The sequence below is a fragment of the Micromonospora sp. DT43 genome, from assembly GCF_049841645.1.
Classification (GTDB): Bacteria; Actinomycetota; Actinomycetes; order Mycobacteriales; family Micromonosporaceae; genus Micromonospora.
This window is the reverse complement of sequence record NZ_JBNCKR010000018.1, coordinates 1-55977: the sequence shown is the minus strand read 5'-3', so window position 1 is coordinate 55977 and position 55977 is coordinate 1. Positions and strand designations below refer to the sequence as shown.

At 71.9% G+C, this 55977-nt stretch carries 57 protein-coding genes (1 of these 57 only partly in view); 18 read left to right on the top strand and 39 right to left on the bottom strand.

Translation table 11 applies throughout. The features are described from left to right. The 9 genes from ACLQ26_RS29865 to ACLQ26_RS29825 all read right to left on the bottom strand — a co-directional run. Positions 1-424, bottom strand: partial view of an RNA polymerase sigma factor gene (locus tag ACLQ26_RS29865; protein ID WP_425747680.1) — the 5' portion only. It extends 839 nt beyond the left edge of the window; 424 of the gene's 1263 nt are visible here — the first part of the coding sequence; its start codon is at positions 422-424; its stop codon lies off the left edge, out of view. Between the two features lie 4 nt (positions 425-428). Next, the gene (locus ACLQ26_RS29860) at positions 429-764 is read right to left on the bottom strand and encodes a YciI family protein (protein ID WP_425747679.1); all 336 of its coding nucleotides are present in this window, start codon (positions 762-764) and stop codon (positions 429-431) included. A gap of 84 nt (positions 765-848) precedes the next feature. Beyond that, on the bottom strand, positions 849-1460 hold the full coding sequence (locus ACLQ26_RS29855) for a GTP-binding protein (RefSeq protein ID WP_425747678.1): 612 nt from the start codon (positions 1458-1460) through the stop codon (positions 849-851). Then, complete coding sequence (locus ACLQ26_RS29850) at positions 1441-1827, bottom strand: DUF742 domain-containing protein (protein ID WP_007462630.1); 387 nt, start codon at positions 1825-1827, stop codon at positions 1441-1443. Before ACLQ26_RS29850 ends, ACLQ26_RS29855 begins: the two co-directional genes overlap by 20 nt. Positions 1828-1832: 5 nt before the next feature. Next, positions 1833-2255, bottom strand: coding sequence for a roadblock/LC7 domain-containing protein (locus tag ACLQ26_RS29845; RefSeq protein WP_363689674.1), 423 nt, complete (start codon positions 2253-2255; stop codon positions 1833-1835). A gap of 91 nt (positions 2256-2346) precedes the next feature. Next, on the bottom strand, positions 2347-4926 hold the full coding sequence (locus ACLQ26_RS29840) for a nitrate- and nitrite sensing domain-containing protein (RefSeq protein ID WP_425747677.1): 2580 nt from the start codon (positions 4924-4926) through the stop codon (positions 2347-2349). A 122-nt stretch (positions 4927-5048) separates the two neighbouring features. After that, positions 5049-6659, bottom strand: a complete 1611-nt coding sequence (locus ACLQ26_RS29835; protein ID WP_425747676.1) for a prenyltransferase — start codon at positions 6657-6659, stop codon at positions 5049-5051. After that, positions 6652-7569, bottom strand: coding sequence for a terpene synthase family protein (locus ACLQ26_RS29830; RefSeq protein ID WP_425747675.1), 918 nt, complete (start codon positions 7567-7569; stop codon positions 6652-6654). Before ACLQ26_RS29830 ends, ACLQ26_RS29835 begins: the two co-directional genes overlap by 8 nt. Beyond that, complete coding sequence (locus tag ACLQ26_RS29825) at positions 7566-8903, bottom strand: cytochrome P450 (RefSeq protein ID WP_425747734.1); 1338 nt, start codon at positions 8901-8903, stop codon at positions 7566-7568. The genes ACLQ26_RS29830 and ACLQ26_RS29825 overlap by 4 nt, the downstream gene beginning before the upstream one ends. A gap of 436 nt (positions 8904-9339) precedes the next feature. On the opposite strand from ACLQ26_RS29825, the gene ACLQ26_RS29820 reads away from it, so the two are divergent. Next, positions 9340-9588, top strand: a complete 249-nt coding sequence (locus ACLQ26_RS29820; protein WP_363689606.1) for a DUF2630 family protein — start codon at positions 9340-9342, stop codon at positions 9586-9588. A gap of 49 nt (positions 9589-9637) precedes the next feature. Here the strand turns inward: ACLQ26_RS29820 and ACLQ26_RS29815 are convergent, their stop codons facing one another. The 3 genes from ACLQ26_RS29815 to ACLQ26_RS29805 form a co-directional block, all read right to left on the bottom strand. Then, positions 9638-10570: a serine protein kinase RIO gene (locus ACLQ26_RS29815; RefSeq protein ID WP_425747674.1), complete on the bottom strand. Its 933-nt coding sequence runs from the start codon at positions 10568-10570 to the stop codon at positions 9638-9640. A gap of 200 nt (positions 10571-10770) precedes the next feature. Further along, entirely contained in the window at positions 10771-11415 is a 645-nt protein-coding gene (locus ACLQ26_RS29810) for an HAD family hydrolase (RefSeq protein ID WP_363689610.1), read from the bottom strand. A gap of 65 nt (positions 11416-11480) precedes the next feature. Continuing rightward, on the bottom strand, positions 11481-12341 hold the full coding sequence (locus tag ACLQ26_RS29805; protein WP_425747673.1) for a carbon-nitrogen hydrolase family protein: 861 nt from the start codon (positions 12339-12341) through the stop codon (positions 11481-11483). 77 nt (positions 12342-12418) lie between these two features. Between ACLQ26_RS29805 and ACLQ26_RS29800 the strand changes: the two genes are divergently transcribed. From ACLQ26_RS29800 to mug, 6 genes are all read left to right on the top strand, one after another. Continuing rightward, positions 12419-12991 (top strand): TetR/AcrR family transcriptional regulator, encoded by a 573-nt coding sequence (locus ACLQ26_RS29800; protein ID WP_039906560.1) that lies wholly within the window; start codon positions 12419-12421, stop codon positions 12989-12991. An 86-nt stretch (positions 12992-13077) separates the two neighbouring features. After that, entirely contained in the window at positions 13078-14010 is a 933-nt protein-coding gene (locus ACLQ26_RS29795) for a TIGR04222 domain-containing membrane protein (protein WP_425747672.1), read from the top strand. Next, positions 14007-14825 (top strand): DUF692 domain-containing protein, encoded by an 819-nt coding sequence (locus ACLQ26_RS29790; RefSeq protein ID WP_425747671.1) that lies wholly within the window; start codon positions 14007-14009, stop codon positions 14823-14825. The genes ACLQ26_RS29795 and ACLQ26_RS29790 overlap by 4 nt, the downstream gene beginning before the upstream one ends. Further along, the gene (locus ACLQ26_RS29785; protein WP_425747670.1) at positions 14822-15292 is read left to right on the top strand and encodes a hypothetical protein; all 471 of its coding nucleotides are present in this window, start codon (positions 14822-14824) and stop codon (positions 15290-15292) included. Before ACLQ26_RS29790 ends, ACLQ26_RS29785 begins: the two co-directional genes overlap by 4 nt. A 76-nt stretch (positions 15293-15368) precedes the next feature. Further along, the gene (locus ACLQ26_RS29780; RefSeq protein WP_425747669.1) at positions 15369-16130 is read left to right on the top strand and encodes an SDR family oxidoreductase; all 762 of its coding nucleotides are present in this window, start codon (positions 15369-15371) and stop codon (positions 16128-16130) included. Positions 16131-16246: 116 nt separating this feature from the next. Then, positions 16247-16837, top strand: coding sequence for a G/U mismatch-specific DNA glycosylase (gene mug, locus ACLQ26_RS29775; protein ID WP_425747668.1), 591 nt, complete (start codon positions 16247-16249; stop codon positions 16835-16837). Here mug and ACLQ26_RS29770 read toward each other — a convergent pair whose 3' ends face one another. From ACLQ26_RS29770 to ACLQ26_RS29760, 3 genes are all read right to left on the bottom strand, one after another. After that, positions 16838-18814: an ABC transporter ATP-binding protein gene (locus ACLQ26_RS29770; RefSeq protein ID WP_425747733.1), complete on the bottom strand. Its 1977-nt coding sequence runs from the start codon at positions 18812-18814 to the stop codon at positions 16838-16840. A gap of 118 nt (positions 18815-18932) precedes the next feature. Continuing rightward, a complete protein-coding gene (locus ACLQ26_RS29765) occupies positions 18933-19700 on the bottom strand; it encodes an enoyl-CoA hydratase/isomerase family protein (RefSeq protein WP_363689622.1) in 768 nt (255 codons plus the stop codon). Between the two features lie 46 nt (positions 19701-19746). Next, entirely contained in the window at positions 19747-19974 is a 228-nt protein-coding gene (locus ACLQ26_RS29760; protein ID WP_007462679.1) for a helix-turn-helix domain-containing protein, read from the bottom strand. A gap of 212 nt (positions 19975-20186) precedes the next feature. On the opposite strand from ACLQ26_RS29760, the gene ACLQ26_RS29755 reads away from it, so the two are divergent. Continuing rightward, positions 20187-20786, top strand: a complete 600-nt coding sequence (locus ACLQ26_RS29755) for a cadmium resistance transporter (protein ID WP_425747667.1) — start codon at positions 20187-20189, stop codon at positions 20784-20786. Between the two features lie 45 nt (positions 20787-20831). Here the strand turns inward: ACLQ26_RS29755 and ACLQ26_RS29750 are convergent, their stop codons facing one another. Continuing rightward, entirely contained in the window at positions 20832-22436 is a 1605-nt protein-coding gene (locus ACLQ26_RS29750) for an ABC-F family ATP-binding cassette domain-containing protein (RefSeq protein WP_007462683.1), read from the bottom strand. 263 nt (positions 22437-22699) lie between these two features. Here ACLQ26_RS29750 and ypfJ point away from each other — a divergent pair, with 263 nt between their 5' ends. After that, on the top strand, positions 22700-23626 hold the full coding sequence (gene ypfJ / locus ACLQ26_RS29745; RefSeq protein ID WP_425747666.1) for a KPN_02809 family neutral zinc metallopeptidase: 927 nt from the start codon (positions 22700-22702) through the stop codon (positions 23624-23626). Positions 23627-23684: 58 nt separating this feature from the next. Here ypfJ and ACLQ26_RS29740 read toward each other — a convergent pair whose 3' ends face one another. The 12 genes from ACLQ26_RS29740 to ACLQ26_RS29685 form a co-directional block, all read right to left on the bottom strand. Next, positions 23685-24050, bottom strand: coding sequence for an SgcJ/EcaC family oxidoreductase (locus tag ACLQ26_RS29740; protein WP_425747665.1), 366 nt, complete (start codon positions 24048-24050; stop codon positions 23685-23687). A gap of 2 nt (positions 24051-24052) precedes the next feature. Next, the gene (locus tag ACLQ26_RS29735) at positions 24053-24364 is read right to left on the bottom strand and encodes a muconolactone Delta-isomerase family protein (protein ID WP_425747664.1); all 312 of its coding nucleotides are present in this window, start codon (positions 24362-24364) and stop codon (positions 24053-24055) included. 168 nt (positions 24365-24532) lie between these two features. Beyond that, positions 24533-25195, bottom strand: a complete 663-nt coding sequence (locus tag ACLQ26_RS29730; protein ID WP_425747663.1) for an acVLRF1 family peptidyl-tRNA hydrolase — start codon at positions 25193-25195, stop codon at positions 24533-24535. A gap of 86 nt (positions 25196-25281) precedes the next feature. Continuing rightward, a complete protein-coding gene (locus ACLQ26_RS29725; protein ID WP_425747662.1) occupies positions 25282-25914 on the bottom strand; it encodes a LysE family transporter in 633 nt (210 codons plus the stop codon). A 703-nt stretch (positions 25915-26617) separates the two neighbouring features. Beyond that, on the bottom strand, positions 26618-27157 hold the full coding sequence (locus ACLQ26_RS29720; protein WP_425747661.1) for a metal-sulfur cluster assembly factor: 540 nt from the start codon (positions 27155-27157) through the stop codon (positions 26618-26620). A gap of 73 nt (positions 27158-27230) precedes the next feature. Then, positions 27231-27704, bottom strand: coding sequence for a Fe-S cluster assembly sulfur transfer protein SufU (sufU, locus tag ACLQ26_RS29715; protein WP_425747732.1), 474 nt, complete (start codon positions 27702-27704; stop codon positions 27231-27233). Positions 27705-27706: 2 nt separating this feature from the next. Next, complete coding sequence (locus ACLQ26_RS29710) at positions 27707-29011, bottom strand: cysteine desulfurase (protein ID WP_425747660.1); 1305 nt, start codon at positions 29009-29011, stop codon at positions 27707-27709. Between the two features lie 20 nt (positions 29012-29031). After that, on the bottom strand, positions 29032-29805 hold the full coding sequence (sufC, locus tag ACLQ26_RS29705) for a Fe-S cluster assembly ATPase SufC (protein WP_151489655.1): 774 nt from the start codon (positions 29803-29805) through the stop codon (positions 29032-29034). Beyond that, complete coding sequence (locus tag ACLQ26_RS29700) at positions 29805-30131, bottom strand: non-heme iron oxygenase ferredoxin subunit (protein ID WP_007462703.1); 327 nt, start codon at positions 30129-30131, stop codon at positions 29805-29807. The genes sufC and ACLQ26_RS29700 overlap by 1 nt, the downstream gene beginning before the upstream one ends. Then, positions 30131-31279, bottom strand: coding sequence for a Fe-S cluster assembly protein SufD (sufD, locus tag ACLQ26_RS29695; protein WP_425747659.1), 1149 nt, complete (start codon positions 31277-31279; stop codon positions 30131-30133). The genes ACLQ26_RS29700 and sufD overlap by 1 nt, the downstream gene beginning before the upstream one ends. 91 nt (positions 31280-31370) lie before the next feature. Further along, the gene (sufB, locus tag ACLQ26_RS29690) at positions 31371-32801 is read right to left on the bottom strand and encodes a Fe-S cluster assembly protein SufB (RefSeq protein ID WP_007462707.1); all 1431 of its coding nucleotides are present in this window, start codon (positions 32799-32801) and stop codon (positions 31371-31373) included. Further along, positions 32798-33451, bottom strand: coding sequence for a helix-turn-helix transcriptional regulator (locus ACLQ26_RS29685; RefSeq protein ID WP_425747731.1), 654 nt, complete (start codon positions 33449-33451; stop codon positions 32798-32800). Before ACLQ26_RS29685 ends, sufB begins: the two co-directional genes overlap by 4 nt. 242 nt (positions 33452-33693) lie before the next feature. Between ACLQ26_RS29685 and ACLQ26_RS29680 the strand changes: the two genes are divergently transcribed. Next, positions 33694-34659 carry a COX15/CtaA family protein gene (locus ACLQ26_RS29680; RefSeq protein WP_425747658.1) on the top strand — a complete coding sequence of 322 codons (966 nt, stop codon included), beginning with the start codon at positions 33694-33696 and terminating at the stop codon, positions 34657-34659. A 115-nt stretch (positions 34660-34774) separates the two neighbouring features. On the opposite strand, the gene ACLQ26_RS29675 is transcribed toward ACLQ26_RS29680, so the two are convergent. The 3 genes from ACLQ26_RS29675 to ACLQ26_RS29665 all read right to left on the bottom strand — a co-directional run bounded on the left by ACLQ26_RS29675 (position 34775) and on the right by ACLQ26_RS29665 (position 37283). Then, on the bottom strand, positions 34775-35695 hold the full coding sequence (locus tag ACLQ26_RS29675) for an ATP-grasp domain-containing protein (RefSeq protein ID WP_425747657.1): 921 nt from the start codon (positions 35693-35695) through the stop codon (positions 34775-34777). Between the two features lie 14 nt (positions 35696-35709). Next, the gene (locus ACLQ26_RS29670) at positions 35710-36045 is read right to left on the bottom strand and encodes a hypothetical protein (protein ID WP_425747655.1); all 336 of its coding nucleotides are present in this window, start codon (positions 36043-36045) and stop codon (positions 35710-35712) included. A 284-nt stretch (positions 36046-36329) separates the two neighbouring features. Next, positions 36330-37283 (bottom strand): heme o synthase, encoded by a 954-nt coding sequence (locus ACLQ26_RS29665; protein ID WP_425747654.1) that lies wholly within the window; start codon positions 37281-37283, stop codon positions 36330-36332. 265 nt (positions 37284-37548) lie between these two features. Here ACLQ26_RS29665 and tkt point away from each other — a divergent pair, with 265 nt between their 5' ends. The 6 genes from tkt to pgl all read left to right on the top strand — a co-directional run bounded on the left by tkt (position 37549) and on the right by pgl (position 45983). Continuing rightward, positions 37549-39687 (top strand): transketolase, encoded by a 2139-nt coding sequence (gene tkt / locus ACLQ26_RS29660; RefSeq protein WP_425747653.1) that lies wholly within the window; start codon positions 37549-37551, stop codon positions 39685-39687. Between the two features lie 15 nt (positions 39688-39702). Continuing rightward, positions 39703-40878: a transaldolase gene (tal, locus tag ACLQ26_RS29655; protein ID WP_425747652.1), complete on the top strand. Its 1176-nt coding sequence runs from the start codon at positions 39703-39705 to the stop codon at positions 40876-40878. Then, on the top strand, positions 40875-42524 hold the full coding sequence (locus ACLQ26_RS29650; protein ID WP_425747651.1) for a glucose-6-phosphate isomerase: 1650 nt from the start codon (positions 40875-40877) through the stop codon (positions 42522-42524). Before tal ends, ACLQ26_RS29650 begins: the two co-directional genes overlap by 4 nt. 2 nt (positions 42525-42526) lie before the next feature. Next, complete coding sequence (gene zwf / locus ACLQ26_RS29645; RefSeq protein ID WP_425747650.1) at positions 42527-44080, top strand: glucose-6-phosphate dehydrogenase; 1554 nt, start codon at positions 42527-42529, stop codon at positions 44078-44080. Further along, positions 44077-45093 carry a glucose-6-phosphate dehydrogenase assembly protein OpcA gene (locus tag ACLQ26_RS29640; RefSeq protein WP_425747649.1) on the top strand — a complete coding sequence of 339 codons (1017 nt, stop codon included), beginning with the start codon at positions 44077-44079 and terminating at the stop codon, positions 45091-45093. Before zwf ends, ACLQ26_RS29640 begins: the two co-directional genes overlap by 4 nt. 119 nt (positions 45094-45212) lie before the next feature. Further along, a complete protein-coding gene (pgl, locus tag ACLQ26_RS29635; RefSeq protein WP_425747648.1) occupies positions 45213-45983 on the top strand; it encodes a 6-phosphogluconolactonase in 771 nt (256 codons plus the stop codon). 32 nt (positions 45984-46015) lie between these two features. Here pgl and ACLQ26_RS29630 read toward each other — a convergent pair whose 3' ends face one another. From ACLQ26_RS29630 to rapZ, 8 genes are all read right to left on the bottom strand, one after another. Further along, positions 46016-46360, bottom strand: a complete 345-nt coding sequence (locus ACLQ26_RS29630) for an RNA polymerase-binding protein RbpA (RefSeq protein ID WP_425747647.1) — start codon at positions 46358-46360, stop codon at positions 46016-46018. Between the two features lie 139 nt (positions 46361-46499). Beyond that, on the bottom strand, positions 46500-46760 hold the full coding sequence (secG, locus tag ACLQ26_RS29625) for a preprotein translocase subunit SecG (RefSeq protein WP_007462735.1): 261 nt from the start codon (positions 46758-46760) through the stop codon (positions 46500-46502). 95 nt (positions 46761-46855) lie between these two features. Then, positions 46856-47647 carry a triose-phosphate isomerase gene (tpiA, locus tag ACLQ26_RS29620; RefSeq protein ID WP_358111316.1) on the bottom strand — a complete coding sequence of 264 codons (792 nt, stop codon included), beginning with the start codon at positions 47645-47647 and terminating at the stop codon, positions 46856-46858. A gap of 2 nt (positions 47648-47649) precedes the next feature. Then, complete coding sequence (locus ACLQ26_RS29615; protein WP_425747646.1) at positions 47650-48849, bottom strand: phosphoglycerate kinase; 1200 nt, start codon at positions 48847-48849, stop codon at positions 47650-47652. Next, a complete protein-coding gene (gene gap, locus ACLQ26_RS29610; RefSeq protein ID WP_363689666.1) occupies positions 48846-49850 on the bottom strand; it encodes a type I glyceraldehyde-3-phosphate dehydrogenase in 1005 nt (334 codons plus the stop codon). Before gap ends, ACLQ26_RS29615 begins: the two co-directional genes overlap by 4 nt. A 265-nt stretch (positions 49851-50115) precedes the next feature. Further along, positions 50116-51096, bottom strand: coding sequence for a DNA-binding protein WhiA (gene whiA / locus ACLQ26_RS29605; protein ID WP_074312802.1), 981 nt, complete (start codon positions 51094-51096; stop codon positions 50116-50118). Between the two features lie 54 nt (positions 51097-51150). Next, positions 51151-52233, bottom strand: a complete 1083-nt coding sequence (locus ACLQ26_RS29600) for a gluconeogenesis factor YvcK family protein (protein WP_425747645.1) — start codon at positions 52231-52233, stop codon at positions 51151-51153. Beyond that, positions 52230-53120, bottom strand: coding sequence for an RNase adapter RapZ (gene rapZ / locus ACLQ26_RS29595; RefSeq protein ID WP_358111429.1), 891 nt, complete (start codon positions 53118-53120; stop codon positions 52230-52232). The genes ACLQ26_RS29600 and rapZ overlap by 4 nt, the downstream gene beginning before the upstream one ends. Before the next feature lie 254 nt (positions 53121-53374). Between rapZ and ACLQ26_RS29590 the strand changes: the two genes are divergently transcribed. Then, positions 53375-53719 (top strand): hypothetical protein, encoded by a 345-nt coding sequence (locus tag ACLQ26_RS29590; protein ID WP_266244354.1) that lies wholly within the window; start codon positions 53375-53377, stop codon positions 53717-53719. A 295-nt stretch (positions 53720-54014) separates the two neighbouring features. Beyond that, positions 54015-55856: a DNA helicase RecQ gene (gene recQ, locus ACLQ26_RS29585; RefSeq protein ID WP_425747644.1), complete on the top strand. Its 1842-nt coding sequence runs from the start codon at positions 54015-54017 to the stop codon at positions 55854-55856. The last annotated feature ends 121 nt before the right edge of the window (positions 55857-55977 follow it).

Sequence of the window (55977 nt, the reverse complement as noted above, 5' to 3'; positions counted from 1 at the left end):
TCAACGCCACCCGGGCCTCGATGGCGAGCGCGGGATGGCAGCAGGTGAAGATGAGCCGCAGCCGGTCGTCCACCACGTCCTCCCCCACCTCCGGCTCGGGCTGACCGTCGGCCGGCGTGAGCAGCGCCAGGTCGTGCAGCTTGCGGCGCTCGACGGCGGCCCGGCGCAGCACGTCGAGCGCGCGGTTACGAGCAACAGTCATCAGCCAGCCGTCCGGGTTGGCCGGCACACCGTCGCCGGGCCAGCGCTCCAGCGCGACGGCCAGGGCCTCCTGCGCGCAGTCCTCGGCCAACGCCCAGTCCCCGCTCACACGGATCAGGGTCGCGACGATCCGGGGGTACGCGTCCACGCCGACGGCCGCGACGGCCTGAGCCGCCGCGGCCGCGCCGACGGGCGCACCGGAAGTGGTGTCGGTGCGGCTCACCCGATCAGGCGGACAGGTCCGCGTACGGGCGCAGTTCCAGTCGCCCCTTACGCGCCATCGGGTGGGTGCGCGCCACCTCGATCGCCTCGTCGAGGTCGGCGCAGTCGATCAGATCGAAGCCCACGATGACCTCCGTGGTCTCGGCGAACGGCCCCTCGGAGACGAGCAGTTCCCCGTCGCGGACCCGGACCATTGTCGCCGCGCTTGTCGGCGCCAGCACGTTGCCGGTGAGGCGGCGGCCACGGGAGTCGTTCTCCGCCACCCACTTGTGGATGTCGGGCAGCTCGGTCGGGTCGGTGTCCGGTGCGGTGTCGGTGCAGACGAACATCATGAACTTCATCTGGCGCTCCCTCGGGTGTCCGGGTGTTTGCCAACATGACGAACGGCCTGGGCCGTTCCGGACAGCCTCCCCGAAAAAACTCCGTCAGTCCGTGCGGGCAGCCCGGCGACGGGCCTCGCGGGTCTTCATGGCGTGCTCCATGAGGGTCACGAGCACCTCCTTGCTGGACTCGCGCTGACGGGCGTCGCACAACAGCACCGGCACGCCCGGGTCCAGGTTCAGCGCGGTCTGCACCTCGTCGAGCCGATACTGGCGGGCGCCCTCGAAGCAGTTCACCGCCACCACGAACGGGGTGCCCCGGCCCTCGAAGTAGTCGATCGACGGGAAGCAGTCGGCCAGTCGGCGCGTGTCGGCCAGCACCACCGCCCCGATCGCGCCCAACGCCAGCTCGTCCCAGACGAACCAGAACCGGTCCTGACCGGGGGTGCCGAACAGGTAGAGCACCAGGTCGTCGCTGATGGTGATCCGGCCGAAGTCCATCGCCACGGTGGTGGTGGTCTTACCCTCCACCCCGGACAGGTCGTCGATACCGACCCCGGTCTCGGTCAGCACCTCCTCGGTGCGCAACGGCCGGGTCTCGCTCACCGCGCCGACCATTGTGGTCTTGCCCACGCCGAAGCCACCGGCGACCAGGATCTTGATCGCGGTGGGCAGTGGCGTCGCTCCCGCCGGCCGGTCAGAGTGCCCGTAGTCCATTGATTACCGCCTCGAAGATGCTGTTGTCGGGAAGACCGGCCGTGGTCTGCGGTTCGCGTACCTGCACGAGGTTGCGGGCCGCCAGGTCGCCGAGGAGCACCCGGATGGTCCCCACCGGCAGGTCGAGGTGGGCGGCGATCTCGGCGACGGACTGTATTCGCTGGCACAGGCCGACGATCGCCAGGTGCTCGGGACCGAGACCCACCTCCGGCGTCACGTCGGCTCGGGTCGCGGTGACCAGGGAGATCAGGTCGAACGTGCCGGTGACCGGACGGGCCCGCCCGCGCGTCACCGCGTACGGGCGCACCACCGGGCCCGCATGGTCATCCACCCACTGATGCTCTGCGGACTCCCCCTGCACCGTCATCGCCGTTACCTCTCGCCAGCCGACTGTTCGGTGCCCCGCGACGGTGAGGCCACGTACTTGCCGACCCGGGTGACGAGCATCGCCATCTCGTACGCGATGAGACCGACGTCGGCATCCTCGCTGGCGAGAACCGCCAGGCAGGCGTTGCGGCCGGCGGCGGTGACGAACAGGAACGACGACTGCATCTCGATGATGGTCTGCTGCACCTGCCCGCCCCCGAAGCGCTTGCCGGCGCCCCGGGCCAGGCTCTGGATGCCAGCCGCCATCGCCGCGAGGTGCTCGCCGTCGTCGCGGTTCAACCCCTGCGAGGAAGCCATCAACAGTCCGTCGGTGGAGAGCGCGACCGCATGCTCGGCCTGCTTCACCCGGCCCACCAGATCATCCAGCAACCACGTCAGGTCGGCACTCGAAGCCGTCTTCTGGGCCACTTCGTCGTCCTCTTCTCGCCCGGCAGTTGCGCCGTATTCGTCTTGGGCTTGACCGTCACACCGCGCGGCTCCCCGCAGCACCGACGCTCGGTCAGGTGGCTTGTGGTTCCTCGCCGGTCGGCTCGGGCGTCGCGCTCGGCGAGGCGTCGGACGCGCCACCGAGCAGACGCGCCGCGTCGGTCCGGCCGCGCCGGGTGCCGGTCTGATACGAGCTCATCATCCGGCGTACCTGCTCCGGCGGCCGCACCACGTCCTCCTCGTCGGACTCGGTTGCCGCCGGGTCGTCGCGCAGCTCGGGAACGATGTTCGCCTGGCGGACGCGGACCGGCAGGCCGGAGTCGGTCAGGTCCGTCTCGGCCCGCGCCGGAACCGGCCCGGCGCCCGGCTCGCTGCCGCCGCCGCTCGGCGCGGTGCGGTCCACCGCGGGCAGGCCGGTGGGCACCGTCGGCCCCTCCAGGGCCGGCTGGCCCAGGCCACGCCGGGTCCGGGTGGGCAGCTCCGCCGCCGTGGCACCCAGGGTCGTCCGCTGCCGGGTGGGGAGTACGACGTCGGTGTCGGTTCCGTCCACCTGCTGCTCGGTAGGGATGCTGCTCTCGGCCAGCGCCGGGGCGAGGGGGGCCACCGGCTGTGCCGTGCCCGGACCGAACGTGTCCGTCGCGGCGGCGGCCACCGCGACCGACGAGTTACCAGCGGAACGGCCGCCGTCGGTGGGGCCGGTGCCCGTCGGGCCCGAGGGCAGGGCGATGGCCGTCGGCCCGGCCGGCAACGCGCCGGCGTCCTCCGGGTTGGTGCCGTTCGCGGTGACCAGGTCCAGCGGGATGAGCACGACGGCTGTGGTGCCGCCGTACGCCGACTCCTTGAGCCGGACCCGCACGCCGTGCCGCTCGGTCAGCCGGCTCACCACATAGAGGCCGAGCCGGGCGGCGTTGGCGAGGTTCAGCTCGGACTGGTCGACGATGCGGTGGTTCGCCGTGGCCAGGTCCTCCTCGCTCATGCCGAGGCCCCGGTCCTCGATCTCGATGGCGAACCCGTTGGCCACGAGCTGGCCGCGGACCTCCACCGTGGTGTGCGGCGGCGAGAACGACAGGCCGTTCTCGATCAGCTCGGCAAGCAGGTGGATGATGTCGCCGACCGCCCGGCCGGCGAGCGAGACGGGCCCGAGCGGCAGCACGTTGACCCTGGTGTAGTCCTCCACCTCGGCGACCGCGCCGCGCACCACGTCCACCATGGGAACGTTGCGCCGCCAGGCCCGACCAGGGGTGGAGCCGGAGAGCACGATCAGGTTCTCCGCGTTACGCCGCATCCGGGTGGCCAGGTGGTCGACCCGGAACAGGTCCTCCAGCTCCTCCGCGTCGTGTTCCCGCCGCTCCATCGCGTCGAGCAGGGTGAGCTGGCGGTGCACGAGCGCCTGCGTACGCCGGGCCAGACTGAGGAACACCTCGCGAACGTTGCGGCGCAGTTCGGCCTGCTCGACGGCGGTACGCAGCGCGGTCTCCTGGACGGCGTTGAACGCCTTGCCGACCTGGCCGATCTCGTCGACGCCGAACTCCAGCGGCGGCGCCTCGGTGGCGACGTCGACCTCCTCGCCGCGACCGAGCCGCTCGACCACCCGGGGCAGCCGCTCGTCGGCGAGCTGCCAGGCGGCCTGCCGCAGCCGTTCCAGCTGGCGAAGGAGGGTCCGGGCCGTGGTGATCGAGACGACGACCGAGGCGACGACGGCGAGCAGACCGAGACCGGTGGCGAGCACCAGCCGGACGACGACCATCACTGCCACGCCTGTGGCTCGGCCGACGATGCCCTCGCCACCGTCGGCGACGGCGTCGTTCACCTCGGCCAGCGCCGGCTCGACCGTGCCGCGCCACTGCTCGGCGCTTACCGGCAGCTGGGTGGCCGGCCGGCCCTCGTGGATGATGCTGTCCTGCACGGCGCGCAGTCGGGTGAACGCCTCGCCCTCGACGAGCTGCTGGTAGCGGCGCTGATCGGCGTCGGCGAGCCGTGCCCGGGTCTCCTCGCCGAGGAACCGCTCGGCACCGACCAGGCTGGTGTAGCGGGCGTACTCCGGCCCACTCATCCGGCCGTTGCCGAAGAGGCCGCTGAGCAGCGCGTCCTCCTGGGAGATCAGCTCCTTCATCCGGTTGAGCTGGATCAGGGCGGCCGCGTCGGCGGCGATCTCCTTGTCGTCCAGACTGCCGGTGACGTCGTAGATCTGGAAGATCGACTCGATCGCGTCCGTGTAGGCGTCGGCGGCGGAGAGCCGATCGACCTTGCGGGCGAGCACGTCGGCGCGGGTCTGCTTGAGCCCATCGATCTGCGCGATCGTGGCGTCCAACTGGGCGTCGAGCGCCGCGCTGCCCGCCACGTCGACCTGCCAGTTGCGGACCGAGCCGGCGAAGTCGCCGGCCAGCTGCGCGGCCTTGCGCTGTTCGGTCTCCAACGCCGCGCGCTGCTCGGCGTCGGGGTTGCTCAGGTACGCCTGGGTCAGCCGTCGTTCCAGCTGGAGCTCCTGCAGCAGCGGCTCACTGGGCGTGTAGACCTTGCTGTTGAGAAGCTGGACACCGAGCAGGTTGAAGCCGTCGCGCAGAGTCACCCATGCCGCGAACATCCAGAGCGCGACCAGGGAGAGCAGCAGGGCGACAACCTTGGTGCGGATACTCGTACCGCGAGAACGCATTGAACCGTCCCAGGCCGGGCGTTGACTCAGCTCATCAACGGGTGATCATGGAAGACGACGTCCCGCCACAGCGGGCATCGGGGCTGAGGCTCTGCGTACGCTAGCAGTGTCCACACAACCCCTCAAGTTGTTGTTTTTGTTGTCTGGTAACCACAATCCACCACCGAACGGTCGGTGTCCGCCTGGTGGACGGAAGCCAGCCGGCAGGCCGCCAGCACCGTCGCGCGAACGATCGCGGTAGGACAGTACAACTCCTTGCCGTACCACAGTGGAGGGTGCGGCTGATCGGACGATTGGTGCAGGTAGGCGTGGCCGCGAGCCACCGCGTCGTCGACCTGCGGCGCTCCCGTCGGCGCGGCCAACAGCACCTGCAGCGCGTACGCGGTCTCCTCGGCAGTGCCGCCCCAGCGCCCCCACGAGCCGTCGGCACCTTGGCTCTCCAGCACCCAGCGGGCCGCCCGGTCCACCGCCTCGGCCGCCGCGCCGCCGCGGCCGAACTCCGCCAGGGACAGCACGCAGCAGACCGTCGCGTAGTACGGCGAGGCGTGCCACCGGTCCTGCCAGGGGCCCTCGGCGAGCTGGTGGGCCGGCAGCACGACGCTGAGCCGCTCGACCGCCCGGTGGTACCGCGCGTCCGCGTCGGGGTGCGCGGTCACGTGCTGACCGAGGGCGTCCAGCACGTGGGCGTTGGTGGTGACCGAAAAGCCGTCCTCGCTCCCCGGCCACGTGCAGAAGCCGTCCGCCGTCTCGTACGCCCACAGGCTGGCCGGGTCGGCGGGGCGGCCGAGACGGGCCAGCGCGTCCAGCGTGACCGACGTGGTGTCGGCGTCGGTCGGCAGACCCTCGCCGGTGGCGACGCCCTCGGCGGCACCGGTGGCGGCGGCCAGGGTGCGCAGCACGGTGGCCGGCGGGTCGATCGCGACACCGGCGCGGCGCAGCCCGCTGAGCACCCAGGCCCGTTCGAAGACGGTGATCGGGCTGGGGCAGGGCACCGGCCCGTCGCCGTCGCGGATCAGCTCCCGCAGGAATGCGTGCGCGGTGGGGCCGGCGGCCGGGCCGGCGGCGGTCAGCCAGGCGGCGGTCGCGGCGGGCGACGCGCCGACTGCGGTGAGGGTGGGCCCGGCGTCGGCCGGTGTCGCGTCCAGCACCTCGTAGAAGTGGGCCAGCTTCGTCGGCAGCGCCGCCCCGGCGGCCACCGCGGCCCGTACCGCGCGCAGCCGGTCGGGGCCGAGGCCCACGGGGAGCGTCAACGGCGGGCGGGGCAGCCGGTCGGCGAGCGCCCGGTCCAGCCGGGCCAGCCGGTCGTTAACCGACTCGACAAGCGCCGGGACGATGAGGTCCAGCGCCGGGGTGTCCGGCAGTGCCCGCGCGTGCGTGGCGAGCAGCCGGCCGGTGAGCGCGTCCAGCCCGCGCGCCACCGGGGCGAGCAGGTCCGCACCGGACCAGCCATCGTCGGCCAGCACCGCGAGCAGCGCGTCGGTGGCGCTGAGCGTGGGCACCAGGGCGTACCCCTCGGGTGGGCCCCACGCGCCGTCCGGGCGCTGCCCGCTTAGCAGAAACCCGACCCGTTGGTGGTGTCCCGGCAGCCAGGACGCGCCGGCGACCAGCCGGGCGCTCTCGTACACCGAGGGGGCGACCTGCCCCCACGGCCGTAGCGCGACGCCGGCGATCAGCTCGCGCGCGGCGGCGTCGGTGGCCGGCTCGGCCAGTACGCGGAAGGAGCCCTCACTCACCGCGAGCTCCCCAGAAGTCCGACACCTCGTAGAAGCCACCGGTGAAGGAGATCTGCCGGTGCAGGTACTCCGCCTGGCGCGGGCAGCGCTCGGCGAGGGCGGCCAGGTCCCCCCGGGACCGAGCGGTCAGTTCGGCGAGCCGGGCGTGCACCCGGGCCGGGTCGTCGACCAGCAGCAGGGCGTTCAGGTCCCCCCACTCGGCGTCCCGGTCGTGCGTGGCGAGGTCGTTGACCAGCCGCAGCACCCGCTGGACGCCCCGGCCGGCGTCCAGCAGGTCCGTCAGCTGGGCGAGTGTCCGCTCGTCGCCGGTGGCGATCCAGTGCGTCACGTTGACGAAGGAGCAGGCCAGGTTGTCGGCGTTGTCCAGGTAGCGGTCCAGGTCCGGCAGACGCCGCCCGGTGGTCGGATCGGTCGGCAGGTTCTTCCAGTCCCACTCCCGGGACACGGCGGCGAGCATCCGGGCCAACTCGTCGCGCCAGATCGGGCGCAGCCGGGTGAACGCCGGCACGGACTCCAGCTCGTCGCGCAGGTCGGCCAGCAGCCGCGCGAGGTGCTGGCCCGGCGGTGGCGCGGCGCCGTCGGCGACCGCCAGGCAGTCGGTCACGATCGCCCGGACGTCGTCGGCGGACCGGGCCAGGTAGTCGACCTGCCAGTCGGCGGCGAAGACCCAGAGCAGGGTACGGGTGGTGATCCGCAGCTGCGCGGCGGTGTGCCACGGCGCGGTGAAGGCGATCGCGGTGGCCACCGAGCTGAGCAGCGCGGCGTCGAACGGCGCGGCGTCGAACAGCTCCGGGTGCGCGGCGGTGACAACCTGCAGGTCGCGTACGCCGCGCACGGCGAGCGCGCAGACCCGGCCCTGCTCGGCGACGGCGTCGGGCCCGGCCTGCACGGGCCACGGCGCGCCGGTCATGACACGACCGGGCGCTCGACCGGGGTGACGATCAGCTCGGCCCGCTGCTTGGGTTGCAGCGAGGCGCCGAGCCGGGGTGTCAGGCCGACGGGTTCGCGCAGTCGGAACCGGTAGCGGCTCAGCACGGTGCTGACGATGAGCTGCGCCTCCAGCAGGAAGAGGTACTGCCCGAGGCACTGGTGCGGGCCACCGCCGAAGGGGAAGTACGAGTAGCGGTAGCGCCGCCGGGGCCGCTCCGGCGCGAAGCGCTCGGGGTCGAACAGCGTCGGGTCGTCCCAGAACGTCGACATCCGCTGGGTGACGTACGGGCTGACCAGCACGGTGCCGCCGGCCTTGATCCGCACCCCGCCCAGCACGTCGTCGGCGACGGCGGTCCGGGGGATCATCCAGCCGGCCGGGTAGAGCCGCAGCATCTCGTCGAGCACCATCCGGCCGTAGCGCAGCTGAGGCAGGTGCTCCCGGCCGACCCGTTCGGCGCCGACCACCTGCTCGATCTCGTCGGTCATCCGCTCGGCCACGTCGGGCCGGGAGGCCAGCACCGGCCAGAGCCAGGAGAGCAGGGCGATGGTGGTCTCGGTGGCGGTGGAGAACATGGCCACGACGTCGCCGCGGATCGCGTACTCGTCGGGTTCGCTGCCGTCCGCGCGGGGCCGGCAGAGGGTGGAGATGATGTCGTCGCCGTCGGTGGGCCGGGCCCGCGCCTCCCGGATGATCGGCAGCACCACCTCGTCGATGGTCCGCACCGCCTCCCGGAAGGGCCGGTCACCGGGCATCGGCACGGCGTACGGCACGAAGGGCACCAGGAGGCGCGGAAGCATCGCGGTGGTGACCGTGTCCAGCGCGGCGCTGATCCGCAGCGCGTCCGGCACCGAGATCCGGTCGGCGAAGAGCACCCGCATCGTGGTGCGCAGCACGATCCGGGTCAGCTCGGCGCCGCCGTCGATCGGCCGGCCGTCCCGGGCGGGCTCCAGCCACTCGTCGACGGCCTCGTTGATCGCCTCGGCCATCCGGTCGACGAGCGTCTCGGCCCGCTTCGCGGTGAACAGCGGTTGCAGCGCGCCCCGGCTGGACTCCCAGATCTCGCCCTCGGCGACCAGGATGGCGTCGCCCACGATCCGGCGTACCGGACGCCACAACAGGCCGTCCCCGTCGCGGGTGTAGTTGGCAACGTTGTCCCTCAGCACGCGTTGCAGGTGCTCAGGGTGGCTGACGAGGTAGGGGCGGAACGAGCCGAGGTTGAGCCGGACGACCTCGCCACCGGCGTCGTCCGCGAAGCCGACGAGCGCGGCGAGCGGGTCACGGACCAGCGCGGGCAGGGCGCGACGGAGTGGGATCATCCGGGGTTCGGTGCTGACGGGGGCGGGGCCGGCATCGGACACCTGGGTCATACAACGTCTCCTCGTCGTTCCGCCGGCCGGGGCTGTCTACTGTGGCCGGTGGGGAGCGTGAAACTTTCACCTTCTGGGCGACGGAAGCATCTCACCAAATCCGAGGCACCTCCATACCTGCGACCGGTGAGATTCCACGCCCCATCCCGACGAGCGTCGATGTCATGAGGCAACTATTGTCCTGAGTGGACTGTCAGATCGAGGTGCCGGCCCAGGTCGTGCCCGTACACCCCGAGGCGCGGGTGTCGCGCGGGTGGCCCGCCCGCCCGGCGGAGGCCGAGCCACCCGCCGCCAGGCCGAGAGGGCTCGTGGGAGTGAGCCAGGACCCACCGGTACCCCCGAATCCGGGCGATGCCGGGCACCCTGTGCCAGGCTCTGTGGCATGGACGACAAGACCATCCTGAACCGGATCTCCGAACTGGTCGACGAGGAACACAAGCTGCGCGGCGAGGCCCAGGCCCACGAGTCGGGCACCGAGGGCGAGGCCAGCGAGCGGCTGCGCGCCCTGGAGGAGTCCCTCGACCAGTGCTGGGACCTGCTGCGTCGCCGTCGGGCCGCCCGGGCCAGCCACGGCGACCCGGACTCCCAGGGCGAACGCCCCAAGCCCGAGGTGGAGCGCTACCTGCAGTGACCGGTACGGGTGGGTCGGGCAGACGCCCGGCCCACCCGTACCGCTGCGGTCAGCGGACGCCCGCCTCGCGCAGCAGTTCCCCGGTCAGCGCGTCGGGATCGACCTGCTCGGCGGCCAGCCCCCGGGCCTTGAACCAGGCGCTGACCACCCGCACGTCACGGGCCAGGAACTCGGGCCCCTGCGGGTTGGCCACCACGTCGACCACCTGCGGCAGATCGATCACGACCAGCCGCCCGTCGTGCACGAGCAGGTTGTACGGTGACAGGTCGCCATGGGCGTAGCCGGCCCGGGCCAGCACGCGCAACGCCTCCACCAGCTGGTCCCACAGGTCGCGCAGCGCGGCCGGGTCGGGCCGCAGCTGGGCCAGCCGGGGCGCGGCCTCCCCCGACTCGGCGTCACCGACGAACTCCAGCATCAGCTCGGTGCCGCGCAACTGCACCGGGTACGGCACGGCGATCCGGTCGTGCCCGGCGCCGATCTCCCAGAGCCGGGCCAACGCGGCGAACTCGGCCGCCGCCCACTGCCCGGCGATCATCTCCCGGCCGAAGGCCGTCCGGCCGGCCATCGCCCGGTTCTCCCGGGACCGCCGCACCCGGCGGCCCTCCAGATAGCCGGCGTCGCGGTGGAACAGCCGATGCTCGGAGTCCCGGTATCGCTTGACGGCCAGCAGACAGGACCGGTCCGTGTCCGGTACAGCCCGGCGGACCAGGTGGACGTCCGCCTCCTTGCCGGTCTTCAGCACACCCAGTTCGGTGTCCTTCGCGGCCAGCTCGGTGACCAGCCACCGCGGGTGCGGAGCAGGGCCGTGGACGGCGTCGTCCCAGGACGACCAGCGTTCGCCGGTCGCCGGGTCGGGGTCACTGTCGGGGTCGGCGGGCGGCTCAGAGGGCCGCCCGCGCTTCAGAAACTGCGGTTCGTCGTCGTCGAAGCGGCTCTTGCCGCGGCTGCGGCGCTCCAGCGCCGGCAGGTCATGATCGCGCACTGTGGTGAGGTTCCCTTGATCGAGGCTGAGATAGGCAGCTGGAAGCGACCTGCGAAGACGGCCATGGCCGACCTCCTCTCCTCGACCGGGCGTCCGCCCGGGTGCACGATGCGCCGCTGATCCTGCCGCCGCCCCGACGGCCGGTCAACCGAATTACGACCGCCTCGACCGCTGGACGCCACGTCCGGCGGCGGATCGCGTCAGCTCGCGAGCACCGTCGCAACCGCGGCGATCAACCCGTCCACCGTGCGGCTCGGCGCGAACCTGACGTCCGACCAGGTCCGTCCCCGGTGCAGCCAGACGCTTGGCAGCCCCACCGCGGCGGCCCCGCCGATGTCCGCCTCCGGACTGTCGCCCACCACCCAGGCGCCCCGCAACGGCATCCTGACCCGCTGCGCGGCGAGCGCGAAGATCCGCGGGTTGGGCTTGCTGACCCCGGCCTCCTCGGAGATCACCCAGTCGGCGACGTAGCGGTCCAGGCCGGTACGGCGGATCTTGGCGTCGTCCACGCGTACGGTGCCGTTGCAGACCACCACCGGCACCCAGCCCGCGTCGTCGGCGATCCGCAGCGCGCAGGCGGTAAGCGGATCGAGGCGGGTCTGCGCCACCACACCGTCGTGCAGCTCCTCCACCAGGTCGATCGAGGGGATACGCAGCTCGTAGCGGTCCCGGATCGCGTCGGCCAGGTCCCAGCGGTCGGTCAACCCGTCCGCGTCGATCGAGAGCAGCCAGTCGATGTCGGTGGGGGGCGCGCCGATGCCGTCCAGGAAGCGCTCACCCCAGCGGCGGAACGGCCCGGCCCGATCCAGCAGGGTGTTGTCCAGGTCCAGCAGGAGCAGTGGCACTCGGGCACCCTACGGGACCGACGTGTCCGCCAACAGATCCCGTGGGTCTCGACCTCACGGTGGGCTCAAACGGTCAGCGACACCCGTGGGCCGCCCTGGTTCGGCAGCAGATCGGCGAGCATCGAATGGGCCGCCCGGGTTGCCGTGAGCGCCGCCGGATCGAGCGTCGCCACCAGCACCGCCGAACCCTGGTCGGCGCCCCGGACGAGCGCACGTCCCTGCGGGTCGTAGACCGCCGCGCCGCCGTTGAACCGCCACGGGTCGCTGCCGCCGACCGCGTTGGCGAAGACCACGAACATCGTGTTGTCCAGGGCCCGCGCCGCGTAGTACAGGTCCCGGCGGTGTTCGGAGCCGGCCAGGTAGCCGCTGGGACACAGGTAGGCGTGCGCGCCGTCCAGCGCGGCGGCGCGGCCGTGCTCGGGGAAGCAGCCGTCGTAGCAGATGCCCAGCCCCAGCCGCCAGTCGTCGACGAGCAGCGTGGCACCCCGCCCGCCCGGGCTGAACAGCTCCCGTTCGTCGCCCCACAGTTGCTGCTTGTCGTACCCGACGCGGACCGTGCCGGCGCGGTCGACCACCAGGGCGGCGATGGTGCGCCGGCCGTCCGGGTGCCGTGCCGCCGCGCCGACCACCACTGTGGTTCCGGCCGTCCGCGCAGCGGCGCGCAGCGGGTCGAGCCGACCGTCGGCGACCACCCCGGCCGGGTCGGCCGCGACGTCGGTGCCGACCGGGTCGGCGGCGAGGGTCGGCGGGTGGTACGCGCAGAGGTACAGCTCGGGGAGGACGGCCACGCGGGCGCCCTGCCCGGCGGCCCGACGGACCAGCTCGGCGGCGGCGCGCGCGTTGCCGGCCACGTCACCGGGGGTCGGTGTCGCCTGGACGGTGGCCACGGTCAGCGGGGCGGACGGCACGGGATGCGGCGGGGTCACCGGCCGATGGTAAACGGCGCGTTACCAAGCCGTACGTACGGTTTGCATGGCCCGGGGTGACCTGCGACGATCGCCGTGTGCCCAGAGTAAGCCAGGACCAGCTCGACGCGCGCCGGCAGGAGATCCTCGCCGCCGCGCGGGCGTGTTTCGCGCGGCTCGGCTACGAGGGGGCCACCGTCCGCCGCCTCGAGGAGGCCACCGGCCTGTCCCGGGGCGCCATCTTCCACCACTTCCGCGACAAGGACTCACTCTTCCTCGCCGTCGCCGAGGACGACGCCGCCGTCATGGTCGAGACGGTGGCCCGCAACGGCCTGGTGCAGGTGATGCGCGACCTGCTGGCCCGCGCGATGTCTCCCGACACCACCGGATGGCTGGGGAGTCAACTGGAGGTCTCCCGGCGGCTGCGCACCGATCCGGCGTTCGCCCGGCGCTGGGCCGAACGGTCCGCCGCGATCGCCGAGGCGACCCGTGACCGGTTGGCCCGCCAACGTGACGCCGGCGTGCTGCGCGAGGACGTACCGATCGACGTGCTGGCGCAGTTCCTGGAGTTGGCCTACGACGGCCTGGTGCTGCACCTGGCGATGGGCCGGCCGGCCGGCGACCTGGGGCCGGTCCTCGACCTGGTCGAGGAGGCGGTCCGCCGCCGCTGAGCGCCGCCGCCGCACACCGGCGTGGGACCCGTGGCGGTGGTGCTCCACAATGGGGCCGCCGATCCCTCCGGCGACAGGAGCAGCCGATGATCGTCCACGCCGCGTCGGGCGACACCTGGGGTGTCCCGGGCCCGACCTTCCTCCGGTTCTACCTCGTGGCGGCCGCCGTGGTGGTCGCGTTCGCGGTGCTGCACCGGGTCCGCCCCGCCACCTCAGGCGGGTACACGAGCGTCGACCCGCTCGGCCCGCAACAGGTCGCGTACCTCAACGGTGGCGCCGGACTCGCCGTGCACGCCTCGCTCGGCGGGCTGCGCGGCAGCGGCGCGATCGGTGTACGACCGGACCGCCGGCTGACCACTGGCGGACCGACCCCGACGGGGCTCACCCCGTTGGACGCGGCCATTCACTGGGCCGCCCACCAGCACTCCCGCGTCCGGGACCTGAGCCAGAGCGAGCGGGTGGTGGCCGCGCTCCACCAGCTCCGCACCGGTCTCGAAGAGCGTGGGCTGCTCGTGAGCCCGACGCGACGGGCCACCGCGGGACGATGGGCGCTGCTCCTCACCGCGCTGCTGGTGCTCGGTGTGGTGCGGCTGATCGCCGGCCTGGCCAACGGGCGGCCCGTGGGTTATCTGGCGCTCACGCTGGTCGGGGTGCTGGTGGCGACGCTGCTGCTCTGGCGGATACCGCGGACCACCCGGGCCGGTCGCGCCGCGCTGCGCGACCTGCGCAAACAGCACACCCACCTCACCCCCGACTCGTCCCCCGCGTACGCCACCTACGGCGCGGCCGGCGCGGCGATGGGCGTCGCCCTGTACGGCACCGCGTCCCTCTGGGCGCTCGACCCGGGCTTCGCCGAGCAGGCCGAGATCCAGCGTCAGGCCATCGCCGGCGGTGGCTGGTCCTCGGGCTACGGCAGCGGAACGTCGGGCAGTTCGTGTGGCGGCGGCAGCTCCTGCGGTGGCGGTGGCGACAGCGGTGGCGGCGGCGGGTGCGGCGGCGGCGGCGGGTGCGGCGGATGACCGCCCCGTCCGGCGTCGGCATCGGCTGGCGTCCCGAGATCGCCGGTTTCGTGGCCGAGCTGCCCGGGTTGCGCTTCGTCGAGGTGGTGGCCGAGTCGGTGCCGTCGACCGGGCCGCTCCCTCCGGGGTTGGCGCAGCTGCGCGAGCGCGGCGTGACGGTCGTACCGCACGGGGTGCGGCTCTCCCTCGGCGGTGCCGAACCGGTCGACCCGACCCGCGTCGCCCACCTGGCCGCGGTGGCGCAGCGGGTCGACGCCCCGCTGGTCAGCGAGCACATCGCCTTCGTCCGGGCCGGCGGGCTGGAGGCCGGGCACCTGTTGCCGCTGCCGCGCAGCCGGGAGGCGGTCGACGCGATCTGCGCCAACGTGGCCCGGGCACAGGCCGAGCTGCCCGTGCCGATCGCGCTGGAACCGATCGCCGCCCTGTTCGAATGGCCCGACGACGAGCTGGACGAGGCGGACTTCCTCACCGAGATCCTCGACCGCACCGGCGCGCTGCTGCTGCTGGACATCGCCAACGTGCACGCCAACGCCCGCAACCGGGGCACCGACCCGCTCACGCTGCTCGACCGGCTGCCACTGGACCGGATCGGTTACGTGCACGTCGCCGGCGGGGCCGAGCACGGCGGGTTCTACCACGACACGCACACCGATCCCGTACCGCCGCAGGTGCTGGAGCTGGTCGGCGCGCTCTGCGCCCGGCAGCGGCCACCGGCGTTGCTGCTGGAACGCGACGGCGGCTATCCCCCGGCCGCCGAGCTGCGCGCCGAACTGGACGCCCTCGCGGCCGCCGGGGGCTTCCCGGCCGTGACGTGACGGGCACGCTCGCCGAGCGGCAGGCCGCGCTGGTCGCGGCGCTTGTCGCCGGAGGCCCGTCGCCCGCCGGGTTCGCGGCCGGACCGCTGGCCGCCGCCCGGGCGGCGCTGCTCCGCAAGCGGGCCGGCGAGGTGGCCCGGCACTGGCCGCTGCTCGCCGCCGGCCTCGGCGCGGCGTGGCCGGCGACCTTCGCCGACTGGGCCGCCGACCGCCCCACCGCCGGTTCGCTGCGCGACGGCTGGGACCTCGCCCGCACCCTGCGCGAGCGCGACGCTCTGCCGCCGGGGGGCGCCGAGGAGCTGGCCGTCCGAGAGGCGGGCCTGCGCTACGACGGGCGTGCGGCGCCACGTCCGCGCCGGCTGCCGGCCGTGGCCCGCGCCGGCGGCGCCGTCGCGGTGCAGATCTCCGGTCGGGTACGCCTGCTGCGCCCCGCCGCGCGTCCGCCCGCCCACGTTGGCGGGCACTAGACAGTCCTCGGTCGAGCCGAGGCGGAGTCCAGGGGCTTCGACACGGGCCTCAGCCGGATGCGGCATGATCGGCGGCATGGATCTCGGACTGACCGACCGGGTGTACGTGCTCACTGGCGCCTCTCGTGGCCTCGGTTACGCGACGGCGCGGTGCCTGGTCGCCGACGGCGCGCGGGTCGTGCTCTCGGCCCGGGACGCCGACGCGGTCGCCGCCGCAGCGGAAGGGCTCGGTGGCCCGGACCGGGCGGTAGGCGTCACCGCCGACCTGGCCGACCCGCAGACCCCGGATCGGCTCGTCGCGGCGGCCCGGCAGCACTTCGGCCGGATCGACGGCGCGCTCATCTCGGTCGGCGGCCCACCCGCCGGCAACGCCGCGTCGATCACCGACGAACAGTGGCGGCACTCCTTCGAGACCGTCTTCCTGGGCACCGTCCGCGCGGCGCGCACGGTCGCCGCCGCGCTGCCCGACGGGGGCGCGATCGGGCTGGTGCTCTCCACCTCCGCCCGTGGCCCGGTGCCCGGCCTCGGCATCTCCAACGGCCTGCGGCCCGGCCTGGTCGGCGTCGCCAAGGACATCTCCGACGAATACGGCCCTCGCGGCGTACGCGTGGTCGGCCTCCTGCCCGGCCGGATCATGACCGACCGAAACCGGGAGCTGTTCGCCGCCACCGGCGACCCCGAGCGGGCCCGCGCCGAGGCGGAGGCGAGCATCCCGCTGCGGCGCATCGCCGACCCGGCCGAGTTCGGACGGGTGGCCGCCTTCGTGCTCTCCCCCGCCGCCAGCTACCTGACCGGGCTCACCGTGCCTGTCGACGGCGGCGCGCTCCGCGGGCTGTGACGCCCGACCGGGCCGAGCCCCGTCGCCCGGCCGTTGATCGACTCGGCTTCACGGAAGTCGGGCCGTCCACGCGACCAGGACACCGCGACTTCCAGGAACCCGAGTCGATCAGGACGGTGCCGCCCGGGACGTTCCGTCCGACGCGGACTGAGCTGGCGGCGGCCGCGGACCGGACCATCCCCGACGTGCTCGCGCCCGGGTTGGCGGTGCTGTTCGTCGGCATCAACCCGGGCCTCTGGTCGGCCGCCACGGGCTGGCACTTCGCCCGCCCCGGCAACCGGTTCTGGCCCGCGCTGCACGCCGGCGGGTTCACCCCTCGGCTGCTGCACCCCAGCGAACAGCACCAGCTGCCCGCCCTGGGCCTCGGCATCACCAACATGGCCGCCCGGGCCAGCGCCCGCGCCGACGAGCTGACCGCCGCGGAACTTCTCGACGGCGCGGCGATTCTGACCGACAAGGTGACCCGGTACCGGCCGCGCTGGGTGGCGGTGGTGGGGGTGACCGCGTACCGGATCGGTTTTCAGCGGCCGAAGGCCACCTTCGGACCGCAGCCGGAGTCGTTGGCCGGGGCGCGGCTGTGGGTGCTGCCCAACCCGAGCGGCCTGAACGCGCACTTCACGCCTGTCACCCTGGGCGCGGCGTTCGCCGAGCTGCGCGAGACGACGGGCCTGCCGGACCGCCGCCCGCCAAGACCACCCGGCCGTTGATCAGTTGGCGGCGGCGGGTGGCATGGCCTCGTCGGCGACGTACGTGCCCAGGGGCATGACCACCGGCTCGGGGCCTGTCGCGTCCACGAACGGCTTCGGCGAGTCCGCGACGGCGAACTGCGTGCGGTACAGCTCGGCGTAGAGCCCGCCGACCGCGACCAGCTCGTCGTGCCGGCCCCGCTCGACGATGCGACCGCCGTCGAGGACGAGGATCTGGTCGGCGTCGCGGACGGTGGACAGCCGGTGGGCGATCACCAGGGCGGTACGACCGGCCAGCGCCACCGACAGCGCCCGCTGCACCGCTGCCTCACTCTCCGAGTCCAGGTGAGCGGTCGCCTCGTCGAGGATCACGATCGACGGGGCCTTGAGGAGCAGTCGGGCGATGGCGATGCGCTGCTTCTCGCCGCCGGAGAAGCGGTAGCCGCGCTCCCCCACGGTGGTGTCCAGCCCGTCGGGTAGCGCCCGGACGAGGTCGGCCACCTGGGCTCCGGCGAGCGCCGCCCAGATCTCGTCGTCGGTGGCGTCGGGCTTGGCGTAGCGCAGGTTCTCGGCGATCGTCTCGTGGAACAGGTGTGAATCCTGTGTGACGACGCCGATCTCGTCGCGCAGGGAGGCGAGGGTCGCGTCGCGCACGTCGACCCCGCCGACCAGCACCTGCCCGTCGGTGACGTCGTAGATCCGGGAGATGAGCATCGACAGCGTCGACTTGCCGGCGCCGGACGGGCCGACCAGGGCGACCATCTGCCCCGGCTCGACGCTGAACGAGACGCCCTTGAGCACCGGCTCGTTGACGGTCCGGTCGAGCGTGGCGACCTCCTCCAGCGACGCGAGGGAGATCTCGGCGGCGCTCGGATAGCGGAAGCGCACGTCGCGGAAGTCGACCCGGCCGGCGCTGCGGGGCACCGGCACCGCGTCGGGCTTCTCCACGATGCCGGGTTCGAGGTCGAGCACCTCGAAGACGCGGTCGAAGGAGACCAGCGCGCTCATCACGTCCACCCGGACGTTGGAGAGCGCGGTGAGCGGCCCGTACAGCCGGGTGAGCAGCAACGCGAGGGTCACGACGGTGCCCGCGCTGACACCGCCGGTGACCGCGAGCCAACCGCCCAGGCCGTAGGTGAGCGCCTGGGCCAGCGAGGCGACGAGCAGCATCGCCACGAAGAAGGTCCGCGAGTACATGGCCGACTGGATGCCGATGTCACGCACCCGCTCGGCCCGGTCGGCGAACCGGCGGGCCTCGATCTCGGGCTGGCCGAACAGCTTCACCAGCAGCGCGCCGGCCACCCCGAACCGCTCGGTCATCGTCGCGCTCATCTTGGCGTCGAGGTTGTACGCCTCGCGGGTGATGTCGGCGAGCCGCCGCCCGACCCGTCGGGCCGGAATGATGAAGATCGGCAGTAGCACCAGCGAGAGCGCGGTGATCTGCCAGGAGAGGGTGAACATCACCGCGGCGGTGAGGACCAGCTGGATGACGTTGCTGACCACACCGGACAGGGTGGAGGTGAACGCCCGCTGGGCGCCGAGCACGTCGTTGTTGAGCCGGCTGACCAGGGCGCCGGTCTGGGTGCGGGTGAAGAACTGCAAGGGCATCCGCTGCACGTGGTCGTAGACCCGGGTGCGCAGGTTGAGGATGATGCCTTCGCCGATGCGGGCCGAATACCACCGCTGGGCCAGGGACAGCAGCGCGTCGGCGACCGCCAGCCCGGCGATGAACAGGGCCAGCCGGACCACGAGCCGGCCGGCCTCGCTGCCACCCCGGTTGATGGCGTTGATGACGTCGCCGGCGAGCACCGGTGTGGCCACGCCGATGATGGCGGCCAGCACCACGGTGGCCAGGAAGACGATGATGTCGCGCCGGTAGGGCTGGGCGAACGCCACGATGCGGCGGGCCACCCCGTGCTTGAGCCGGTGGGTGGAAACCTCGTCGCGGTTGCGCATCGACCGGAGCATGCTCCACCCGGCCATGCCACCGCCGGACATCGGGTTGGACACCGCTCACCTCCGGGTCGTCGGGTGGGACACCTCCGTCAGGGTCAATTCTCCCGACGACTCTGACAACCTCGGTCGTAACCCGGATCTTCCCGCACGGTCCTTACGACTATTCTCCCCGGCCGGCCAGGTCCCGCAGGCGGCGGGTCTGCGCCTCCCGTTCGGCGCGCTGCTGGTCGGCGTGCGACCGGCCGGCCGCGCCGGCAAGCAGGGCCTTGATCTCCACCACCGCGTCGCGCGGCCCGGCCAGCAGGCCCGCGGTGAGGTCACGGACCGCGTCGTCCAGCTCACCCGGCGGTACGACGAGAGTGGCCAGCCCGATCCGGTCCGCCTCGGCGGCGTCCAGCCGGCGGCCGGTAGCGCAGATCTCCAGCGCCCGGGAATAGCCGACCAGCTCGACGAGGCGCTTCGTGCCGGCCAGGTCGGGCACCAGCCCTAGGGTCACCTCGGCCATCGACAGTTTCGCGTCGGCGGCCAGGACGCGCAGGTCACAGGCCAGCGCGAGTTGGAAACCGGCACCGATCGCGTGCCCCTGCACGGCGGCCACGGAGATGACGTCCGGACGGTGCAGCCAGGTGAAGCCGGCCTGGAACGCGGCGATCTGGTCGGCGCACTCCTGCTCGGGCAGCGTGGCCAGCTCGGCGAACGACCCCGGGCCGGAGGCACCGGCCACCGCGAGGTCGAGGCCGGCGGAGAACGCACGCCCCTCGCCACGCACCACCACCACCCGGACGTCGCCGGGCAGGTCGCGGGAGAAGTCGCTCATCGCGCGCCACATGGCAGGCGTCTGGGCATTGAGCACGTCGGGCCGGCACAACGTCACCGTGGCAACCGGCCCGTCGCAGGTCAGCCGGACCCCGGTCGCCTCGGCGGTCACCGGACGGCCCGGGGCGCGGCGCTGGTGGACGACGCTGAGGGGCGGGTCACGCCTTCTTACGGCGCCGGGCACCGCCGCGCTGACGCAGCTGAACCCCGGACTCGGTGAGCACTCGGTGGATGAACCCGTAGGAACGGCCGGTCGAGGCCGCAAGCGCGCGGATGCTCTCCCCCGAGGTGTACCGCTTTACCAGGTCCTTGGCGAGCGTCTGACGCTCGGCTCCGACGATCCGGCGACCCTTCTCAGTGCTGGTGGCTGTGCCAGTGGCTGCCATGCTGTGTCCTCACGTCCCAGACTGTGCGGTTCGGATACGGTCCCACCTATTAGACCGCCTCGGACGATCATGCGCCAGATATCAACTCTTCGCCAACCGACACGCTATGCAATGTCAGCTACCCGATAGAGTGATCCTCGCGATCGGTCCCGGCGCATCGTCCGGGTGGGCCACCGCCGACCGGCGACTCCTCTCGCCGTACGCTCCCGGGCGTGATCGACCTGCTCGGCAACGCGGCGGCAGCGGCAGTGGTCTTCGCCGCCACCGACATCGACGACATCGTCATCCTCACGCTGTTCTTCGTGGCGGCCCGCACCACCGGCCGGCCCCGCACCTGGCAGATCGTCGCCGGCCAGTACCTCGGCATCGGCGTGCTCGCGCTGGCCAGCGCGGTGGTCGCCGCCGGGCTGCTTGTCGTGCCGGACCCGTGGACCGGGCTGCTCGGCCTGCTGCCGATCGCGCTGGGGGTCCGCGCGCTGCGCGGCTCCGGCGACGACGAGCCGGCCACGGTGGTCACCGGAACGCCCGGCGTGGCCGGGGTGACCATCGCCAACGGCGCCGACAACGTGGCCGTCTACGTACCCGTGTTCCGGGCCCTGGGCCCCGGCGACAGCGCGGTCTTCCTGCTGGTCTTCGTGGTGCTCGTCGGCCTGTGGTGCGCCGCCGCGGCCTGGCTGGGTGGACACCGCAGGGTGGTCCGGCTGGTGGAGCGTGCCGGACACTGGCTGGTACCGACGATCTTCGTCACCATCGGGGTGGTCATCCTGGTCAGCTCCGGCGTGGTCGGCCGGCTGGTGGACCTGCTCGGCTGAGACCGGCCCGAGCCCGACGAGCCCAGCCCGACCCAGCCGGGCCGATCAGGCCAGCTCGACCAGTTCGAGAAGGTCGTCGCTCCAGGCGTCCTCGTCGCCGTCGGGCAGCAGGATCGCGCGGTCGGGCTTGAGCGCGAGCACCGCGCCCGGGTCGTGCGTGACAAGCACGATGGCGCCCGGGTAGTTGGCGATCGCGTCCAGCACCTGCTCCCGGCTGACCGGGTCGAGGTTGTTCGTCGGCTCGTCGAGAAGCAGCACGTTGGCGCCGGAGCAGACCAGGGTGGACAGTGCCAACCGGGTCTTCTCGCCGCCGGAGAGCACCCCGGCCGGCTTGTTCACGTCGTCGCCGGAGAACAGGAACGCGCCGAGGATCTTGCGCAGGTCGGTGTCGGACTGCTCGACGGCTGCGGCGCGCATGTTCTCCAGCACCGTCCGCTCCACGTCAAGCGTCTCGTGCTCCTGGGCGTAGTAGCCCAGGCGCAGCCCGTGCCCCGCGTGCACCTCGCCGGTGTCCGGGTTGAGCAGCCCGCCGAGCATCCGCAGCAGCGTCGTCTTGCCGGCGCCGTTGAGCCCCAGGATGGCCACCCGGGAACCCCTGTCCACCGCGACGTTGACGTCGGTGAAGATCTCCAACGAGCCGTACGACTTGGACAGGCCGGTCGCGGTGAGCGGCGTCTTGCCGCAAGGGGCGGGGCTGGGGAAGCGGACCTTGGCGACCCGGTCGGCGACGCGTACCTCCTCCAGGCCGGAGATCAGCTTCTCGGCACGGCGGGCCATGTTCTGCGCGGCGACGGTCTTGGTGGCCTTGGCCCGCATCTTGTCGGCCTGCGCCATCAGCGCGCCGGCCTTCTTCTCCGCGTTGGCCCGCTCCCGGCGGCGGCGGCGCTCGTCGGTCTCGCGTGCCTCCAGGTACGCCTTCCAGCCCAGGTTGTAGACGTCGATCACGGACCGGGTGGCGTCGAGGAACCAGACCTTGTTGACCACCGACTCCAGCAGCGCGCCGTCGTGGGAGATCACGATGAGGCCGCCCTTGTGGTTGGCGAGGAAGCCGCGCAGCCAGGTGATCGAGTCGGCGTCGAGGTGGTTCGTCGGCTCGTCCAGCAGCAGGATGCCGCCGCCGTTCTCACCGGCGTCGCGGAACAGGATCCGCGCCAGCTCGATGCGCCGGCGCTGACCGCCGGAGAGGGTGCCGATGGTCTGGGCGAGGGCGCGGTCCGGAAGCCCCAGGTTGGCGCAGATACGGGCGGCCTCGGCCTCGGCCGCGTACCCGCCGAGGGCGGCGAACTGGTCCTCCAGAGCGCCGTAGCGACGGACCAGCTTGTCGCTGGAATCCTCGACGAGCTGGGCCTCGATCTCCTTCATCTGGGACATCAGCACGTCCAGGCCACGGGCGGAGAGCACCCGGTCGCGGCCGGTCACCTCCAGGTCACCCGTGCGCGGGTCCTGCGGGAGGTAGCCGATGGCGCTGCGCTGGTCGATCTGCCCGCCGTACGGCTGCCCCTCGCCGGCGAGCACCTTCAGGGTGGTCGTCTTGCCGGCGCCGTTGCGGCCGACCAGGCCGATCCGGTCACCGGGCTGCACGCGCAGGGTGGTGTCGGACAGCAGGATCCGGGAGCCGGCACGCAACTCCAGGCCGGTGGCAGTGATCATCTCGTGGGACTCGCTCTCGGGGTCTGGAAGGCTGACTCAGGGCACGCGAAAGCGCCGACGGGCTCAAGGGGCCCGGCGGCGCGGGGCGGTTCAGCCTTCGCAGCGCAGCACCCGACAAGTGTACCGGTCGCTCCCGGGCGGCCCGCCCGGATTACCAATCAAGATCATCGGGTACCGGAACGCCTGTCCGGACCCCGTCCGGCACTGAACCGACACAACGACACACATACGACATTCACCGGCATACGGCGATCGGGGTCACCATGGAACTCAACGAGCGGGCCGAGCTCGACACCTCCCAGGCCAACGACCTGGGGCGTGGATCCGGCGGTGGGGGCGGCGGCATGGGCATCCCCATCCCGGGCGGCGGCGGTCGGGGCGGCATCATCGGCATCGTGGTCGCCGTGCTCATCGCCCTGCTCGGCGGCGGCTTCGGCCTGAACGCCATGACCAACGGCGACGACGGCAGCCAGGCCGGCGGCGGCGGCGACATAGACCAGGCGTGCGGCACCGCCAATCCGGACCGTCTCCAGGACGCGCGCTGCCGCAACCTGCTCTACGTCAACAGCATCCAGGGGTACTGGCAGAAGGAGTACCCGGAGCTGGGCAACGGAAAGTACGAGCCCACCACCACGAACTTCTTCCAGCAGGCAGTGAACACCGGCTGCGGTCAGGCCGACTCGGGCGTCGGCCCGTTCTACTGCCCCGCCGACAAGTTGGTGTACATCGACCTGAGCTTCTACGACGAGCTGGCCACCCGGTTCGGGGCGAAGGGCGAGTTCGCCCAGCCGTACGTGCTCGCGCACGAGTACGGCCACCACGTCCAAGACCTGCTCGGCACCAACGCCAAGGCCGACCAGGGCGACCAGAGCGGCCCCAAATCCGCGTCCGTACGGCTGGAGTTGCAGGCCGACTGCTACGCCGGCGCCTGGGCCAAGCACGCCACCGAGAGCAAGGACAAGACCGGCGAGAAGCCACTGTTCAAGTCGATCACCGAGGCCGACATCAGCCAGGCCGTCGACACCGCCGAGGCGATCGGTGACGACAGCATCCAGGAACGCTCCGGCGGTCGGGTCAACCCGGACCAGTTCACCCACGGCACGTCCGCGCAGCGCAAGCGCTGGTTCACCCAGGGCTACACCGGCGGCGACCCGAAGAACTGCGACACCTTCGGCACCGACCAGCTCTGACAAATCGCCGTACGTCGTGGCAGGTCCTTCGAGGGCCTGCCACGACCATGTTCGCGCCTCAGTCGAGCCGGGAGACCTGGTAGTGCCCGATGAGCCAATCGCCGTCGATCCGGCGGACGACCACGCCGAGGTGGACCGTCAGGGCCGGGCGGTCGGTGAAGCCGAACTCCACCTCCAGATAGCCCAGGACCACGTCGTCGGCGAGGCGTCGGGTCTCCCGGATGTCGTACGAGGCGGTCAGGCCGAGCGGCTGCGCCTCGTAGTACGCGGCCACGCCGTCCCGACCGACGCTGTACGGGCGCAGCCCCTGGAAGACCGCGTCATCGGTGAAGCAGGACGCGACGTCATCCGGCTCGTGGGCGTCGACGGCGGCCCTCCACCGGTCGAGGACGCCCCGCAGGATCTCCGCCTCGCTGCTGACCATCGTCAGGCCCCCGGTTCCCGGGACGGCCGACCCGGGTCATTCGGGTGCGGCGTCAACGGGGTGACCGTCTCACGCCGCCAGGCGCGCAGCGGCATCGACGCGAGGACCGACTCCAACTCGTCCGCGTCGTCGGCCTCGAAGAGCCCCCACGTACGCCACTCCCCCGGCGCCAGCGGCGGCCGCCACAGCCGCAGGAGGCTGCCCCGCGCCGCCAGCTCGGCCGAACGCGCCGCCTCGCGCGTCCGCATGTCGGCGACCTCGTCCTCGGACGTGCCGTCGGGCACCGTCGTCACCATGTCCACCAGAAACTCCACAGGCCCATCCTCCGACGATCGACCCGGGAGCACGCCGGGAACCCTGATCCGCGTGGCGGTCATCTCCCCGCGGCCGCCGTTCGTCGCCGCGGGAGAGGGCCCGGCTGCCGCGCCGATCAAGCGGCGGTGGGCACGGCCTGCCCGTCCGCCGACAGCACGAGGCCGTCGTCAGCCGGCAGGGTCGGGCGCCGGGTCGCGCAGCCGGATCCGTACCGCACGGGCCGCGCCCACCGCCGCGACCAGGACCGCGTGCCGCGGCTCCGGCACGTCGAGCAGCCGCTCGGCGCGCAGCGGCACGAGCGGGGCCAACCGCCGGTCGGCCAGCACCGTGTCCACGGCACGCCGGTCACCACCGCAGACGACCGCCGCCAGCCGCGCCGCCTCCGGCAACAGCAGGCGTACGGCCAGGTCGGCCGCGTCGCCCAGCGCCGCCTTGGCCTGGTTGTCGCGGCGACGGGCGAACCGGTGCTGCGACCATCCCCCAGCGGCGGTTCGCCCCTGCACGTAACGGGTGTCCACCTTGGAGACCACGAGGTCGGGGCCCTGCGCCACACCGATCGCCACCGCTCCCTTGCGGGCCAGCAGCAGACCGATCCGGTGCGGTGTGCCGGCGGCAGCCACGAAGGCGTCCACGTCCGGGCCGAGCGGAGCGCCCGGCGGGGCGTACAACTCGGCGGTGCTCCCGTCGGGAGCGGTGAGCAGGAGGCCGTACTCCCGTGCGGTGGTGGTGGGCGGGCCGTGCCGGTCGGCGAAGCCCTCGACCCAGCGGCCGACGCGGGCCGGGTCGACCTCGACCCACCGGCCGCCCCCGGCTGCGGGTCGACTGGTCACGGCCCGACCGTACGCCACGGCCGCTCCGATCGGGCCGCCGGGCGGGCGGCTCAGCCCGGCAGCAGCGCCGCCACGGCCAGCGTGACTCAGCCCGGCAACAGCGCCGCCACCGCCAGCGCGGCGATGAGCGCGCTGGAGACCAGGCCGGTGATCAGCCGGCCACGCGGCCCGGTCAGCGCCTGGCCGACAATCGTGCCGCCGCCGGCGATGAGCAGTTGCCAGCTCGCCGACGCCAGGAACACACCGGCCACGAAGAGCGCGGCGGTCATCACGCCCGCGTCGGCGGTGTCCCGGCGGCCGAGCACCAGCGCGGCGAAGTAGAGCACCGTCGTCGGGTTCAGCAGGGTCAGCCCGAGCACCGCCGCGTAGGCTCGCCCGGGAGTGTTCAGCCCCCGACCGGCCGACGGCGGCGGCGCGTGCCGGGCGCGGTGAGTGGCCCACGTGCGCCAGAGGCCGTGTGTGGCGAGACCAAGCAGGACCACGGCGGCGACCACCCGCAGCGGGCCGGCCGCCGGTGCGACGACCTCGGCCAGGCCCGCGCCGCCGAGCGCGGCGACCGCCGCGTACAGCCCGTCGGCCGTCGCCACCGCGAGTGCCGCGGCCGCGCCGACCCGGAACGAGGTACGGGCACTGAGCCCCAGGATGAGGACCGCGATCGCACCGACCGGGATGGCCACGCCATAGCCGGCCACCAGGCCGGCGAGGAACGCCCCGCTCACGACGACGGGCTACGGATCGAGGCCACCGCGGGGAGGGTGCGCTGTCGACGCGCGGCGGTGGCCGCACGGACAAAAACCTGCATCGGGTACGCCTCGATCACGACCGCATCCTCCGCGCCAACCCCCGCCCGCGCCACCGGTTTTCCGCCCCACCCCGACCGCCAGCCCCTCGGCTCGGTTGGGGCCGGGATCGTGCTCGATCCTGGTTCTAGACGAGGAAGTCCAAACTCAAGACGGGGCTGGTGTTGCTCGAAGGGCGCTGGCCATCCGCTGTGGCTGCCCGCCGTGTCGATGTGCTGGTGAGCGGTATACCTCAGAGGTATGAATATGACTCTGCGGTATACCGCTCACGACCGCGTCCGCCCCCACGGAGGTGACCGACGGTCACCTCCGGCCGCCGACCGTCGGCTGCGTCCATCACCTCAGCCAGGGTTAGGAATTACTCGTCTAGTGGCCTCACCGAGGCGCGGACACCACTACAACCCGGAAACTGCGCGATCTCGCAACGCGAGGAGACAACGGCCGCAGGAGGGGGCGGACAGCGCGGCGGGACGGAGCGGGGCGGGCCAGCGCAGCGCGGGAACGGCCAGTGCAGCGCGGGGACCGGGTGAGGCGCACGGCTCGCGGACAGGCGCGAACGGGTCGAGCGCGGCGCCCCGGGTGGGGGCGTCGCGCTCGACGGGTGGAGCCGACCGGAGTCGGGTCAGACGTTGAAGCCGAGGGATCGGAGCTGGTCGCGACCCTCATCGGTGATCTTGTCGGGGCCCCACGGCGGGAGCCAGACCCAGTTGATCCGGATGTCGTTGACCAGGCCGCCGCCCGGGCCGGTGGTGAGCGCCTGCCGGGCCTGGTCCTCGATCACGTCGGTAAGCGGGCAGGCTGCGGACGTGAGCGTCATGTCCAGGGTCGCGACGTTCTCGTCGTCGACGTGCACCCCGTACACCAGGCCGAGGTCGACCACGTTGATGCCCAACTCGGGGTCGACGACGTCCTTCATCGCCTCCTCGATGTCGGCGATCATGGCCTTGCTGACGCCGCCCGCCGAGGCGGCGGCGTCGCCGGCACCCGGAGTCGCAGCGCCGTCGGTCGCAGCAGCAGCGCCGTCAGCCGGCGTCGCCGCGGCGTTTGTCGTCGCAGCGGCGCTCGTCGTCGCGGCTCCGTTGGTCGTCACGGCGTCGGTCTGCGGCGCCGCGGTGGCGTCACCGGCCTCCGGCGTCGCCGCGGTAGCGGTGTTCTCGCTCATGCCGTCCCTCCGGTTCGCTTCGTGATGCCACCGGGCACCACAGTGCTGCTGGAACTCGCTCGCTGGCGCTCGCTCACGCCTTCACCTCCGGGCTCACGCCCACGCCCGCGCGTGCCGCGGCGTCCTTGAACGCCATCCACGGCAGCAGCGCGCACTTGACCCGGGCGGGGTAGCGGGCAACGCCCGCGAAGGCCACCCCGTCACCGAGTACGTCCTCATCCGGCGTGACCTGGCCACGTCCGGACATCAACTCGACGAACGCCTCGTGCACCTCGAATGCTTCCCCGGCACCACGACCGCGCAGCAGCTCGTGCAGCACGCTCGCCGAGGCCTGGCTGATCGAGCAGCCCATGCCGTCGTACGAGATGTCGTGCAGCACGTCGCCGTCGGTGGCCACCCGGACGGTGACCTCGTCGCCGCAGGTCGGGTTGACGTGGTGCGCCTCCGCGACCCGGTCGGCCGCGTCCTCGGCGTCGCGCAGGCCACGGCCGTGCGGATGCTTGTAGTGGTCCAGGATGATCTCCTGGTAGAGCTGGTCGAGTTGCACCATCAGTCGAACACCTTCCGCACCTGCTCCAGACCGCCCACCAGAGCGTCGATCTCCTCGGTGGTGGTGTAGAGGTAGAACGAGGCCCGGGTCATCGCCGGGACGCCGAACCGGCTGCACACCGGCTTGGCACAGTGGTGGCCCACCCGCACCTGCACGCCGAGCGAGTCGAGCACCTGGCCCACGTCGTGCGGGTGCACGTCACCAAGCGCGAACGAGATGGTGCCGCCCCGGCCGATCGGTACGGTCGGGCCGAAGATCCGCAGGTCCGGCACAGTGGCGAGGGCGTCCAGCGCGTACGCCGTCAGCTCCTTCTCGTGCCACTGGATGGCCGACATGCCGATGCCGGTGAGGTAGTCCACCGCCGCGCCGAGCGCGACCGCCTCGGCGATCGGCGGGGTGCCCGCCTCGAAGCGGGCCGGCGGCGCGGCGAACGTCGAACGGGCCATGGTGACCGTCTCGATCATCGAACCGCCGCCGAACACCGGTGGCATGGCGGCCAGCAGCTCGCCCCGGCCCCAGAGCACGCCGATGCCTGTCGGGCCGCACATCTTGTGCCCGGTGAAGACGATGTAGTCGGCGTCCAGGTCGACCACGTCGATGGGCAGGTGCGGCACCGACTGCGAGCAGTCCAGCAGCAGCAGCGCGCCGACCTCGCGGACCCGCGCGGTGATGCGGGAGGTCGCGTTGACGGTGCCGAGGATGTTGGACATGTGCACCAACGAGACGATCTTCGTCCGTTCGGTGATCAGGTCCTCCAGGCCGGACTCGTCCAGCCGGCCCTGCTCGGTGACTCCGAACCAGCGCAGGGTCGCGCCGGTGCGCTCGCAGAGCAGCTGCCAGGGGACGATGTTCGAGTGGTGCTCCATCTCGGAGATCACCACCTCGTCGCCCGGCCCCAGCCGGAACCGCGGGTCACCGTCCGCGCGCAGCGAGGCGTTCGAGAAGGCGTACGCCACGATGTTGATCGCCTCGGTGGAGTTCTTGGTGAACACCACCTCGTCGACGCTCGGCGCGTGGATGAACGCGGCGATCTTCGCCCGCGCCCCCTCGTACGCCTCGGTGGCCTCGGTGCCCAACGTGTGCACCGAGCGCGACACGTTGGCGTTGTGCCGCGCGTAGTGCTCGTCGAGCACGTCGAGCACCTGGCGAGGCTTGTGCGAGGTGTTGGCGCTGTCGAGGTAGACCAGCGGGTGCCCGTTGATCTCCCGATCGAGGATCGGGAAGTCGGCGCGTACCCGGGCCACGTCGAAACGCGGCACGTCGTCGTACTGCGGCATCCCTGACGGGATCGCGATGCTGGTCATCTCGGCAGCGCCTCTCCCGCTCAGGCCTTGGCCGTGCCGGCCCCGGCGGCGTACCGCTCGTAGCCCTCGGCCTCGAGCTTGTCGGCCAGCTCCGGGCCGCCCTGCTCGACGATCCGGCCGGCCACGAAGACGTGCACGAAGTCCGGCTTGATGTAGCGCAGGATCCGCGTGTAGTGGGTGATCAGCAGCACGCCCGTGTCGCCGGTGTCGCGGACCCGGTTGACGCCCTCGCTGACCACGCGCAGCGCGTCCACGTCGAGGCCGGAGTCGGTCTCGTCGAGGATCGCGATCTTCGGCTTGAGCAGCTCCAGCTGGACGATCTCGTGCCGCTTCTTCTCACCGCCGGAGAAGCCCTCGTTGACGTTGCGCTGGGCGAACGCCGGATCCATCTGGAGACGCTCCATCGCGCCGCGCAGCTCGCCGCCCCAGGTGCGCAGCTTCGGCGCCTCACCGTCGATGGCGGTCTTCGCGGTACGCAGGAAGTTCGCCACCGAGACGCCGGGCACCTCGACCGGGTACTGCATGGCCAGGAAGAGGCCGGCGCGAGCGCGCTCGTCGACGGTCATGGCCAGCACGTCCTCGCCGTCGAGGGTCACCGAGCCGCCGGTGATCTCGTACTTGGGGTGGCCGGCGATGGAGTACGCAAGGGTGGACTTGCCGGAACCGTTCGGGCCCATGATCGCGTGGGTCTCGCCCGACTTCACGGTCAGGTCGACACCGGCCAGGATCGGCTTGAGCTCACCCTCGGGCAGCTTGACCGACACCTTCAGGTCGCGGATCTCCAGGGTGCTCATTATCGGGTCACTCCATTACTCGGCGTCAGGCTGAGGTAGATGTCGCCGTCGCGGACTTCGACGGGGTAGACGGGTACGGGTTCGGTGGCGGGCAGGCCGCTCGGCGCGCCGGTGCGCAGGTCGAAGCGCGAGCCGTGCAGCCAGCACTCAAGCGTGCAGCCGTCGACCTCACCCTCGGAGAGCGCGACCGCGGCGTGCGAGCACTCGTCGTAGGCGGCGTAGAACTCGCCGTCCTCGCCGTGCACCAGGGCGATCGGGGTGCCGTCGACGTCCGCGCTGATCGCGGTGCCCTTCGGCACGTCCTCGGTGGAGCAGATCCGGATCATCAGGCGCCGCTCCTGGCGAGCCGCGCCTCGATGGCGTCACCCAGGCGCTCGCGCAGACCCTCGACCGGGATCTTGTTGATCACCTCGGCGAAGAAGCCGCGGACCACCAGACGGCGGGCCTCACTCTCCGGGATGCCCCGGGCCATCAGGTAGAACAACTGCTCGTCGTCGAAGCGGCCGGTCGCGCTGGCGTGGCCGGCGCCGGCGATCTCGCCGGTCTCGATCTCCAGATTGGGTACGGAGTCCGCCCGCGCGCCGTCGGTGAGCAGCAGGTTCCGGTTGATCTCGTACGTGTCGGTGCCTGTCGCCTCGGCGCGGATGAGCACGTCGCCCACCCAGACGGTGTGCGCGTCAGCGCCCTGCAGCGCGCCCCGGTAGCCGACGTAGCTGCGGCAGTCCGGCACGGAGTGGTCGACCAGCTGGCGGTGCTCCAGGTGCTGGCCGCCGTCGGCGAAGTAGACGCCGTACAGCTCGGCCTCGCCGCCCCGGCCCGTGTACTCCACGCTTGTGAACTGGCGCACCAGGTCACCGCCCAGGCTCACCTGCACGTGCGTCACCCGAGCGTCCCGACCCAGCTTGATCTTCAGGTGCTGGGCCTGGACCGCGTCGGCGTCCCACTCGGCGAGGGTGACAAGGGTCAACTTCGCCCCGTCGCCCACCGCCACCTCGACGTTGTCCGCCAGGGTGCCGTGGCCGACGTGCTGCAGCACGATGACCGACTCGGAGAGGGCGCCGACCTCGATGAAGGTGTGAGCGTAGGCCACCACGTTCGAGGGGCCGCCGTGCACGGTGATGATCGCCGGCTCGGTGACCACCGCTTCCCGGGCGACCTGCACCAGCTTGGCGCCCTGCGACTCGCCGTAGGCGCGCGCGCTGATCCGGTCCGTCGGGGTCAGCACACTGCCCCGACGTGGATCGTCGTTCGCCAGGCTGCCGAGCGTGATCCCCGTGGGCAGCTGCCCGTACTCGTAGGCCGGCCAGTGCGCCGACTCGTCGGTGACGGCACCGTCGAGCAGGCCACGGAGGCGCTTGAGCGGGGTGAAGCGCCACTCCTCCTCCAGGCCGGTGAGGGCCGGGAAGTCGGCGACGTCGTACGAGCGCAGCGCCTGCGACTTGGTGCTGGGCGGCGCGGAAGCCTGGGTAGTCATGTCTTCCTTGGTCTGTCTGTTCCGTGACGACGAGGTTGGGGCAGGGTGCGGGCGGGCCGAGTTTCCGGCCCGCCCGGCGGGAGCGGCGGCGTCAGCCGACCGCGCCCTCCATCTGAAGCTCGATCAGGCGGTTCAGCTCCAGGGCGTACTCCATCGGGAGCTCCTTGGCGATCGGCTCGATGAAGCCACGCACGATCATGGCCATCGCCTCGTCCTCGCTCAGGCCCCGGCTCATCAGGTAGAAGAGCTGGTCGTCGCTGATCTTGGAGACAGTCGCCTCGTGCCCCATCGACACGTCGTCCTCACGGATGTCGACGTACGGGTACGTGTCCGAGCGGGAGATGGTGTCGACGAGCAGCGCGTCGCACTTGACGGTGCTCCGGCTGTGGTGCGACCCCTCCAGCACCTGCACCAGACCCCGGTACGAGGTGCGGCCGCCGCCACGGGCGATCGACTTGGAGATGATGGTCGAGGAGGTGTGCGGCGCGGCGTGCACCATCTTGGCGCCGGCGTCCTGGTGCTGGCCCTCGCCGGCCATCGCCACCGAGAGCACCTCGCCCTTGGCGTGCTCGCCGGTCATGTAGACCGCCGGGTACTTCATGGTCACCTTGGAGCCGATGTTGCCGTCGACCCACTCCATGGTCGCGCCCTCGTGGCAGACGGCGCGCTTGGTGACCAGGTTGTACACGTTGTTCGACCAGTTCTGGATGGTCGTGTAGCGGCAGCGCGCGTTCTTCTTGACGATGATCTCCACGACCGCGCTGTGCAGCGAGTCGGAGGAGTACAGCGGCGCGGTGCAGCCCTCGACGTAGTGCACGTACGCGCCCTCGTCGACGATGATCAGCGTCCGCTCGAACTGGCCCATGTTCTCGGTGTTGATCCGGAAGTACGCCTGCAGCGGGATCTCCACGTGCACGCCCTTCGGCACGTAGATGAACGAGCCGCCGGACCACACGGAGGTGTTCAGGGCGGCGAACTTGTTGTCGCCGACCGGGATCACCGTGCCGAAGTACTCCTTGAAGACGTCCTCGTGCTCGCGCAGCGCGGTGTCCGTGTCCAGGAAGAGAACGCCCTGCTCCTCAAGGTCCTCACGGATCTTGTGGTAGACGACCTCGGACTCGTACTGCGCCGCGACACCGGCGACCAGACGCTGCTTCTCCGCCTCCGGGATGCCCAGCCGGTCATAGGTGTTCTTGATGTCCTCGGGCAGGTCCTCCCAGCTGGTGGCCTGCTTCTCGGTGGACCGCACGAAGTACTTGATGTTGTCGAAGTCGATCCCGGTGAGGTCCGCACCCCAGGCGGGCATCGGCTTGCGGCCGAACAGCCGCAGACCCTTCAGGCGCAGGTCGAGCATCCAGGCCGGCTCGTTCTTCTTGGCCGAGATGTCCCGCACCACCGCCTCGTTGATGCCGCGCTGGGCGACCGCCCCGGCGGCGTCCGGGTCGGACCAGCCGTACTCGTAGCGACCCAGGGCGGCGAGCTGCTCTTCCTGGGTCAGGGGCTGGACGATCTGCTCGGTCATCTATCTGTCCTCACAGTGGTGACGGGATTACCGGATTGGGCGCGGCCCGGCTGGGTCGGGATGTGCGTGGTGCACACCCCGTCGCCGTGCGCGATGGTGGCCAGGCGCTGCACGTGGGTGCCGACCAGACGGGAGATCACCGCGGTCTCGGCCTCGCACAGCTGGGGAAACTCGGCGGCCACGTGCGCCACCGGGCAGTGGTGCTGGCAGAGCTGGCCGCCGGAGGCGATCGTGGTCGCGTTGGCAGCGTAACCCTCGGCGGTGAGCGCTCCGGCGAGTGCCTCGGCCCGCGCCAGGGGCTCGTCGCCGGCGTCCTCCATGGCGGCCCGGCAGCGCGACTCCAGCGCTGACACCTGCTCGGCGGCGAACGCCTCGACCGCGTCCGGACCGCCGCTGCGGGCGATCCAGCGCAGCGCGGCGGTGGCCATGTTGTCGTAGTGGTGTGTGCCACAGCGGACGCGCGCCGCCTCGGTCAGCACGAACACCTTGGCCGGACGTCCTCGACCGCGGCTGCCCTGCACCGCCTGCTCGCGGGCGACGACGTCACCGTCGGCGAGCATCGCGTCCAGGTGCCGGCGGATCGCCGCCGGGCTCAGGCCGAGCGCCAGGCCGAGCTGCGCGGCGGTGGTCGCGCCCCGCTCCAGCAGCAGCTGGGTGACGCGGTCCCGGGTCGAGCTTTCCGTGGCGGCGCCACCGAGGGTCGACGACGGGGCCCCGACGAGGGCGGACGCGGACGCGCCGACGGCCGGGACAGCCGTCGACTGGTGCCCGGAGAGCGCCGCCGCGTTTTTCACAACACCAACGTTACGTAATTACCGCAACGGTCGCAAACCCGGGCTCCGGTGATCCGAACCACCGACCCGACGGAGTCGGACGAACCTCGATCACTACGGTGCGTAGGATTTGCGCCGTGAACCGTATCGTCCGTCCGGTCTCCGGCACCCTGCTGCGCCGCCTCGCGCTCGCCTCGATCATCGCGAACCTCGGCATCGTCGTCACCGGCGGGGCGGTCCGGTTGACCGCGTCGGGCCTCGGCTGCCCCACCTGGCCCCGGTGCACCGACGACTCGTACGTCACCACCCCCGAGATGGGCGTGTACGGGGTGATCGAGTTCAGCAACCGGCTGCTGGCCTTCGTGGTGGGCCTGATCGCGCTGGCCACCGTGCTGGCCGTGCTGGCACACCGGCCGCGCCGCCGCGGACTGCTGACCCTCGCCGTCGCCGTCTTCCTGGGCATTCCCGCCCAGGCGGTGATCGGTGGCATCACGGTGCTCACCGACCTCAACCCGTGGGTGGTCGGGCTGCACTTCCTCGCCTCGATGGCGGTGATCGCCGCCGCGTACGCCCTCTGGCGTCGGGCCGCCGAGCCGGACGGCCCGACGGTCGCCGTGGTGCCCACTCCCCTGCGCGCGTTGGCCCGGGTCACCACAGGCGTCGCCGTGGCGGTGCTGCTCGTCGGCACCTGGGTCACCGGCAGCGGCCCGCACGCCGGGGACCACGGCGCGGCCCGCAACGGGCTGGACCCGGAGTCGATCTCCCAGGTCCACGCCGACGTCGTCTTCCTGCTGATCGGCCTGTCGGTGGCGTTGATCTTCGCGTTCCGCGCGGTGGGAGCGGCCCGGGCCACCCGGGCCGCCGTCGTCCTGCTCGCGGTGGAGCTGGGTCAGGGGCTCATCGGCTTCGTGCAGTACTTCACCCACGTGCCGGCGATCCTGGTCGGCGCGCACATGCTCGGCTCGTGCCTGGTGCTGCTGGCCGCGCTGTCGGTGCAGTGGTCGACACGCGAGCGCCGCCCGAGCACCGCGCCGACCTCCCCGGCCACTCCGGTCGAGGCCGAAGCCGTCCCCATCAACGCCTGACGTCCCGCGCCGCGCGGGCCGCCATGGTGGCGAGATCGACTCGGCTTCCTGGAAGTCGGTCCATCAGACGGGCCTGGAAACCGCGACTTCAAGGAACCCGAGTCGATCGCAAGGGTCAGGCGTGGCGGGCCAGGTGGGTGGCGATCGCGGCGGCGAGGCGGTCGGGGGCGCCGTCGGCGTACCCGATGAAGAGCGACGGTTCGGTCAGCTCCAGTTCGACGAGGACCGGGTCACCGTCCGGGCCGGGGATCAGGTCGACCCGGGCGTAGAGCAGTTGACGCGTGCCGCCGGGCACCGCGCCGAGGGTCTTCTCGGCGACCGCGAGCTGTTCGGGTCGGGCGGCGCGAGCGCTGATCTCCTCAGCCTTGTAGAGCCCGTCCGGGCCGAGGTCCGGGCCGGTCAACATCGGGCCCTTGCGGATGGCGTGGCTGTACGCGAGCCCGTCCGGACCGGCCAGGAAGAGCAGCGCCGTCTCGCCCTCGCTGTCGACGGCGCTCAGGTACGGCTGAACCATTGTCGTCCGGCCGGCGGCGGAGAGCCGGTGAACGTGGGCGGCGGCCAGATCGCGGTGCTCGGGGTCGGCCAGGTCGTACCGGCCGGTGTCCTGACTGCCGGCGCTTACCGAGGGCTTGAGCACGTACTCGCCGGTGTCGGCGGGCGGCGACCAGGTCTGCCCGGGCTCGACCCAGGACGTGGGCACGGTCGGTACCCCGGCGGCGCTCAGCTCGGCCAGGTAGCGCTTGTCGGTGTTCCACCGGACCACGTCGGCCGGGTTCACAAGCGTCGGCACGGTTGCCGCCCAGGCGACGAACTCGTCGCGACGCAGGGCGTAGTCCCACGGTGAGCGGAGCACGACCAGGTCGTACGAGGACCAGTCGGCGCCCGGGTCGTCCCAGACGACCGCCTCGGCGGCGATCCCCCGGGCGGTGAGCGGGTCGAGGACGAGGCGGTCGTCGGGGTCGAGGTCGACCAGTTCGGCGCAGGTGACGAGAGCGACCCGGGGTTCCCCCCGGGTCGACTGGTGGTGGTTGGTCAATTCAGCTGTCTATCTCAACGGGCCATCGTGCGCCGGGCCATCGACCGCCAGAGGTCGTTGCTCGGTCGCATCTGGTCCATCAGTTCACGCTCCCAGGCGTTCTCGACGGTGACTCCCGCCTTGGCGCACGCCTCCCGGGCGGTGACGGTGTCCTCGGCGAACTGGTCGCCCCACTCACCGTCGGTGCCCACGAGGACGATCCGCGCGCCGCGCTTACCGACGTACTCGATGACGGCCTTCGCGCCGCCGTGCTCGGCGGCGAACGACTTGAGGCCCGCGACCAGGCCGTGCGGGGCCTGCTCGCCGGCGGTCTGCTCGGCCGTCAGCGTCGTATCGGAACCTTCTGCCATGACGCGAAGCCTAAGCAGAGTTGCACTCGCGCGGGCGAGAACCATGAACCTTTTGTGATGCCAATTACCTACAGGTTTAAGGTAGGCAACAGCCAGCCTGCCCGGTTATATCCGGACTTTTCCGTACTAACTAGTCGGTCGAATCCGGTTCAGTCTCCGCGAGTTGAGTCGATCCGACTCATGCCGAAAGTTACTCTGATGTGACGTTAAACCCGGACAACTCATCCATAACCGCGATTGGACGGTCGATTTTCGCCAGAGACGCGCGGGAATCCCGCGACGCGTCAGATCAGCGCGTCGAGCGCTACGGCCACGAAGACGATCGTCAGGTACGTCGTCGACCAGTGGAACAGCCGCATCGGCTTGACCGCCTCGCCGCGCGTCGCCCGCCGGCAGAGCCGGTGCGCCTCGACCAGGAAGACGGCACCCACCACGAGCGTCGGCACCCCGTAGATCGCGCTGAGGCCCAGCGGCCAGACCGCGAGGGAGGTGAGCACGGTGAGCCAGGCGAAGATCAGGATCTCGGCGTTCACCCGGCGGACGGAGGCCACCACGGGCAGCATCGGGATGCCGGCGCGGGCGTAGTCGTCCTTGTACTTCATCGCGAGGGGGTAGAAGTGCGGCATCTGCCAGAAGAAGACCACCGCGAACAGCCCCCAGGCCGCCGGGGCCAGCCCGCCGGTGACGGCCGCCCATCCGATGAGCACCGGAGCGGCCCCGCAGGCGCCTCCCCAGAACGTGTTCGTCGGGGTGGAGCGCTTGAGCCACAGCGTGTAGACGACGTCGTAGTAGACGATCGCGGCCAGGGTCAGCCCGGCGGCGAGCAGGTTGGTGAACGCCGCCATCAGGACGATCGAGATCGCCGCCAGCACCAGACCGAAGACGAGCGCGTTGCGCGGCGAGACCGTGTGCGCCGGCAACGGGCGCCGTTTGGTCCGCCGCATCAACTGGTCGATGTCCCGGTCGATGTAGCAGTTGAGCACGCTTGCCGCACCCGCGGCGAGCGAGCCACCGATGAGCACCACGGCCATCAGCCACAGCGACGGCAGGCCCTCGTCGGCGAGCATCATCGCCGGGATGGTGGTGACCAGCAGCAACTCGACGATGCGCGGCTTGGTGAGCGCCACGTACGCCGAGAGGATCGCGCGCACGTCCCGCCGCGCCACCGGACCCTCGGCCGCCCGCGCCGGAGGCTGCCCGGCGGGGTTGCTCGCGGGGCGCTCGGTGATCATGCTCACGGATTGCCACCTTCCGGCATCGGCACGGGGAGATCGAGTCGGCGGGGCCCGCTCGGGGACCGCACACCGACCCACACACTACGCGTTGTCGTTTTAGCTGCCCGGCCGACCCGACAACGGTGCGGGCCGTCACACCACCGGGTTGAACGTCTGGGCGCAGAGTCACGTACCGCACACCATGCGGAGATCCCCGGGCGGACGTTTAGTCGCGCTCGATAGGGTCATCAGTGAGGGTTCCGCCCATCTGCCGAGGAGCACAACCATCGTGGCTGCCAACCGACCCGAGCACTCCGAACTCAACTGGTCCGACCTCGATCGCCGGGCTGTCGACACCGTCCGCGTCCTGGCCATGGATGCCGTCGAGAAATCCGGCAACGGCCACCCGGGCACCGCGATGAGCCTGGCGCCCGCGGCCTATCTTCTCTTCAACCGGGTCATGCGGCACAACCCGGCCGACCCGAACTGGCCCGGCCGGGACAGGTTCGTGCTCTCCGCCGGCCACTCCAGCCTCACCCTCTACATCCAGCTCTTCCTGTCCGGCTACCCGCTGAGCCTGGACGACCTGAAGTCGCTGCGGCAGTGGGGCTCGATGACGCCGGGTCACCCGGAGCACGGCCACACGCCGGGCGTGGAGACCACCACCGGCCCGCTCGGGCAGGGCCTGGGCAACGCGGTCGGCATGGCGATGGCGGCCCGTCGCGAGCGCGGCCTGTTCGACCCGGAGGCCGAGCCGGGCGCGTCGGTCTTCGACCACAACATCTGGTGCATCGTCTCCGACGGCGACATCGAGGAGGGCATCAGCCACGAGGCCAGCGCCCTCGCCGGGCACCAGCAGCTGGGCAGCCTCACGGTGATCTACGACGACAACGAGATCTCGATCGAGGACGACACCCGCATCGCCAAGAGCGAGGACGTCGAGGCCCGCTACGAGGCGTACGGCTGGCACGTGCAGACCGTCGACTGGCGCAGCGGTGACGCCGACCAGGGTGACTACCACGAGGACGCCGAGGCGCTGTACCGCGCGCTGGTGGCCGCCAAGGCGGAGACCGGTCGCCCCTCCTTCATCGCCCTGCGCACCATCATCGGCTGGCCCGCCCCGAACAAGCAGAACACCGGCAAGATCCACGGCTCGGCGCTCGGCGCCGACGAGGTGAAGGCCACCAAGCGGATCCTCGACTTCGACCCGGAGCAGACCTTCCAGGTCGACGAGGAGGTGCTCGCGCACGCCCGCAACGTGATGGGCCGCGGCTCCGACGCCGAGCAGCAGTGGACGAGCGCGTTCGACGCCTGGAAGAAGGCCAACCCGGAGCGCACCGCGCTCTACGAGCGGATGGCCGGCCGGGTGCTGCCGGACGGCTGGACCGACGCGCTGCCGGTCTTCCCCGCCGACGCCAAGGGTGTCGCCACCCGGGCCGCCTCGGGCAAGGTGCTGGAGGCGCTCGCGCCGGTGCTCCCGGAGCTGTGGGGCGGTTCGGCCGACCTGGCCGAGAGCAACAACACCACAATGAAGGGCGAGCCGTCGTTCATCCCGGCCTCCCACGCCACCAAGGACTTCCCCGGCCACGAGTACGGCCGCACCCTGCACTTCGGCATCCGTGAGCACGCCATGGGCGCGGTCCTCAACGGCATCGCACTGCACGGCGGCACCCGCCCGTACGGCGGCACCTTCCTGGTCTTCAGCGACTACATGCGCCCGTCGGTGCGGCTGGCCGCGTTGATGAAGCTGCCGGTGACGTACGTCTGGACGCACGACTCGATCGGCCTGGGCGAGGACGGCCCGACCCACCAGCCGGTGGAGCACCTGACCGCGCTGCGCGCCATCCCGGGTCTGGACGTGGTCCGCCCGGCGGACGCCAACGAGACGGCGTGGGCCTGGCGGCAGGCGCTGCTGCACACCGACCGGCCGACCGCGCTGGCGCTGAGCCGCCAGCCGCTGCCGACCCTGGACCGCGACGTCCTGGGTGGCGCGGACGGCGTGGCCAAGGGCGGCTACGTGCTGGCCGAGGCGTCAAACGGCAAGCCCCAGGTGATCATCGTCGGCACCGGCTCCGAGGTGCAGCTCTGCCTGACCGCCCGGGAGCGGCTGGAGGCCGACGGCACCCCGACCCGGGTCGTCTCGATGCCCTGCCAGGAGTGGTTCTACGAGCAGGATGAGGCATACCGGGAGTCGGTGCTCCCGCGCGGGGTAAAGGCACGGGTGAGCGTGGAGGCCGGGATCGCCATGTCCTGGCGCGGCATCGTCGGTGACCTCGGCGAGAGCGTCAGCCTGGAGCACTACGGGGCGAGCGCCCCGCACACCGTGCTCTTCGAGCAGTTCGGGTTCACTCCCGACCGGATCGTGGCGGCGGCACACGCCTCGCTGGCCCGGGTGGGCGACATCACCGGTTTCACGACCGGCAACTGAGGGAGCGTGGACGGCATGACGGACAAGCTGAATGAGCTCACCGCCGCGGGTGTGGCGGTGTGGCTCGATGATCTTTCCCGGGTACGTTTGAGCTCCGGCGGGCTGGACAAGCTCCGCCGTGAGAAGCACGTCGCGGGCGTCACCACCAACCCGACGATCTTCGCGAAGGCGTTGAGCGACGCGGACGAGTACAACTGGCAGCTGCACGACCTCGCCACCCGTGGCGTGGACGTGGAAGAGGCCGTGCGGATGCTCACCACGTACGACGTGCGGTGGGCCTGTGACGTGATGCGCCCGTCGTACGACGGCAGCGAGGGCGTCGACGGCCGGGTCTCCATCGAGGTGGACCCGCGCAGCGCGCACGACGCGGACAAGACGCTGGCCGAGGCCAAGGCCCTGTGGTGGCTCGTCGACCGCCCCAACCTCTTCATCAAGATCCCGGCCACCGAGGAGGGCCTGTCGGCGATCACCGACACCCTCGCCGAGGGGATCAGCGTCAACGTCACGCTGATCTTCGGTCTGGACCGCTACTCGGCCGTGATGGAGGCGTTCCTCGCCGGCCTGGAGCAGGCCAAGGCCAACGGTCACGACCTGTCGAAGATCGGCTCGGTGGCGTCCTTCTTCGTCTCCCGCGTCGACTCCGAGGTCGACAAGAGGCTCGAGAAGATCGGCTCCGACGAGGCCAAGGCCCTGAAGGGCAAGGCCGCCGTCGCCAACGCCCAGCTGGCGTACGAGCGCTACACCGAGGTCTTCTCCTCCGACCGCTGGAAGGCGCTCGCCGCCGCCGGCGCGCACCCGCAGCGGCCGCTGTGGGCCTCCACCTCGACGAAGAACCCGGACTACCGGGACGTGATCTACGTCGAGGAGCTGATCGCGCCCGGCACTGTCAACACCATGCCGGAGTCGGTCATCCACGCGTACGCCGATCATGGCGAGACCCGCGGTGACACCGTCACCGGCGCCTACGACGCGGCCCGCAAGGTCTTCGCGGACCTGGAGTCGGTCGGGGTGGACATGGCCGACGTGATCGCCACCCTGGAACGCGAGGGCGTGGAGAAGTTCGAGGCGAGCTGGCAGGAGCTGCTCGACGGCGTCCGCAAGTCGCTGGAGGCGGCGGCGAAGGGCAAGGGCGCGCCGAACAAGGCCGCCAAGGGCAACGCCAAGGGCGCCGAGAAGGCCGGTGGGGCATGAGCGACCTGCTTTCAGGACCGGTGGAGGCCGCCGCCGGTCTCGCCGTGTACGGCGCGGACGCGGTCGACAAGTCCGCGCCCGCCTCGACCCGGGAGGCGCTGGTCAAGGCCGGCGTCCCGGGCAAACTGGCCGCCAAGGACGCGGGCCTGTGGGGTCCGGACGCCGAGGCCGAGGCGAAGGTCCGGCTCGGTTGGGTGGACACCCACCGGCGCAGCCGGGAGTTGCTGGCGCAGTTGGCCGAGCTGAAGGCCGAGCTTGCCGACCTGGACCACGTGGTGCTCGCCGGGATGGGCGGCTCGTCGCTCGCCCCCGAGGTGATCACGCGGACCCTGGGCCGGCCGCTGACCGTGCTGGACACCACCGACCCGGGTCAGGTCCGGGCGGCCCTCGGTGACCGGCTGGAGCGCACCGTGGTGGTCGTCGCCAGCAAGTCCGGCTCGACCGTGGAGACCGACAGCCACCGGCGCGCCTACTGGCAGGCGTTCCTGGACGCCGGGATGACCGAGGCGGAGGCCGGCCGGCACTTCGTCATCGTCACCGACCCGGGTTCGCCGCTGGAGGCGACAGCTACCGAGATGGGCGCGTTCACAGTGCTCGCCGACCCGAACGTGGGCGGCCGGTACTCGGCGCTCACCGCGTTCGGGCTGGTGCCCTCGGCGCTGGCCGGCGTCGAGGTCGCCGAGCTCCTCGACCAGGCCGACGCGCTGGCCGAGTCGCTCGCCGGAGACAGCGACAACCCGGCGTTGGCGTTGGGCGCCGCGCTGGGCGCCGCGGCCACGCTGGCCCGCGACAAGGTCGCCCTGGTGTCCGACGGCACCGGCATCGACGGCCTGGGCGACTGGGCCGAGCAGTTGATCGCCGAGTCGACGGGCAAGGCCGGGGTGGGCATCCTGCCGGTCGTGGTCGAGTCTCCGCAGAGCCCCGGCGCCAGCGGCCCGGACGTGTTGACCGTCAGCTACGGCGGCGCGCTGACCGCCGGTGACGTGCCGGGCGGCGGCGCCGACCCGGACGTGGCAGTCAACGGCCCGCTCGGCGCGCAGTTCCTGGCCTGGGAGTACGCCACGGCGGTGGCCGGCGTGGTGCTCGGCATCGACCCGTTCAACCAGCCGAACGTCACCGAGTCCAAGGAGAACACCAACAAGATCCTGGCCTCGGGCCTGCCGGCGGAGACGCCGTCGTTCACCGAGGGCGCGATCGAGGTGTACGCGCCGCAGGGCGCACCCGGTGACCTGGCCGGCGTGCTGCGCTGGCTGCTCGACGGTCTCGGCGACGACGGTTACCTCGCGGTCATGGCGTACCTGGACCGCTTCGCCGACGCCGACGCGGCCCGGCTGCGGCCGCTGCTGGCGCAGGCGGGTGGCCGGCCGGTCACCTTCGGCTGGGGTCCGCGCTTCCTGCACTCGACGGGCCAGTACCACAAGGGCGGCCCGCAGGTGGGCAGCTACCTCCAGGTGACCGGGGCGGTCACCGAGGACCTGGCGGTGCCGGGCAAGCCGTACACCTTCGGTGAGCTGCAGGCGGCACAGGCCGCCGGCGACCGGCAGGCCCTCGCGGGTCGGGAGCGGCCGCTGCTGCGGTTGCACCTGACCGACCGGGCAGCCGGCGTCGCCCAACTACTCAACGCGGCCGGTGAGCTGCGGGCGTGAGGATGGACGCTGTGACAGAAGCGGAGCGAGAAGGCGGTTCGGTGAACCCGCTGCGCGACCCGCAGGACCGCCGGTTGCCCCGGATCCCCGAGCCGTGCGCTCTGGTGATCTTCGGGGTGACCGGCGACCTGGCCCGCAAGAAGCTGCTCCCCGCGGTCTACGACCTGGCGAACCGGGGGCTGCTGCCGCCCGGTTTCGTGGTGCTCGGCTTCGCCCGCCGCGACTGGGGTGACGGCGACTTCGAGACCCTCGCGTGCGAGGCGGCCCGCAAGCACGCCCGCACCCCGTGGCGGGACGAGGTCTGGGCACGGTTGGCCGGCAACATCAAGTTCGTCGGCGGGTCGTTCGACGACGACGCGGCGTTCGACCAGCTCGCCTCGACGCTCGACGACCTGCGCCAGACCCACGGGATCGCCGGCAACGCGGCGTTCTACTTCTCCATCCCCCCGGCCGCGTTCCCCGTCGTGCTCAAGCAACTGGCGCGCACCGGGATGGCCGACAACGAGAAGTCCGGCGGCTGGCGCCGGGTGGTGGTGGAGAAGCCGTTCGGCAACGACCTGCCGTCGGCGAAGGCACTCAACGACCTCGTCGACGACGTGTTCACCCGCGAGGACGTCTTCCGGATCGACCACTACCTGGGCAAGGAGACCGTCCAGAACATCCTGGCGCTGCGGTTCGCCAACAACCTGTTCGAGCCGCTGTGGAACTCGAAGTACGTCGACTCGGTGCAGATCACCATGGCCGAGGATGTCGGCATCGGCAGTCGCGCCGGCTTCTACGACACCGTCGGCACCGCCCGCGACGTGTTGCAGAACCACCTGCTGCAACTCCTGGCCCTGGTGGCGATGGAGGAACCGACAAGCTTCGACGCCGACGAGATCCGCGCCGAGAAGCTGAAGGTGCTCAAGGCGATCACCCTGCCGAAGGACGTGGCCCGGGACACCGTCCGCGGCCAGTACCTGCCCGGCTGGGTGGGCGGCGAACGCGCGGTCGGCTACCGGGAGGAGCGGGACGTTCCCGCCGACTCCACCACGGAGACGTACGTGGCGGTGCGGCTGGGCATCCAGAACCGGCGCTGGGCCGAGGTGCCGTTCTACATCCGGGCCGGCAAGCGGCTGCCCCGGCGGGTCACCGAGGTCGCCATCATGTTCAAGAAGGCGCCGCACCTGCCGTTCAACGACGCCGACATGGAGTCGCTGGGCAACAACCAGCTCGTCATCCGGGTACAGCCGGACGAGGGCGTGGTGCTCAAGTTCGGCTCGAAGGTGCCCGGCACCACCATGGAGGTCCGCGACATCGCGATGGACTTCCAGTACGGCGAGGCGTTCACGGAGTCCAGCCCCGAGGCGTACGAGCGCCTGGTGCTGGACGTGCTGATCGGGGACCGCACCCTGTTCCCGGACGCCGCCGAGGTCGAGCAGAGCTGGCAGGTGATCGACCCGCTGGAGCACGCCTGGGAGGGCACCACGCCGGAGCCGTACCGCGCCGGCGAGTGGGGACCGCGGGCGGCCGACGAGATGCTGGCCCGCGAGGGCCGCGCTTGGAGAAGAGCATGATCGGGCTGTGGGACACCACCGGCAACGAGGTGGTCAAGGCGCTGGCCGCCGAGCGGCGCAGCGCCGGTGGTGTGGCCAGCGGCATGGCGCTCACCCTCATCGTGGTGGTGGACGAGAAGCGGGTCCGGGAGGCGGAGGCGGCGGCGACCATCGCCGCCGCCGCCCACCCGTGCCGGCTGGTGGTGGTGGTCCGCTCCGACATCGAGCGGGAGCGCAACCGGCTGGACGCGGAGATCGTGGTCGGTGGCCGGCTCGGCCCCTGCGAGGCGGTGGTCACCCGGATGTACGGGCGCCTCGCCCTGCACGCCGAGTCGGTGGTGATGCCGCTGCTGGTGCCGGACGTGCCGGTGGTCACCTGGTGGCACGGCGAGCCGCCGGCGGAGATCGCCACCGACTTCCTCGGGGTGGTCGCCGATCGCAGGATCACCGACTCGGCGCAGGCCGCCGACCCGGTGGAGGCGCTGCGGCAGCGTGCCCGGGACTACGCGCCGGGCGACACGGACCTCGCGTGGACCCGGATCACCCCGTGGCGGACCCTTGTCGCGGGGGCGTTCGACACCGCCAGCGAGCAGGTTGTCGAGGCGACGGTCGTCGCGCCGCCGAGCGACCCGACGGCGGCGCTGATGGTCGGTTGGCTGTCCAGCCGGCTCGGCATCACCCCGCACCGGGTGGACACCGACGAGTTCCCCCGGATGCGGGAGGTGCGGCTGAGCTGCGCCAACGGCGACCAGCTGACGCTGACCCGCGAGGACAGCATGGCGGTGTTCCGGCGTACCGGCCAGGACGACCGGGCCCTGCCGCTGGTCCGTCGGCCGCTCGGCGACGAACTGGCCGAGGAGCTGCGTCGACTGGACGCCGACCAGGTGTACGCGGAGGCGCTCGGCGCGACCGCCGGCCTGCGGGGTCTGGAACAGCGCCCCCCGCAGCGGGTGCACGTCTGGAAGGATCCGGCCACGGCCCAGCGCGCCGAGGCCGGGGTCACCGCGCACACCGGCACGAGCGGCGAGAGCTGAGCCGGAGCACACCCGAGGGCCGGGACGCACGTCCCGGCCCTCACCGCCACCCCGGACGTGGCGTCCGGGCACGACGCGACAGCGACCGCCCAGCGGTCCGGAAACGAAGGCAACAACCCATGAGTGAGGCGAGTGTCGCCGTCCACGCCGACGCCGACCTGCTGGCGCAGGCCGTGGCGGTCCGGTTGCTGGTGAAGTTGCTCGACGCCCAGGCCGACCGGGGCGAGGCCGCGATGGTGCTCACCGGCGGGCGCATCGCCGCGGCCGTGTACCGGGCGGTGGCGCAGTTGCCGGCCCGCGACGCGGTGGACTGGTCCCGCGTCGACGTGTGGTGGGGTGACGAGCGGTTCCTGCCCGCCGGCGACCCGGAGCGCAACGAAACCCAGGCCCGCGCCGCCCTGCTGGACGTGGTGCCACTGGACCCGGCCCGGGTGCATCCCATGCCGGCCTCCGACGGCCCGGCCGGCAACGACCCCGAGGCGGCCGCCGCCGCGTACGCCGACGAGTTGGCCCGGGCCGCCCGGCCGGGGCACGCCGCGCTGCCGCACTTCGACGTGCTGATGCTCGGCGTCGGCGAGGACGGGCACGTCGCCTCGGTCTTCCCCGAGCACCCGGTGCACTACGAGACGCGGCCGGTCAGCGCGGTGCGGGGCAGCCCGAAGCCGCCGCCGGTGCGGACCACGCTCACCCTGTCGGCGATCAACACGGCCGAGGAGGTCTGGCTGGTGGCCGGCGGCGCGGACAAGGCCCGTGCGGTGGGCATGGCGCTGGCCGGCGCCGGCCCGGTGCAGCTGCCGGCCGCCGGGGTGCACGGCGTGGACCGTACCCGCTGGTTGCTGGACCGCGCTGCGGCCGCCGACGTGCCCGCCCGGCTGCGTAGCCTGCGCTGAGCGACAGGGAGGGCCCCGCGCGGGGCCTTCCTCTAACTCTCGCCCCGGCGGCGGCGCAGCTTGGCGAGCGCCTCCGCCAGCAGCGCCTCGCCCTCCTCGGCGGTACGCCGCTCCTTCACGTACGCCAGGTGGCTCTTGTAGGGCTCGGCGCGGACCCGCCCGGGCGGGTTCTGCGCGTCCGGACCGGCGGGCAGCCCGCAGCGGGGGCAGTCCCACAGCGGCGGCGCCGTGGCGTCGGCCGCGATCCGGATGTCGGTCCGGTGGTCGTTGCGACACCAGTAGGTGACGTCCTGTCGGGGTGCGGGTTGGTGCCGCTCGTCCGGGCGCATGGGTGCGGACCCGACGCGGGCGCCGCGGATGACGTTGCCACTGGGCACGGCTGCTCGCTCCTGTCGTCGGAGGGGACCCGCCGCCGTCGGGGATGGGCGGCGGGCGACGCGGTGCAGCGGAGAAAGGACTGCGCGCGGCCCGTCGAGTGACGGACCGCGCGCAGATTGTACGACTTAGCGGGCCTGCTCAGGTGCCGCTGTTCATCTGGAGGCGGAGCCAGAGCCCCAGCCCGACGATCGCCGCGAACCAGACGACACCCACCAGAACGGTGTAACGGTCCAGGTTCTTCTCGGCCACCGAGGAGCCGGCGAGGCTGGAGCTGACGCCACCGCCGAACATGCTCGACAACCCGCCGCCCTTACCGCGGTGCAGCAGGATGAGCATGGTGAGCAGGATGCTCGTGATGACCAGCAACACGATCAACGTGTATGCGAACCAGATCGGCATGGCTGGGGGCAGTCCTCTCGTAGCGATCCTCGCCCGGACAGGTCGGGCACGGCGGCACCGGCCGGTGGACGGGCGGTGTCCAGGATAGCGAGCGATCAGCGAGCGATGTGCTCGGGGAACCGGCAGATCTGCGCGAATTCTTCCGCGTCCAGGCTGGCGCCGCCCACCAGGCCCCCGTCCACGTCCGGCTGGGCCATGATCGAGGCGACGTTCGACGCCTTGACCGAGCCGCCGTAGAGGACCCGGACGGCGTCGGCGGTCTCCTGGTCGAGGCGCTCCGCCAACCGCTGGCGGACCGCACCGCAGACCTCCTGGGCGTCCTCCGGCGTCGCGGTCTTGCCGGTGCCGATCGCCCAGACCGGCTCGTACGCGATGACGACCTGGCGCACCTGCTCGGGGGTGAGCCCGGCGAGGCCCCCGTCGAGCTGGTCGGAGCAGTGCGCCACGTGGGTGCCCTGCTCGCGGATGTCCAGCCCCTCCCCCACGCAGAGGATCGGGGTCAGGCCGTGCGTGAGCGCCGCCTTCACCTTCGCGTTGACCACGCCGTCGTCCTCGTGGTGGTAGGCCCGCCGCTCGGAGTGGCCGACCACCACGTACGTGCAGCCGAGCTTGGCGAGCATCGCGCCGGAGATGTCCCCGGTGTACGCGCCGGCGGCGTGCGGGGAGAGGTCCTGCCCGCCGTAGCCGATCAGCAGCTTGTCGCCGTCCACAGCCGTCTGCACGGTGCGCAGGTCGGTGAATGGCGGCAGCACTACCGTCTCGACCTCGGTGAGCTGCTTCTCGGTGAGGCTCGCGGCCAGCTTCTGCACAAGCAGGTTGGCCTCGAGGTGGTTGAGGTTCATCTTCCAGTTGCCGGCCATCAACGGCCGACGGGTCGTGCTCGCCATGCTCAGTTCTCCAGGGCCGCGATGCCGGGGAGGGTCTTGCCCTCCAGGTACTCCAGGGAGGCGCCGCCGCCGGTGGAGATGTGACCGAAGCTCGACTCGTCCAGCCCCAACGCCCGTACCGCAGCGGCGGAGTCACCGCCACCGACGACGCTGAACGCGTCGGCCTTGGTGATCGCCTCGGCGATCCCCCGCGTGCCGGCCGCGAACGCCGCCATCTCGAACACGCCCATCGGGCCGTTCCAGAAGATCGTCTTGGCCTGGGACAGGGCGGCGGCGAAGCCGGCGACCGTCTCCGGGCCGACGTCCAGGCCGAGCCGGTGACTCGGGATGCCGTCGACGCGGACCGTGTCGTGCGCGGCGTCCGGGGCGAACGCGTCAGCGACCACCACGTCGACCGGGAGCATGATCTTGCCTGCGGACCGCTCCAGCAGGTTGCGGCAGGTCTCGACCATGTCCTTCTCGAGCAGCGAGGTGCCCACCTCCAGGCCCTGGGCCTTGAGGAAGGTGAAGCACATCCCGCCGCCGATGAGCAGCCGGTCGACGGTGGGCAGCAGGGCCTCGATCACCGCGAGCTTGTCGGAGACCTTGGACCCGCCGAGCACCACCACGTACGGCCGCTCGGGCTCGCTGGTCAGCTTGGAGAGCACCTCGACCTCGCGCAGCACCAGCCGGCCGGCCACGTGCGGGAGTCGCGCCGGCACGTCGTAGACGCTCGCGTGCTTGCGGTGCACGGCGCCGAACGCGTCGTCGACGTACGCGTCGCCGAACGCGGCGAGCTGGTCGGCGAACGCGCCCCGCTCGGCCTCGCCCTTGCTGGTCTCACCGGCGTTGAAGCGCAGGTTCTCCAGCAGGGCGACCTGGCCGTCGGCCAGGTCGGCGACTGTGGAACGGGCCGAGTCGCCGACCGTGTCGGTGGCGAAGTGCACCGGAGCGCCGAGCAGCTCACCGAGCCGGTCGGCGACCGGACGGAGGCTGAACTGCGGGTCCGGAGCACCCTTCGGGCGGCCCAGGTGCGAGCAGACGACCACCTTCGCGCCGGCCTCGACCAGCGCGCCGAGCGTCGGCAGCACCGCGCGGATCCGGCCATCGTCACTGATGGCACCGGTCTGCTTGTCGAGCGGGACGTTCAGGTCGGCGCGCACCAGCACGCGCCGACCCGACACCCCCTCGGCGAGCAGGTCGTCGAGGGTCCGGATGCTCACAGCGACGAACCGACCAGCTTGACGAGGTCGACGAGCCGGTTGGAGTAGCCCCACTCGTTGTCGTACCAGCCGACGACCTTGACCTGGTTGCCGACCACCTTGGTCAGCGGCGCGTCGAAGATGCACGACGCCGGGTCCGTGACGATGTCGCTGGAGACGATCGGGTCCTCGTTGTAGACCAGGATGCCCTTGAGCGGGCCATCCGCGGCGGCCTTCAGCGCGGCGTTGACCTCGTCCACGGTGGTCTCACGACCCACGTTGACGGTGAGGTCGGTGACCGAGCCGGTCGGGATCGGCACCCGCAGCGCGTACCCGTCGAGCTTGCCCTTCAGGTCCGGCAGGACCAGGCCGATGGCCTTCGCGGCGCCGGTCGAGGTCGGGACGATGTTCAGCGCGGCGGCCCGGGCACGACGCAGATCCGAGTGCGGCGCGTCCTGCAGGTTCTGGTCCTGGGTGTACGCGTGGATCGTCGTCATCAGACCGTGCTGGATGCCGAACGTGTCGTGCAGGACCTTCGCCATCGGGGCGAGGCAGTTGGTGGTGCACGAGGCGTTGGAGATGATGGTGTGCTTCGCCGGGTCGTAGGTGTCGTGGTTGACACCCATGACGACGGTGACGTCCTCGTTCTTCGCCGGGGCGGAGATGATGACCTTCTTGGCCCCGCCGTCGACGTGCGCCTTGGCCTTGGTGGCGTCGGTGAAGAAGCCAGTCGACTCGATGACGACGTCGGCGCCGACCTCGCCCCACGGCAGCGCCGACGGGTCCCTCTCGGCGTACGCCTTGATGGTCTTGCCACCGACGGTGATCTCGTCGGCGGTGGCCTTGACCTCGTACGGCAGGCGGCCGAGGATGCTGTCGTACTTGAGCAGGTGGGCGAGCGTGGCGTTGTCGGTCAGGTCGTTCACCGCCACGACCTCGATGTCGGCGTCGGACGCCAGCACTGCCCGGAAGAAGTTACGGCCGATTCGGCCGAAGCCGTTGATGCCAACCCGGATGGTCACAGGTCCCATCTCCTCGCGTTCTGGTCCGCCGGCTGCAGACAACGCGCCGGCGGGAATGGTGTGCGCCGACCGTTGGAGCCGGCCGCTGACGGTTCATCTCGGCCACCCCGCCGCGCGGTCTGAGGACCTGACCGCCCGAGGCGGTGGGCACGGCGAGGAGTGCCGGTGTCGGCCCCCTTGCCGTACGCAGCGACCCTATCCGAGCGCGTGAGACCACGCTGCGCCGGGGCGTGCTCCCGCCGCACCGTACGACCCCACCGTCCTATCAGACCACGAGCATGTCGGGCGTGACGGCCGCTTCGGTATCCGGGATGCCGAGGTCCCGGGCCCGCTTGTCGGCCAACGCCAGCAGACGCCGGATTCGTCCGGCGATGGCGTCCTTGGTCAGCGGAGGCTCGGCCAGCGCGCCCAGCTCCTCCAGCGACGCCTGCCGGTGCTCGAGGCGCAGTCTCCCTGCGTCGGTGAGGTGGTTGGGCGCCTCGTCGGCAAGGATCTCCAGCGCCCGGGTCACCCGGGCTGCGGCGGCAACTGCCGCCCGCGCCGAGCGGCGCAGGTTGGCGTCGTCGAAGTTGGCCAGCCGGTTGGCGGTGGCCCGCACCTCGCGGCGGACCCGACGCTCCTCCCAGGCCAGCACACTGGAGTGCGCGCCGATGCGGGTGAGCAGCGCGGCGATCGCGTCGCCGTCCTTGACCACCACCCGGTCCACCCCGCGCACCTCACGGTTCTTCGCGGTGATGCCGATCCGTCGGGCCGCGCCGACAAGCGCCAGCGCCGACTCCGGCCCGGGGCAGGTGATCTCCAGCGCGCTGGAGCGGCCGGGCTCGGTGAGCGAACCGTGCGCCATGAACGCGCCCCGCCACGCCGAGACCGCACAGCAGACGTTGGCCGCCACCACGTGCGGCGGCAGCCCGCGCACCGGCCGACCCCGCACGTCCAGCAGACCTGTCTGCCGCGCGAGCGCCTCACCGTCCTTGACCACGCGGACGATGAAGTGGCTGCCCTTGCGCAGCCCACCGGACGCCAGCACGTGGATCTCGCTGGGGTAGCCGTAGACCTCGGCGATCTCCCGCCGCAACCGACGCGCGACCGCCCCGGTGTCCAGCTCAGCCTCCACCACCACACGGCCGGAGACGATGTGCAGCCCGCCGGCGAAGCGCAGCAGCGCAGCCATCTCCGCCCGCCGACAGCAGGGCTTGGGCACGTCGACCCGACTCAGCTCGTCCTTGACCGCAGCCGTCATCGCCATTGTGCGTCCCCTCACGGACCTGTTCCGGCGTGTCGCCGGAGATTACGTACGTGTCTAACGATCGGCACCCAGGACAGGCACCAGCGCGGCGCCCAGGGCAGCCGGATCATGGCGGGGAGTGCCGTCGGTGACGGCGACGGGGGCGAGGACCAGGCGGGCACCAAGCGATTCTGCCGCACGTTCGACCGGTTCAGGGTCACCCACCGCCTTGGCGTCCGCGAGCACGAGATCAACCTTGAGCTCGGGCAGGTACCAGCGCAGCGCCTCCAGATGATCGGCGACCGAGAGGCCGAGGGTCTCCTTCTCCGCGGCCAGGTTCAGCGTGACCAGCCGCCGGGCCGAGCTGGACACGATCGCGTCGGCCAACTGCGGCACCAGCAGGTGCGGCAGCACGCTCGTGTACCAACTGCCCGGACCGAAGATCAACCAATCCGCCGCACCGATCGCCGCCAGGGCCTCGGCACAGGCCGCCGGGGCGGCCGGGGTGAGGCGCAGCGACTCGACCCGCCCGGTGGTGACCGCCACCTGGTGCTGACCGCGCACGGTACGCACCTCGTCCGGGGCGGCCGGGTCGACGCCGCGCACCCGCGCCTCGATGCCGACCGGCTGCCGCGACATCGGTAGGACCCGTCCGACCGTACCGAGCATCGCCCCGGCGTGCTCCAGCGCGGCCACCGGGTCGCCGAGCAGCTCCATGAGGCCGCAGAGCACCAGGTTGCCCACCGCGTGCCCGGCCAGCCCGTCAGCGCGGGCTGCCGTCGGTCCCGCGCCCTGGGCTGTGCCGTCTGCGCCCGGGCCGCGCGGGTCCGGGCCGTCGGTTGCCGCCGGGTTCGGGTCGGCTTCGCCGAGCGGGGGTACGCCGGCAGTCGGCGCGGCGGCGAAGCGGTGCTGGAACAGCCCGGCGCTGCGTCGGGTGGCCGGATGGTCACCGGCCAGCGCGACGAGGGCCTGCCTGAGGTCGCCGGGGGGCAGGCCGCCCCGCTCGGCACGCAGCCGGCCGCTGGACCCGCCGTCGTCGCCGACCGTGACCACGGCCGTGATGTCCAGGTCGAGTTCGGGGGCGCAGTGGCGCAGCGCGCGCAGCGACGCGGACAACCCGTGCCCGCCGCCGAATGCCACCACCCGGCGCGCCGTCATTCCCGCCCCAGGTCGCGGTGCTGCGCGTTGGCGGCCAGCCCCGACTGGCGCAGCCGGCCGGCCAGCTCCTCGGCGATGGCCACGCTGCGGTGCTTGCCCCCGGTGCAGCCCACGGCGACCGTCAGATATCGCTTGCCCTCGCGCTCGAACCCGGCGGTGGTGGCGTTGACCAGGTCGGCGTACGAGGCGACGAAGGCGTCCGCGCCCTCCTGACCCAGCACGTACGCGCTTACCGCCTCCTCCCGCCCGGTGTGCTCGCGCAGCTCCGGCACCCAGTACGGGTTGGGCAGGAACCGGGCGTCCAGCACGAAGTCGGCGTCCGGCGGCAGGCCGTACTTGAAGCCGAACGACAGCACGGTGACCCGCAGCCGGCGGGCGTCCTCGCCGCCGAACAGCTCCTCGATGCGCCGGCGGAGCTGGTTGACGTTCAGGTGGCTGGTGTCGATGATCACGTCGGCCTGGTCGCGGGCCTCCTCCAGCAGGCCGCGCTCCACGGCGATGCCGTCGGCGAGTCGCCCGTCGCCCTGCAACGGGTGCGACCGCCGGACGCTCTCGAACCGGCGGATCAGCACCTCGTCGTCGGCGTCGACGAACACCACCCTGGGCGAGAAGCCCCGCTCCTTCAGCTCGCGGATCGCCCCGGCCAGGTCGGTGGAGAAGGCCCGCGAGCGCACGTCCAGGACCATCGCCGTACGCCGGGCCGCGCCGCCGGCCTTGAACGCCAGCTCGGCCATGTCGAGCATGAGCGCCTGCGGCAGATTGTCCACGACGTAGTAGCCGACGTTCTCCAATGCCCGGGCGACGGTGCTACGACCGCCACCGGACAGCCCGGTCACCACCACCAGGGTGGTCTCCGACTCGGCCGTCGGCTGCCCGTCCGTGGCCACCGGAGGATCGGTCCGGTCCCCGTGTGTGCGCGCCTCGCTCACCCGTACCCCCAAGCCGTGGCGCCGCGGCCGCCATCGGCCGCGATTGGTCAATCAGCGACTCTATCCCGCCGCCCGCCGTCGGATCGGGCGCGTCCGCGCCCGGTGAGCGCGGGTCGCCCTCCCGACAGTCCCAGCCCCTTGATGACGATCAGTAGTCTTCTATACGCTCCTCGTGATCGCCGCAGGTCAAGGCCGCTATCTGGGAGGGTGCGATGCACGATCTGGCGGACAAGAACAAGTACGTCGGTTTCCTGTTCATGCGGATCAGTCCGGAGTACTTCGCCCTCGGCCGGGAGGGCATCCACGAGGTCTCCGCCGAGCACGCCCGGGATCTGGGCCGCTTCGCCAAGCAGCTCACCCACGTCGTGTGCACCGGAGTGAACGGCAAGTACGACCAGGTCACCATGGTCGAGGCCGACACCCTGGAGGAGATCAACGCCGCGGCCACCGCGTTCCGGATGGGCGCCAAGGCCCGCTACATCGAGATCGTCGACATCGTGGTCGGGATGAAGGCCCCGCCCCGCGGCCTGGCCAACCGGTCCAGCCAACCGAGCTGACCGGGCGGTCGGCCCTCAGGCGTGCCCGACCCTCGGGCGCGCCTGAGGGCGTGCGACACGGCCTTCTGCTCCGCCTCAGCGTTGATCGACTCGGGTTCCTGCAAACCGGGGTGTCAGAGCGGAAGGACAGCGCGGATTCCATGAACGCGAGTTGACCGTGGCACCGACGTACCTGCCCGTCCCGCGACCGAGCGCGCCGTCGGGCCGCGACGGGCCGCCGGCACTCGCGGATGCGATGGGCGCGTCGGGCAGGTGTGCGGCCGTTGGTGTCGGGGGCGGCTCGTAGACTCCGCGCATGGCTTTCCCCACCGAGCTGCGCGTCGAGGGCGCGCTGGACGTGCTGCGCCGGGTGTTCGGCTACGACGCCTTCCGCGGCTTCCAGCAGCAGGTCATCGACCATGTCGTCGCCGGTGGCGACGCGCTGGTGCTGATGCCCACCGGTGGCGGCAAGTCCCTGTGTTACCAGGTCCCAGCCCTGGTCCGCGACGGCGTGGCGGTCGTCGTCTCCCCGCTTATCGCGCTCATGCAGGACCAGGTAGACGCGCTCACCGCGGTCGGTGTCCGCGCCGGCTTCCTCAACTCGACCCAGACCTTGGACGCCCGGCGGCGGGTGGAGGCCGCGTTCGTCGCCGGCGAGCTGGACCTGCTCTACCTCGCCCCGGAGGCGCTCGGCGTCCGATCCACCCTCGCCCTGCTGGACCGTGGGCGCATCTCCCTGTTCGCGATCGACGAGGCGCACTGCGTGTCCCAGTGGGGGCACGACTTCCGGCCCGACTACCTGGCGCTGTCGATGCTGCACGAGCGCTGGCCGCAGGTCCCCCGGATCGCGCTGACCGCCACCGCGACAAGCGCCACCCGCACCGAGATCGCCGCCCGGCTGGGGCTCGACGACGCGCGACACTTCGTGGCCAGCTTCGACCGGCCCAACATCCAGTACCGGATCGTGCCCAAGCGGGAACCCCGCAAGCAACTGCTGGCACTGCTGCGTGACGAGCACCCCGGCGACGCCGGCATCGTCTACTGCCTGTCCCGCGCCTCCGTCGACAAGACCGCCGAGTTCCTCGTCGCCAACGGCATTGCCGCCCTGCCGTACCACGCCGGTCTGGACGCGACCACCCGCGCCACCAACCAGCAACGGTTCCTCCGCGAGGACGGCCTGGTCATGGTGGCGACCATCGCCTTCGGGATGGGCATCGACAAGCCGGACGTACGCTTCGTCGCCCACCTCGACCTGCCCAAGTCCGTCGAGGGCTACTACCAGGAGACCGGCCGCGCCGGCCGCGACGGGCTACCGTCCACCGCCTGGCTGGCGTACGGCCTCCAGGACGTGGTCCAGCAGCGCAAGATGATCGAGACGTCCGACGGCGACCTCGCCCACCGGCGCAACCTCGCCGCGCACCTGGACGCGATGCTCGCGCTCTGCGAGACGGTCCGCTGCCGACGGGTGCAGCTGCTCGAATACTTCGGCGAGACGACCCCGACGGCCTGCGGCAACTGCGACACCTGCCTCAACCCACCGGAGTCGTGGGACGGCACCGTCGCCGCCCAGAAGCTCCTGTCGGCCGTCTTCCGCCTCGACCGCGAGCGCAACCAGCGGTTCGGCGCCGGGCACTGCATCGACATCCTGCTCGGCAAGCAGACCGACAAGATCAGCCAGTACGGTCACGACGCGCTTACCGTATTCGGCATCGGCACCGAGCTGAGCGAGGCCGAGTGGCGGGGCGTGGTCCGGCAACTCCTCGCCGAGGGGCTGCTCGCCGTGGAGGGCGACTACGGCACCCTCGCACTGACCGAGGCGAGCACCGAGGTGCTCGGCCGCCGCCGCACCGTCACGATGCGCCGCGAGCCGGAACGGCAGACGTCGAGCCGGTCGTCGAAGCCGCGCGGCTCGGCCACAGTCGTCGCCGAGCTGACCCCGGCGGCCGCGTCGGTCTTCGAACGGCTGCGGGCCTGGCGCGCGGCCACCGCCAAGGAACAGGGCGTCCCGGCGTACGTCATCTTCCACGACGCCACCCTCCGGCAGATCGCGGGCGACGCGCCCACCTCCCTGGCCGAGCTGTCGCGGGTCAGCGGGGTCGGCGAGAACAAGCTCGCCAAGTACGGCGAGCAGATCCTGGCCGTCCTCGCCAACGACTGAGGTCATGCCGAAGGGCCGGACCCCGTGGTGGGGTCCGGCCCTTTCGGTGGTGTTGCTGGGTGTGTGGGTCAGCTGGTGGCGTAGCCGCGGGTGGCGATCCAGTCGGCGAGGTGCTCGACGC

Bases quoted from the DNA above. Each gene is read 5' to 3' on its own strand.
- sufC (WP_151489655.1), bottom strand. From the start codon at position 29,805: ATGAGCACCCTGGAGATCCGCGACCTGAAGGTGTCGGTCAAGCTGCCC.
- zwf (WP_425747650.1), top strand. From the start codon at position 42,527: ATGGACGCTGTGACAGAAGCGGAGCGAGAAGGCGGTTCGGTGAACCCG.
- ACLQ26_RS29855 (WP_425747678.1), bottom strand. From the start codon at position 1,460: ATGGACTACGGGCACTCTGACCGGCCGGCGGGAGCGACGCCACTGCCC.
- ACLQ26_RS29590 (WP_266244354.1), top strand. From the start codon at position 53,375: ATGCACGATCTGGCGGACAAGAACAAGTACGTCGGTTTCCTGTTCATG.
- ACLQ26_RS29750 (WP_007462683.1), bottom strand. From the start codon at position 22,436: ATGATCACTGCCACCGGCCTGGAGTTGCGTGCCGGCTCCCGGATCCTG.
- ACLQ26_RS29760 (WP_007462679.1), bottom strand. From the start codon at position 19,974: ATGGCAGCCACTGGCACAGCCACCAGCACTGAGAAGGGTCGCCGGATC.
- ACLQ26_RS29795 (WP_425747672.1), top strand. From the start codon at position 13,078: ATGATCGTCCACGCCGCGTCGGGCGACACCTGGGGTGTCCCGGGCCCG.
- recQ (WP_425747644.1), top strand. From the start codon at position 54,015: ATGGCTTTCCCCACCGAGCTGCGCGTCGAGGGCGCGCTGGACGTGCTG.
- tpiA (WP_358111316.1), bottom strand. From the start codon at position 47,647: ATGGCGAGCACGACCCGTCGGCCGTTGATGGCCGGCAACTGGAAGATG.
- tal (WP_425747652.1), top strand. From the start codon at position 39,703: ATGACGGACAAGCTGAATGAGCTCACCGCCGCGGGTGTGGCGGTGTGG.
- sufB (WP_007462707.1), bottom strand. From the start codon at position 32,801: ATGACCGAGCAGATCGTCCAGCCCCTGACCCAGGAAGAGCAGCTCGCC.
- ACLQ26_RS29780 (WP_425747669.1), top strand. From the start codon at position 15,369: ATGGATCTCGGACTGACCGACCGGGTGTACGTGCTCACTGGCGCCTCT.
- ACLQ26_RS29710 (WP_425747660.1), bottom strand. From the start codon at position 29,011: ATGACCAGCATCGCGATCCCGTCAGGGATGCCGCAGTACGACGACGTG.
- secG (WP_007462735.1), bottom strand. From the start codon at position 46,760: ATGCCGATCTGGTTCGCATACACGTTGATCGTGTTGCTGGTCATCACG.
- ACLQ26_RS29650 (WP_425747651.1), top strand. From the start codon at position 40,875: ATGAGCGACCTGCTTTCAGGACCGGTGGAGGCCGCCGCCGGTCTCGCC.
- ACLQ26_RS29820 (WP_363689606.1), top strand. From the start codon at position 9,340: ATGGACGACAAGACCATCCTGAACCGGATCTCCGAACTGGTCGACGAG.
- ACLQ26_RS29830 (WP_425747675.1), bottom strand. From the start codon at position 7,569: ATGACCGGCGCGCCGTGGCCCGTGCAGGCCGGGCCCGACGCCGTCGCC.
- ACLQ26_RS29790 (WP_425747671.1), top strand. From the start codon at position 14,007: ATGACCGCCCCGTCCGGCGTCGGCATCGGCTGGCGTCCCGAGATCGCC.
- ypfJ (WP_425747666.1), top strand. From the start codon at position 22,700: ATGGAACTCAACGAGCGGGCCGAGCTCGACACCTCCCAGGCCAACGAC.
- sufD (WP_425747659.1), bottom strand. From the start codon at position 31,279: ATGACTACCCAGGCTTCCGCGCCGCCCAGCACCAAGTCGCAGGCGCTG.
- whiA (WP_074312802.1), bottom strand. From the start codon at position 51,096: ATGGCGATGACGGCTGCGGTCAAGGACGAGCTGAGTCGGGTCGACGTG.
- ACLQ26_RS29600 (WP_425747645.1), bottom strand. From the start codon at position 52,233: ATGACGGCGCGCCGGGTGGTGGCATTCGGCGGCGGGCACGGGTTGTCC.
- ACLQ26_RS29770 (WP_425747733.1), bottom strand. From the start codon at position 18,814: ATGTCCGGCGGTGGCATGGCCGGGTGGAGCATGCTCCGGTCGATGCGC.
- ACLQ26_RS29700 (WP_007462703.1), bottom strand. From the start codon at position 30,131: ATGATCCGGATCTGCTCCACCGAGGACGTGCCGAAGGGCACCGCGATC.
- pgl (WP_425747648.1), top strand. From the start codon at position 45,213: ATGAGTGAGGCGAGTGTCGCCGTCCACGCCGACGCCGACCTGCTGGCG.
- ACLQ26_RS29740 (WP_425747665.1), bottom strand. From the start codon at position 24,050: ATGGTCAGCAGCGAGGCGGAGATCCTGCGGGGCGTCCTCGACCGGTGG.
- ACLQ26_RS29720 (WP_425747661.1), bottom strand. From the start codon at position 27,157: ATGAGCGAGAACACCGCTACCGCGGCGACGCCGGAGGCCGGTGACGCC.
- ACLQ26_RS29670 (WP_425747655.1), bottom strand. From the start codon at position 36,045: ATGGCAGAAGGTTCCGATACGACGCTGACGGCCGAGCAGACCGCCGGC.
- ACLQ26_RS29640 (WP_425747649.1), top strand. From the start codon at position 44,077: ATGATCGGGCTGTGGGACACCACCGGCAACGAGGTGGTCAAGGCGCTG.
- ACLQ26_RS29860 (WP_425747679.1), bottom strand. From the start codon at position 764: ATGAAGTTCATGATGTTCGTCTGCACCGACACCGCACCGGACACCGAC.
- ACLQ26_RS29840 (WP_425747677.1), bottom strand. From the start codon at position 4,926: ATGCGTTCTCGCGGTACGAGTATCCGCACCAAGGTTGTCGCCCTGCTG.
- ACLQ26_RS29850 (WP_007462630.1), bottom strand. From the start codon at position 1,827: ATGACGGTGCAGGGGGAGTCCGCAGAGCATCAGTGGGTGGATGACCAT.